Origin of the sequence: Actinoplanes auranticolor, assembly GCF_018332655.1 — a bacterium.
Classification (GTDB): Bacteria; Actinomycetota; Actinomycetes; order Mycobacteriales; family Micromonosporaceae; genus Actinoplanes; species Actinoplanes auranticolor.
On the sequence record NZ_BOQL01000052.1, the window covers coordinates 56,225 to 111,249 of the forward strand.

Below are 55,025 nucleotides of genomic sequence, written 5' to 3' on the forward strand. Positions count from 1 at the left end.
CGTACCAAAGAGTGGTCTCGCCATAGCGCCGGCTGCGCTCCGCGGTGATGCCGTCCACCCAGCTCAACGGCTCGCCCCGGACCGCCGTACGGCTCGATCGCTCGAAGGTCACGACGGCGTCGTCGGCGAGCCAGCCGTTCTCGACCAGCGCCTGCTGCACCTCGGCCACCTCGTCGTCGCTGACCGCGTACGGCGGATCGGCGAAGACGACGTCGAACGGACCGCCCTCGGGCGGGCCGGCCAGCACCTGGGCGACCTTGCCGGTGATCAACCGGGCGATGTCACCGGCGCGGAGCGTGACGATGTTGTCGCGGATGGCCCGGGACGCCTTGGCATCGGCCTCGACGAGCAGCGCGTAGGCGGCGCCGCGGGACAGAGCCTCCAGGCCGACCGCCCCGGAACCGGCGTAAAGGTCGGCGAACCGGGCGCCTTCCAGGTCCGTCATGGTGCCGAGGGCGCTGAAGTAGGCCTCCCGCACCCGATCGGCCGTGGGCCGGGTCTGCGCACCGGCCGGCGCGGCCAGCCGTCGGCCGCCGTGCGCACCGGCGATGATCCTGGTCATACGGCCTCGCGAGGGTCTGCGGATAACACGATGTGACGCTACGCCACCACCGGTGACCGGCCACTGCGGAGTGAACTTTTACCCTTCCGCCATCACCCAACGCATTGATGCGACAGCTCACGGCTGAACGAAGATCTCGAATGAGTATCAACCCGCTTAGGGTTGCATTCGGTGTTACTCAGATTCGCGGACTTGGCTATGGTCGGTCGGCCGCCGACGAAACGCTGTCGGCTCGACGATGCGGGGAGGCGTCGTCGCTGGCTCTCGCCGCACCCATTGCCTGGCGATTGCCGCCCTGCTTTCCCGCGCCGTACCCCTCGATCTCTGTACAGGAGTAGGCGTGAATCTGAAGTCCCCCCTGCGCCGCACCGCGGTTCTGGCCGCCGGCGCGCTCATCGGCCTGAGCGGCGCGTTCGCGCTCGCCGGCCCGGCCAGCGCCCACCACAACGTCGTCAAGGGCGAGTCCGATTGCGACCAGGTCACCGGCGAGTGGGTCGTGGACTGGAAGGTCCAGGCCATCGGCAACAAGCCGACCTACAAGTGGACCGAGGTCACGCTCACGCCCGCGGGCACCACGATCAACAACCCGGACCTCGCCGTGAACGGCAAGGAGCTGGAGAACGCCAAGGAGCTCACCGGCCAGCAGCGCGTGCCCGGCACGGAGTCCAGCTCCTCGCTGACCGTCAAGGCGGTGTGGGAGTCCGGCAAGGCGTCGGAGACCGGCACGGTCACCTTCGCGGGCAAGTGCGAGAAGACCCCGAGCGAGGAGCCGTCGACTCCCACCGAGGAGCCCTCGACCCCGACCGAGGAGCCGTCGACCCCCACTGAGGAGCCCTCGACTCCGCCGGTCATCCCGTCGGACCTGCCGGGCGAGCCCGAGCCGATCCTCGAGGCCGACTGCGACACGATCACGATCGGCCTGGACAACCCGGCCGACGGCGTCGAGTTCACGCTGAAGTTCGAGACCAGCAAGGGTGAGACCCGCACCCTGGTCATCAAGCCGGGCGAGAAGAAGACCGAGACCTTCAGCGCCACGCCGGGCTTCAAGATCGACCTGACCTTCTCGGCCACGGTCGACGGCGAGAAGTTCTCGGACACCATCCCGGTCGAGTACGAGCAGCCCGAGGACTGTGACAGCAGCGGCGCCGGTGGCGGCCTGCCGCTGACCGGTGCCGCCGCGGGCAGCATCGCGGGTGGCGCGGGCGCTCTCCTCGCCGTCGGTGCCGGCCTGTTCTTCATGGCCCGCCGTCGCAACGTGAAGTTCACCGCCTGATCCCCGGCTAGCGGCTCCACAGGAGGGGCGCGTCGACCGTCACGGTCGGCGCGCCCTTTCGCTGTCCACTTGCGACAGAAAGTCCCCATTGATCAACACTTACCGCATCGATGACGTGTCACTCAGTAGATCGATTGTCTCGGCTGGGCATCAACAGTCTTAAGCCGTCCTGAGCTGTTTCCCAGAAACCTTCCAGTGGCTATCGTCAGGCCGCATCACCGACGAAACGCTGTCGGTTCGACGGCGCGGGGAGGCGCTGTCGCTAGCCCCGCTGTCCCCTGGCGGTGGCGCACTGTCTCCCTGTGTCGTGCCCCCTCGTTCCGCCGTCACATGGAGTACGCGTGAAGTTGAACTCCCCGCTCCGGCGCGCCGCGACCGTCCTCGCAGGCGCGCTCCTCGGCCTGACCGGAATCACGGTCGCCACGTCCCCCGCCAGCGCCCACGACACCGGCATCAACGGCGTCGCGCGGTGCGACACCGCCACCGGCACCCGCATCGTCACCTGGACCCTCACCAACGACTGGCCCGCGAACGCCACTGTCGGCGAGCTCGCGACGACGCCCACCGCCGTCGAGGGACTGCAGAACGGCACGGTCATCCCGGCCAAGAGCGGCGGCAAGGACGGCGAGCTGGTCGTCACCCAGCAGGTGACCGGGGACGCGGCCAAGGAGGCCACCGTCTCGTTCAAGTCGCGCTGGTCCGACGACGGCTACGAGAACGAGGTCAAGAAGGGCTCGGTCAAGTTCACCGACCCGTGCGTGAAGGACGAGGCTCCCTGCGTCACCGCGGACAAGGCCTCGTTCCACCACACCTTCGGCGTCAAGGAGGACGGCTCCACCGCGACCGTCACCCTCGACGACGGCATCACCCTCTGCGAGGGCGAGCCGGTCACGCTGGTCTCCTACTTCGCGCCGAAGCCGCAGTTCTCGGTGCCGCAGTACAAGTTCGACTCCGACACGGGCACGATCACCAACGAGAAGCGCTCGGTGGACCTGTCCGTCGACGTGCCGAAGTGCAACACCCAGGTCGACCTGTTCTTCGGTGGCGAGGACGACATCATCGGCGAGATCACCGAGGGTGGTAAGCGCTACGGCGACACCAAGCTGGGCAGCGGCAACGGCTCCGGCAGCCGCTCGAAGGGCCCGCAGGGCTGGTTCAACGGCGGCTCCAAGGGCTGCCAGACCCCCGCGGTCGAGCCGCTGTCGCAGTGTGACGGCACCGTGGCCATCAACCTGAGCAACGACGGCCTGACCGACAAGTACCCGATCGAGTTCACCGTCAAGGCCGGCGAGTTCACCAAGATGGTCACCGTGACCAAGGGCAAGGGCGAGACCGTCGTGGTCCCGGCCGGCTCCGGCTCCATCACGGTCTCGGCGCCCGACATGAAGGACGTCTTCTACAACTGGACGCCGCCGGCCGACTGCGAGCTGCCCAGCGTCGTCGTCGAGAACGACTGCAAGACCGTCACGGTCACGGTGCAGAACCCCGAGGGCGTCCAGCCGGCGACCGCGCGGGTCACCTACGGGGACACCGTCAAGGACGTCACCGTGGCGGCCGGCAAGACCGAGAAGATCACCTTCAAGCGGGGCATGGAGACGTACGCCTCGATCGAGTTCCCCGACCTGGACGTGGAGCCGATCAAGGCCACGCTCGGCGAGGTGGACTGTGACAACGGCGGCGGTGCCGGCGGCGGCGGCGGTGGCGACAGCGACGAGCCCGACGAGCCCGGCCTGCCCGTCACCGGCCCGGTGGCCGGCAGCATCGCGGGTGTCGCGGCACTGCTGCTGATCGCGGGCGGCGTGTTCTTCTTCATCGCCCGGCGGCGCAAGGTGACCTTCACCGCCTGATCCACCAGTACTTGGTCCACCAGCGCTTGTTCCACCAGCGCTTGTTCCACCAGCGCTTGTTCCACCAGCAAGGAATCATCGGGGTGCGTCGGCCGGTAACGGCCGGCGCGCCCCGCTTCTCTTCCCAGAAGTGAGCGGACGTGCTGAAGAACCTGCTCCCCCGCGCCGCGGCGATCACCGCCGGCGCGCTCCTCGGCCTCACCACCCTGATGGCCGCCGCCCCCTCTCAGGCCGCCGTCCTCCCGGCCGCCGTCTCCCAGACCGCCGTCTCCCCGGGCGACGCCGCCCAGGCTGCCGTCCCGCCCCGGGTCGATGGGCCCTCGGCCCAGACCGGTATCACGGGCGCTGCCGCGTGCAACGCGGCCGCCGGCGAGTGGACCATCACCTGGACGATCACTAACAACTGGACAGAAATGGCCAAGGTGGACAAACTGTCCACCGTGCCGGCCCCGGTGCCCGGCCTGGCCGACGGTGGGTATCTCAACCGCCGCCAGGAAAGCGGCACCGTCGGGAAGACGATCTTCACCCAGGTGCTGCGGAACAGTCCCGCCGAAGCCTCGGTCTCGTTCGTGGCCGTCTGGGCGAAGACCAAGGACGCGGACAACAAGGCCACCGTCCAGCTCGGCGCGTGCGAGCAGCCCGAGCCGCCGTGCGTGCAGCAGGCCCAGGCGCGCTTCCACCACGAGTTCGCCGTCAAGGACGGACAGGCCACGGCGACCGTGACGCTGGACGACGACGTCAAGCTCTGCGCCGCCGAGCCGGTGACGCTGGTGACCTACTTCGCGCCGAAGCCGCAGTTCTCGGTCCCGCAGTACGTCTTCGCCCACCGGACCGCGACGATCAGCAACGAGCAGCGCGCGGTCACCCTGACCGCGCCGCTGCCGGCCTGCAACACCCAGGCCGACCTGTTCTTCGGCGGCGAGGGCGACATCATCGGTGAGATCACCGAGGATGGTGAGCGCTACGGCGACCTCAAGCTGGGCAGCGGCAACGGTCCCGGTAGCCGCTCGGAGGGCCCGCAGGGCTGGTACAACGGCGGCTCCAGGGGCTGCCATCAGCCGGCCGTGCAGCCGGTCTCCCAGTGCGACGGCGCGGTCGACGTGAACCTGAGCAACACGGGTGAGCAGACGAAGTACCCGGTCGACTTCACGGTCCGGGCCGGCGAATTCACGCAGACGGTGACCGTCGCGCCCGGCAAGGGCGAGACGGTGCGGGTGCCGGCCGGCCGCGGCCTGATCACGGTGACAGCGGACGGCATGAAGGACGTCACGTACGAGTGGCAGCGCCCGGAGAACTGCCCGCCCCCAGGTGACGGTGGCGGCCCGGGTGGCGGCGATCCCGGTGAAGGCGGCGGCCCGGGCAACGGGGACGGGGACGGCGGCGGCTCGAACGGCGGCGGCGAAACCGATGGCGGCGGATCCGGTGCTGGAGGCGGCGATGACGACGGTGGCCTCCCGGTGACCGGCGCGGCGGCCGGCACGATCGCGGCCGGCGCGGCGGTCCTGCTGATCGGCGGCGGGGTCCTCTTCGTGGTGGCCCGGCGCCGCCGCGTCACCTTCACCCCCTGAGCTGACCCGCGACGCGTATAGGGCGCGCCGACCACCCGGTCGGCGCGCCCTTCGCTTTCTTCGCCCGAACCGCGGCTGCAGACCGGCGCTCGGCCCGGCTACAGGCCGGTGGGCGGCCGAAAGGTCCCGTCCGGCTCGGGCAGGTACTCGTGCACCGCGACGACCGCCGCCACCGGGATCGCCTCGTACACGTGCGGGAACAGCATGCCGCCCGGATCCGGCGGATCCCCCTGCTCCCAGACCACCGGCCGGCTCAACCGGCTCTCGTCGATCTCCAGCAGCACGATGTCCTGCCGGCCGCGGGCCAGCGCCGTCGCCGGCACCGCCACCTGTTCCGGCGTCGAGCAGTGGATGAAGCCCTGGCTTTCCAGCGTGTCCGCCGCATACCAGCCGGCCGGAATCGCCGCTTCCCACTCCGCGCGGGGACAGAAGTGCAGGATCATCCCTTCTCCAGGTACTCGGCGCGTTCCTCGTCCACCAGGGCGGCGACCGAGGCCAGCAGGGCCGGATGTCTGGCCAGCGTCGGATCCTCGGCCACGAGTTCCTGAGCCTCCGCCCGGGCGTCGGTGATCAGCTTGCTGTCCCGCAACAGCGACAGCAGCCGCAGATGGCTGTGCCTGCCGGACTGCGACGCGCCCAGCACGTCGCCTTCGCGGCGTTGTTCGAGGTCCAGCTCCGCGAGCCGGAAGCCGTCCGTTGTGGACGCCACCGCGTCGAGCCGTTCGCGGGCCGGGGTGCCTTCCGCCGCTTCGGTGACCAGCAGGCAGATGCCCGGCGCCGAACCCCGGCCGACCCGGCCCCGCAGCTGGTGCAGCTGGGAGACGCCGAAGCGGTCCGCGTCCATGATGATCATGACGGTGGAGTTGGGCACGTCGACGCCCACCTCGATCACCGTCGTGGCGATCAGCACGTCCAGGTCACCGGCCGCGAACCGGCGCATGACCGCGTCCTTCTCGTCCGCCGGCAGCTTGCCGTGCAGGATGCCGAGCCGCAGCCCGTGCAGCGGGCCCTCCTCGAGGATCGGCGCGACCTCCATCACGGCCAGCGGTGGCCGGCGCGCGGGCTCATTGTCGCCCGGCGGCTCTTCGTCCTCCTCGGCTTCCGTGGAGCCGATCCGCGGGCACACCACGTACGCCTGGTGGCCGGCCTTGACCTCCTCGCGCACCCGCTGCCAGGCCCGCTCCAGGAAAGCCGGGCGCTCGGGCGGCACGACGTGCGACGCGATCGGTGAACGGCCGCGCGGCAACTGCGACAAAGTGGACGTTTCCAGGTCCCCGTACACGGTCATCGCGACCGTGCGCGGGATCGGCGTCGCCGTCATCACCAGCACGTGCGGTGGCTGCGCGGCCTTGGCCCGCAGCGCGTCGCGCTGTTCCACCCCGAAGCGGTGCTGCTCGTCGACCACCACCAGGCCGAGGTCGTGAAAGTCGACACCTTCGTACAGCAGGGCGTGGGTGCCCACCACGATGCCCGCGGTCCCGTCGGCGACCTTGGCCAGCGCGGCCCGCCGCGCCGCCGCGCCGAGCGAGCCGGTGACCAGCGTGAGCTGCGTGCCGTTCGGATCACCGTCGAGCTCCCCGGCCCGGCCCAGCGCGCCCAGCTGCGCGCTGATGCTGCGGTGATGCTGGGTGGCGAGCACCTCGGTCGGGGCGAGCAGCGCGGCCTGCCCGCCCGCGTCGACGACCTGCAGCATCGCCCGAACCGCCACCAGCGTCTTGCCGGAACCGACCTCACCCTGCAACAACCGGTGCATCGGATGGGCGCGGGCCAGATCCGCGGCGATCTCCTCACCGACCCGGGCCTGGCCCTCGGTCAGCTCGTAGGGCAGCGCCGCGTCGAACGCGGCCAGCAACCCGGCCTCGGTGCGCGGCCGGGACCTGCCGGGCGCGGCGGCCGCCCGGGCCTTGCGCTGCACAAGCGTCAGCTGTACGGCGAAAGCCTCATCCCACTTGAGCCGGTACCGGGCCAGTTGCAGGTCCTTGTCGGAGCTGGGCCGGTGGATCTCCCGCAGGGCCTTGCCGATGCCGATGAGGTTGCGGCTGGCGCGGACCGTACCCGGCAACGGATCATCCGGCGGCTGGAAGGTCTCCAGCACCTCGCGCACGTAGCGGGCGATGGTCCACGTCGGCACGGCGGCCGCGGCCGGATACACCGGGATCAGCGCACCGGCGAACTCCTCGATCTCCTCGGCCGCCTCGTCCTGCGTCGCGTCCGCCTTGAGCAGCTGGTACGCCGGCCCGTTGAGCTGGCGCTTGCCCCGGAAGTCGGTCACCTTGCCGGCGAACAGCCCCCATCGGCCGGTCCGCAACTCCCGCTCCCGCCACGCCTGGTTGAAGAACGTGCACGTCAGCGTGGCTCCGGAACCGTCGCCGACGGTGATCTCGAGCATGGTGCCGCGGCGCTGGCGCATCGGCCGTACCGTCGTGCTCTTGACCTGCGCCAGCAGGGTGACCTGCTCGCCCACCTCGAGCTTGCGCATGTCGGTGTGCTCGCCCCGCTCGTCGTAACGGCGCGGGAAGTGGTAGATCAGGTCACCGGCGGTGTGCAGGTCGAGATGGGTGGCGAGCGCCTTGGCCTTGGCCGCCCCCAGCACCTTCTCCAACGGGGTGTCGGTGGTGGTGACGGTCTTCGTGTCGGTCATTCCACTCCTACCAACAGGTGGTAGCGGGGCTGGCCGCCCGCATAGCTGTTCAGCTCGACGAAACGCCACTCGCTGGTGACGTGGGCACGCAACCGCTCCTCCAGCTCGGGCGGGGCGTCCGCGCCGAGCACGAGGGTGACGAGCTCGCCGCCACCGCCGAGCAGCCGGTCGAGCAGGCGCAGGCAGACCTGCTCCAGATCGCCACCGATGACGTGCACCTCCCCGTCGACCAACCCGAGCAGGTCGCCGGGAAGACAGCGGCCGGCGACGGTGAGCGCCTCCCGGCTGGCGGTGCAGACCTCGCCGTACCGGCAGGCACCGGCGGCCTCGGCCATCGCGATGACATCATCGTCGAACGGCCGCCCGGGATCCCGGACGGCGAGGGCGGCGAGGGCCTGCACCGGGGAGCGGGTGGGCACGACGCTCACCCGTACGCCGTGCGCGGCGGCCTCCTGCGCGGCGGACCGGGCGACGGCGTGGGTGTTGGCATCGTTGGGCAGCAGCACGATGTGACCGGCCCCGGTGGCGGTGATGGCGTCGAGAATCTCGGCAATGGAGGGATTGCGGCCGACCACGGTGGCACCCTCGGCAGCGAAGATGGCGGTGAGCCCGTCTCCGGCAGCGACGACGACGGTGGCCCGGGCATCGGGATCCGGCGCACTGACGCCTACCGATGGGACCGGCTCCGGGGCCCGAAGATCTTGATCCTGGCTGCCGTCGTGCTGGTTGTCCTCGTGCCGGTGGTTCGCATGCTGATCGTTTTGGTGCCAGTGGTCTTCCAGGCGGGTGACGGTGATCCGATGCGGACGGCCCGCGACGACGCCGGCCTCGATCGCGGCGCCGACCTCGTCGACCGGCACGTGGACGTGGACGTTCCAGGTGGGTGGCTCGCCGTCGCCGGTCCCGACGACCACCAGCGAGTCGCCGATGTCTCCGAGCACACCGCGCAGCGACTCGACATCCCCGGGCGTCGCATCCAGCAGGTACTGCACCTCGTATCCGAATCGGTCATCGGCGCCGTCGTCCGTGGCCGGGTCCGAATCGGAGGAAGCGGAAGCGTCGGAGCCGGCCACAGTGGCGTCGGCGCGCAACGGGTGGATAGGGACCACGGCAAAGACGGGTCCGGAGTGCCGTGACGCGGCAGAGCCGACCGGACTCACGTCCGGGCCCGGCGCAGAGTGGGATGCCGAGCCCCGGTCGGCGGCCGGGGGCAGATCGGTGGCCGGGATCGGATCGGTCGCCGGAGGCTGGGCGGTAGCTGGATCCCGGTCCGTGGTCGAGGCCCTGGCCGCAGCCGGATCCGCGGCCGAGGCGGCTCCGACCAGGCCGACCGTCGGCGGAGCCGCCGAGGCGAACGCGGTCGCGGGCGGAGCTGAAGCCTCCGAAATCGCGGGTACCGCGGACGGGGCGGCGGGGTCGTCGGTCTTGGCAGGAGATGTGCTGGTGTTGCTCAGCGCTTCCACCAGAGCCTCCAGGAGGAGGACCAGGCCGCGGCCGCCCGCGTCCACCACGCCGGCCCGGGCCAGGATCGGGAGTTGCTGGGGAGTGCGGGCCAGGGCTTCCGTCGCCGCGTGGGCTGCGGCCCGGGCCACCGTCAGCAGATCGTCGGACGCGATCTTGCGGGCTCCCTCGGCCGCCGCTGCCACCACCGACAGCACCGTGCCCTCGACCGGCTTGGCCACCGCCGCGTAGGCCGCCTCGCTCGCCGTGCGCAGCGCCCGGGTCAGCTCCCCGCCCCGCACTGCCACCCCCGTGGCGAAGGCGTCGGCCATGCCGCGCAGGATCTGCGACACGATCACGCCCGAGTTGCCCCGGGCGCCCAGCAGGGCTCCGCGGGCCATCAGGCGCATCGTGCCACCCAGCGTGCTCGAGCCGGTGGTGGGCTGCTCGGGGGCGTCGTCCAGGGCCTGCTGGGCCGAGGTCAGGGTGAGCACCAGGTTGGTGCCCGTGTCGCCGTCGGGCACCGGGTAGACGTTCAGCTCGTCGATCTCGTGCTGGTGCGCCCGGAGCGCGGCCAGCCCACGACCGCACCAGCGGCGGACCGCGGCGGCGTCCAGGGAGTCCAGCACGCGAAAAGCGTACTAACCAGCACCGACAATTGCCGGGTGCCGGGCTTCGCGGCGGGTACGGCCAGGGGCGATTGGCTGTCCCGGCCGACCATCGGGTAATCTGGCCAGGTTGCCCGGATGTCTGCTGTCCGGGGCACCCTCAATTGCTTTCAATCCCAGGAGTACCCCGTGGCTAGCGTGTGCGACGTCTGTGGCAAGGGACCGGGCTTCGGCCACAACGTGTCCCACTCGCACCGGCGGACCAACCGCCGCTGGAACCCGAACATCCAGTCGGTGCGCACCCCTGCCGGTGGTGGCAACACCAAGAAGCTCAAGGTCTGCACCTCGTGCATCAAGGCCGGCAAGGTCGTCCGCGCCTGACCTCAGCAATGCGGCAGCCCGCCGGGTCCCTGTGACCAGGCGGGCTTTTCGCGTGCCCGCGACAAGCGCAGGCCGACGGGAAGCCCCGGTTCAGAGGACCCGGGCGAAGGACCGCACGCCTTCCTCGCCCGCGTAGTAGCCGAAGTCCTCGATGCGCTCGTAGCCGCACTTGATGTACAACGCGATCGCCTCGGGCTGTTTGTCGCCGGTTTCCAGAATCACCCGCTTGCAGCCGCGTTCGCGGGCGGAATCCTCGATCGCCGTGAGGACCCGGCGGGCCACCCCACGGCCCCGGGCCGCCGGCGTCGTGAACATCCGCTTCAGCTCCGCGTCCTCGCCGTGCGCCCGCCAACCGGCACAGCCCAGCAGAACCTCACCGCCCCTCGAGCCGGCAGCCGAGCGGGAAGCGACGCCGGCAGCGGAATCGGCAGCCGAGCGGGAAGTGACGCCGGGAGCGGCCTCAGCCGCAAGGGGCGAGTCGGTGTAAGCGACGAAAAACGCCCCACCGGGCGGCGCGAAGTCCGTGGCCGCCACGGGAGTGTCGTCGCCCGTCCCGCCGTACCGCCGGCTCAGCTCGGCCATCGCCTCGGCTATCAGTCGCTGCACCGCGGGCTCGTCGAAGCGCGCCTCGCGGACCTTGATCTCCTCCACGCCGACCAACACTAACCACCTTCAGCGGAAGTGGTCCCAGCCCGTGCCGCCCTGCCACGGGCGGCGGTCGACCGTGACCCCGGTGCCCTCGTGCACGCTGCCGACCGCGCGCCAGCCCGGCGGCAGCTGCGTGCCCGGCGGGAAGGTGGCGGCCAGGGCGTGGTCGTCGCCGCCGGCCAGGAGCCAGACGTACGGGTCCACGCCGAGCGCCGACGCCGCGTCGCGCATCTGGTCGGGCACCTCGAAGGCGGCCCGGTCGATGTCGATGCCGACCACGCTGGCCGCCGCGACGTGGCCGAGGTCCTGCAGCAGCCCGTCGGAGATGTCGATCATCGAGGTGGCGCCCAGGCGCGCCGCGGTGGGGCCGGCGGCGTACTCGACCTCGGGTCGCCGGTACGCCTCGACCAGCAGTTTGGGGGTCCGGAAGCCTCGCGACAGCACGGTGTAGCCGGCGGCGGCGTGCCCGGTGCGCCCGGCCAGGGCGACCACGTCTCCCGGCTGGGCGCCACTGCGCAGGACCGGCTCGCGGCCCGCCAGGTCGCCGAGGGCGGTGACGGCGATGGTCAGCGTGGGGCTGGACGACATGTCGCCGCCGACGACGGCCGCGCCGACCCGGGCCGCTTCGGTGGAGAGTCCGCCGGACAGTTCCTCGGCCCACTCGACCGGCAGGTCCGTGGGCACGCAGAGAGCCACCAGCAGGGCGGTCGGGACCGCGCCCATGGCGGCGATGTCGGCCAGGTTCGCGGCCGCCGCACGGTGCCCGACGTCGGCCGCGCTGGACCAGTCCCGCCGGAAGTGGCGGCCCTCGACCAGGACGTCCGTGCTGGCGACGACCCGCCGGTCCGGTGCCGCCACGACCGCCGCGTCGTCGCCCGGACCGAGCAGACTGGCGGCGCCGGTCTCGAGCCGCGCGACGATCCGGGTGATGAGCCCGAACTCCCCGGTCTCCGCGATGCTCAACGTCCCACCGTTCCTCTCGAGTTCAGCCTGCCCCGCAAGTGCGCTGCCGACCGGTTTCGTACTGTAGTTTCACGTTCGGGGTCGCCGGCGGCGGCGGATAGGAGTCTGATCGTGGTCCAGGCGTACATCCTCATCCAGACGGAGGTCGGAAAGGCCCGTGACGTGGCCGCCGCGATCGACAAAATCAATGGAGTGGTACGTGTCGACGCGGTCACCGGGCCCTACGACGTCGTGGTACTGGGCGAGGCGCACAGCGTCGATGAGCTCGGCCGGATGATTGTGAGCAAAATCCAGTACGTGCCGGGCATCACCCGGACCGTCACGTGCTCCGTGGTAAATCTCTGAGCATGGTCGACGTGCGTACCCGCCCCGAATCCCAGCCTCCCGCACCGGACCGGACGATGCGCAGCGCCGCCCTGTGGGCGACCGTGATCGCCGTACCGGTGGCGGTGCTGGCCGGTCTGCTGATCTTCACGAAGATCGTGCCGGAGACCGGCAGCGCGGCACCCGGCCCGTCGGCCACCCAGCCCGCGGCCGTCCCGGCGGCGCCGGTGCAGATGGCCGCGCCGAAGCTGGCGCCCCGCCCGGCCGAGGTCTGCCTGGCGGTGACGTCGCAGCTGCCCGTCAAGGTGCGCGACCTGGTCGCCCGCAAGGTCAGCGCCGGCCCGGAGCAGAACGCCGCCTACGGCGAGCCGCCGCTGACGGTGGCCTGCGGGGTGGCCCAGCCGAAGATGTGCGCGTCGCTGGACGACACCGGCACGGGCTGCGTGCCGCTGGACACCGAGCTGCTGAACATGAACAAGGTCTGCTGGTACGCCGCCCGGCAGGGTGACGCGGCCGTCTTCACGACCATGGACCGCGAGGTCCCCGTCCAGGTCACCGTCCCGAAGCAGTACGCCCAGCCGGCCCAGTGGGCCAACGAGTTCTCGGACACCGTGGTGAAGACCGACAAGTCGATCACCGCCGGTGTCCCGAGCGGCTGCGTCTAGCACCCGGCCCGCGCCGGCCACGCCGGGCGACGGGCGGGCGCTCAGTGCAGGCCGGTGCCGCGGCGTAGCGCGGTGCGGATCAGCCGGTCGACGACCTTCGGGTATTCCAGGCCGGTGGCCGCCCACATCAGCGGGAACATCGACGTCGGGGTGAAGCCCGGCATCGTGTTGATCTCGTTGAGGTAGATCTCGTTGTCGGCGGTCACGAAGAAGTCGACGCGGCCCAGGCCGGCGCAGTCCAGCGCGGTGAAGGTCCGGCAGGCGTACTCCTGCACCCGGCGGGCCACGTCGGGCTCCAGGCCCGCGGGGATCTGGTACGGCGTGCCGTCACCGAGGTACTTGGCGTCGAAGTCGTAGAAGTCACCGCCCTCGGTGGAGACGAGGATCTCGGCCAGCAGCGACGCCTCGGGGGCCCCGCCGGCCTCGCCCTCGAGCACCCCGCACTCGATCTCGCGGCCCACGATGGCCGCCTCCACCAGCACCTTGGGGTCGATCCGGCGGGCCGTGGCGACGGCCGCGTCCAGCTGCGCCCAGTCGGTGACCTTGCTGATGCCGTGCGACGAGCCGGCCCGGGACGGCTTGACGAAGACCGGGAGGCCCAGACGCTGCTTGTCGGCCTCCGACAGGGAGCTGCCGGCGCGCAGGACCGCGTACGGCCCGACCGGGATGCCCTCGGCGGCGGCGAGCTTCTTGGTGAACTCCTTGTCCATGCCGGCCGCGGAGGCGAAGACGTTGGCCCCCACGTACGGGATGCCGGCCATCTCGAGCATGCCCTGGATGGTGCCGTCCTCGCCGTACGCGCCGTGCAGGGCCGGGAAGACGACGTCGACGTTCGCGAGCACGGCCACGCCGTCCGCCGGGTCGAGCACCATCAGGCCGGACGAGGTCGGGTCGGCCGGCAGCACCACGGCCCGGCCCGAGTCGGCGGTGATCTCCGGCAGGGTCTGGCCGCTGATGGCCAGCGCCGCGGGGTCGCCGCCGCTGAGCACCCAGGCGCCCGCGCGGGTGATGCCGACCGGCACGACCTCGTACTCGTCGGGGTCCAGGGCGCCGAGGATGCTGCCCGCGCTGACGCAGGAGATGGCGTGCTCGGTGCTGCGCCCGCCGAACACGATCGCCACGCGGGTTTTGCGAGGGGTCGTCATGGAAATGGCCTCTCGTTGCCGGACATAGCTAGGCTGCCTGCGCGCGGGAGGACGGCGGCGGGCACGCCGGGGGTGACCCTACTCTGCGTACACCACTTTCTGATGACGGCGGGCGCTGGCACGGCAGACGGGGACGGGGAGTCAATGAGACCAGCACTGCACGTGATCGCCTGGCACGGCCCGGGACGGTTGGCGACGATGGCCCATCCGCGCGGCGGCGACTGGCTGGCCGACGAGATGGCCGGCCTGGCCCGGGCCGGCGTCGATGTCTTCGTCTCCGCGCTGACCTGGGAGGAGGACCGGCGGCTGGGGCTCACCGAGGCAGCGGCGGCGGCCGCGGCGGCGGGCATCGACTTCCTCTCCTTCCCGATCGCGGACCGGGGCATCCCCCGGGCCCGGGACATGGCCGACAGCGACGTGGTCGCTCTCGGCGTACGGCTGGCCGCGCACGTCCGGGCCGGCCGGTTCGTGGTGACACAGTGTTTCGCCGGCATCGGCCGCTCGACGCTGCTGGCCTGCGCGACGCTGGTGATGCTGGGCGTCGGCCCGGAGCGGGCGCTGGAGATGGTGGCGCAGGCCCGCGGTCTGCCGGTCCCCGACACCGAGGCCCAGCGCGACTGGCTCTACGAGTTCGCGCTGAACCACGGCGGTTGAGCGGCGGCGGGTCAGGCCGCGGTGAAGGTCTGTGGCAACGCCCCGGCGTCCCACAGCTCGTCGAGGTGCGCGAGGAAGCCGGTCAGGCTGCGCTCCAGCTCACGCCGTTCGGCCGGCGACAACGTGGCCAGCGGATCGGAGAAGACCAGTCCCTCCGGATGCTTGGCCCGGGTGCCGACGAACTTGCGGCAGGCGGTGCACCAGACGTAGCTGACCAGGGTCGGGCGCCGGGCGTTCTCGGGCGCGTTCACGTACGCCCGCACGCTGCGCCGCCCGCAGGCGGGACAGTCCCGCTCACCCGGCTGGGCGAACAGGCTCTCGCCCTGCGCCAGCGCCGCCACCTGATCGCCGGTGAAGCTGCTCCATGACATGGGACTCATGTAACGAACCTGCATGGGTTTTCCGCCGCGGGTGGGCTCATGCGGCGTCGAGCGCGGCCGTCAGATCCCTGAGGAGATCCGGTGCGTCCTCGATGCCGCAGGAGAGCCGGACGAAGCCCGGCGCGGTGTCGTCGCCCCACTGCGCCCGCCGGTCGGCGGTGGTGTGCAGACCGCCGAAGGAGGTGGCCGCGAAGACCAGCTCGGAGGCGGTCAGGAACCGCGCGACCCGCTCGGCACTGCCGAGATCGAACGAGACGATGCCGGGGATGCGGCGCATCTGCGCCTTCGCGATCCCGTACGACGGGTCGCCGGCCAGCCCCGGGAAACGCACGCCCGTCACGTCGTCGCGGCCGGCCAGGAACTCGGCCAGCACCGTGGCGTTCTCGCTCTGCCGGGCCAGCCGCAGGTCCAGGGTGGCCAGCGACCGGTGGGCCAGCCAGGCGTCGAAAGCACCGGGAACCGCGCCGGTCTGGGCCCGCCACACGGTCACCTTGGCCAGCAGATCCTCGTCGTTGGTGGCCAGGTAGCCCAGGAGCACGTCGGAGTGCCCGGTCAGCGCCTTGGTGCCGGAGGCCACCACCAGGTCCGCGCCGAGCTCCAGCGGGCGCTGGCCGAGCGGCGTCGGGGTGGTGTTGTCCACCGCCACCAGCGCGCCGGCGGCATGCGCGGCGGCGGCGACCGTACGGATGTCGCAGACGTCGAGCCCCGGATTGGCCGGCGTCTCCAGCAGCACCAGCCGGACGCCCTCGAACGACGGGTACGGCCCGGCGGTCGGCACCTGCACCGTCCGCACGCCGAGGTCGCGCAGGGTGCCCTCGGCGAAGGCGCGCACGGTGAAGTAGCCGTCCGACGGCAGCGCCACCGTGTCGCCGCTGCGCAGGGTCGAGAGCAGCAGCGCGGTGATCGCCGCCTGGCCGCTCGCGAACGCCAGCACGGCCCCGCCCTCGAGCTCGCCGATCGCCCCCTCCAGGGCCCGGCGGGTCGGGTTGTCCGGGCGCCCGTAGCCGTTGGCACCCGGCCCCTCGACCGGGTCCAGGTGGTACGGCGCCGCGAACACCGGGCCCGGCAGGAACGGCTGTCCCGGTACCGGCTCGGGCAGCCCGGCGTGCACGACGCGGGTGCCGTCCCCCTCGAAACTCATTCCGGCTTCATCTCCCGTCCCATGAGCAGCTTGACCGCCACCCGCGGGTCGATACCCTCGTGGCACACCCGCTCGACCTGTTCGGTGATCGGCATCTCGACGTGCTGCGCGCGGGCCAGGTCGCGGATGGCCAGGCAGCTCTTGACCCCCTCGGCGGTCTGCCGGGTGGCGCGCTGCGCCTCCTCCAGCGACTCGCCGCGGCCCAGGTGCTCGCCGAAGGTCCGGTTGCGCGACAGCGGCGAGGAGCAGGTGGCGACCAGGTCACCGAGCCCGGCCAGCCCGGCGAAGGTCATCGGGTCGGCGCCCAGCGCCACCCCGAGCCGGGCCGTCTCGGCCAGCCCGCGGGTGATCAGCGAGGCCTTGGTGTTGTCCCCCATGCCCATCGACGAGGCCATCCCGTACGCGAGCGCGATGACGTTCTTCACCGCCCCACCCAGCTCACACCCGATGACGTCGTCACTGGTGTACGGCCGCAGGTACGGCAGCGCGATGGCCTGCTGCACGAGCTGCGCGCGACCCGGGTCCGTACCGGCCACCACGGTCGCGGCCGGCTGCTCGGCGGCGATCTCGGGCGCCAGGTTGGGCCCCGAGACCACCACCACCCGGTCCATCTCGACCCCGGCGGTCTCGACGATGACCTGGCTCATCCGCTTGGTCGTGCCGAGCTCGATGCCCTTCATCAGCGAGACCAGCGTGGAGTCGGCCGGCAGGTGACCGGCCCAGTCGGCGAGGTTGCCGCGCAGCGTCTGCGACGGCACCGCCAGGAAGACCAGTCCGGCACCCCGCAGGGCGGCGGCCAGGTCGCTGGTGGCGGTGACCCGCTCGGGCAGCTTGACGCCGGGCAGCGACGACTCGTTGACCCGCTCGTCCCGGATGGCCGCGGCCACCGACTCGCGGCGGGCCCACATGGTCACGTCCGACCCCGCCTCGGCGAGGATCTTCGCGAACGCCGTACCCCAGGCGCCCGCGCCCAGCACCGCCGCCCGCCTCATGCTCCACCGTCCCGCATGTCCTCGTGACCCTCGCTTCGCTTGCCGTGCTCGATCGCGTCGTCCGTGCCGGGCCGCCAGGCGCGGCGCGACACCTCGTACAGCGGGGGTGGTGGTTCTTCCCGCAGCTCGGCCAGCAGGTCCCGGGTGGCCAGCTGGATCGCCTCGGTCATCTGCTCCAGCACCGCGCGGGTGGGTGCCTCACCCAGCCAGCGGCTCAGATCCACCGGCTTGCCCACGCTCACCTGCACCGGCACCCGCCGGCCCAGCCTGACCCGGCCGGTCCGCACGTCGTGCACCGCCTGCGCGCCCCACGTCGCCATCGGCACCACCGGGGCGCCGGTGACCAGCGCCAGCCGGGCCGCGCCGGTCTTGCCCCGCATCGGCCACAGGTCGGGCTCGCGGGTGGTCGTGCCCTCGGGATAGATCACCACGACCCCGTCCTCGTGCAGGGCCTCGATGAGCGAGTCGAGCGACTTCACCGCCTCCACACTGCCGCGTTCGACCGGGATCTGCTGGGTCTTGCGCAGCATGAAGCCGACGAACGGCACCCGCCAGATGCTGGCCTTGGCCAGGAACCGCGGCCACCGGCCCGACTGGTAGATGAAGTGCGCGACCAGCAGCGGGTCGAACTGCGACATGTGGTTGGGCGTGACGATGAATCCGCCACCGGGCGGCAGGTTCTCCATGCCGGTCCAGGTGCGCTTCGTCCAGAGACTCATGGCGGGCAGCACGAGCAGGACCGCCAGCCGTCGCCACAATCCGAGCTTGCGCCCAGCCACGGTGCCTCCCTGCTCCCCGCGGCGGGCCCCCGCGCCGCCGTCGCCCACACCTGCGACGAAATCATGCCTGCTCCACCTCGCCGTAGCCAGGCCGGGGCCCGGCCGGTGGACGGTGGCAGGATTGGCGGCGTGTCAGGAGCGGACTGGACGGCGGTCATCCCCGTCAAGAGCCTCAGCGCGGCCAAGAGCCGGTTGCGCGGCGCTGTCCCCGACTTCCGGCACGAGGATCTGGCGCTCGCGATGGTCCGCGACACGGTCGCCGCGGTCCGGGGCTGCGCGGCGGTGGGTGATGTGCTGATCGTCACGGACGACCCGGCGGCGGTCGCCGCGGCGCTGGCCCTGGGCGCCCGCTCGGTGCCGGACCAGCCCGCCGCCGGCCTGAACGCGGCCATGCGGTTCGGTGCCGACGTGGTCGCGGGCCTCGGGCACCGCCGGGCCGTGCTGACCGGCGACCTGCCCGCCCTGCGCCCCGCCGAGCTGGCCGAGGCCCTCGCCGCCGCCGGACCCGGCCGCAGCTTCGTGGCCGACGCCGTCGGCACCGGCACGGTGCTGCTGACCGCGGCGGCCGGCACCGCGCTCGATCCCCGCTTCGGGGTGGGCTCGGCCGGGGCGCACGCCGCCTCGCACGCCCGGCCGCTGACCGGGGCGTGGCCGGGGCTCCGCCAGGACGTGGACACGGCCGACGATCTGCGCACGGTCGCGGCCCTCGGCGTCGGCGAGCACACCAGCGCGCTGCTGCGTGATCTCGGACTCATCGCCGAGTGCGGCTCCTCGGATGTGGCGGGCGGCCCGCACCGGTAGCGTGCGGGGCATGCAGGGGACCGTTGCGACGTTCGACGCTCAGAGCCGTACCGGCACGCTGTTGCTGGACGACGGCAGTGAGCTGTCCTTCCCGGCCGCGGCGTTCGAGGCCTCGGGGTTGCGGCTGCTGCGCCTCGGCCAGCGTGTGACGATCTCCGCCGGTCCGGACGGCGAGATCACCAGGGTCGAACTTCCGGGAATCAGGTGAGCTTCGTTCATTTCCCGTTCACGCTGGACGGGCAATGATGGACCGATGACCACCCCGCCCCGGACACCCGACACGACCGTGCCCCCCGCGGCTCGCCGCCGCGGCGCCGACGGGCGGTTCCTGCCCCGGGCCGGGCAGACCGATTTCGAGCCGACGGAGCACGCTGTGACCACCGCCGACACCGCACCGGAAATCACCGAGACCGAGCCGGGCCTGCCCGAGCTGCCCGAGGACCGCTTCCTCAACCGGGAGCTGTCCTGGCTCGACTTCAACGCCCGGGTGCTGGCACTGGCCGAGGACCCGGGCACTCCGCTGCTGGAACGCGCGAAGTTCCTGGCGATCTTCGCCGGCAATCTGGACGAGTTCTACATGGTCCGGGTGGCCGGGCTCAAGCGCCGGCTCAAGGCCGGGCTGCCGATGCGCGGCGGCGACCGGTCGTCGCTGCGCCACCAGCTCGAGATGATCACCGAGCGGGCCGCCGACCTGGTCACCCGGCACGCCGCCTGCTTCGGCGAGGAGGTCCGGCCCAAGCTGTCGGCCGAGGGCATCGAGCTGGTCAGCTGGAGCGAGCTGGACGCGCCGGAACGCGAGCGGCTGCGGACGTACTTCCGCGAGCAGGTCTTCCCCGTGCTGACCCCGCTCGCGGTCGACCCGGCGCACCCGTTCCCGTACATCTCGAGCCGTTCGCTGAATCTCGCCGTCGCCCTGCGGGACCCGGCCGGCAGCGGTAACGAGCTGTTCGCCCGGATCAAGGTGCCCAACAACGTGCCGCGCTTCGTCACGGTGCAGAACGACAGCCGCGGCGCGCGCTTCCTGCCCGTCGAGGAGCTCATCGCCGCGCACCTGGACCAGCTCTTCTCCGGCATGCGGATCCTGGAGTGGCACCTGTTCCGGGTCACCCGCAACGCCGAGCTCGAGGTCGACGAGGACCGCGACGAGGATCTGCTGCAGGCCCTCGAACGGGAGCTGGCCCAGCGCCGTTTCGGCCCGCCGGTGCGCCTGGAGGTGGCCGCCTCGATCAGCGACCACGTGCTCGATCTGCTCACCCGCGAGATGGAGATGGACAGCCAGGACGTGCTGCGGGTGCCCGGCCTGCTCGACCTGTCCGGGCTGTGGCAGGTCTTCGGCGAGTGCGACCGGGACGACCTCAAGGACCGGCCGTTCGTCCCGTCGACCCACCCGCAGCTGGCCGACGGCGAGGTGCCGCGCAGTGTCTTCAACCGGCTGCGCGAGTGCGACATCCTGGTGCACCACCCGTACCACTCGTTCTCCACCAGCGTGCAGCGCTTCATCGAGCAGGCCGCCGCGGATCCCAACGTGCTGGCCATCAAGCAGACCCTCTACCGCACCAGCGGTGACTCGCCGATAGTGGACGCCCTGGTCGACGCGGCGGCCGCCGGCAAGCAGGTGGTGGTGCTGGTCGAGGTGAAGGCCCGCTTCGACGAGGTGGCCAACATCGCCTGGGCCCGCACCCTGGAACGGGCCGGCTGCCACGTGGTCTACGGCCTGGTCGGTCTCAAGACGCACTGCAAGACCTCCCTGGTGGTACGCCAGGAGGGCAACCAGATCCGCCGCTACTGCCACATCGGCACCGGCAACTACCACCCCAAGACCGCCCGGCTCTACGAGGACTTCGGCATGCTCACCGCCGACCCGGAGATCGGCGCCGACGTCACGGACCTGTTCAACGTGCTCACCGGCTACAGCCGGCAGACCGCGTTCCGGCGGCTGCTGGTGGCGCCGCACGGGGTCCGGGCCGGCCTGATCGAGCGGATCGAGCAGCAGGCCGAGATCGCCCGTGCGGGCGGGGAGGCCCTGGTGCAGTTCAAGGTGAACTCGCTGGTCGACGAGGAGACCTGCGACGCGCTCTACCGGGCCTCGCAGGCCGGGGTCCGCATCGATCTGGTCATCCGCGGCATGTGCGCGCTGCGCCCGGGCGTACCGGGGCTGTCGGACAACATCCGGGTCCGCTCGGTCGTCGGCCGGTTCCTGGAGCACTCCCGGGTCTTCCGGTTCGGCACCGGCGACGACGCCGAGTACTGGATCGGCTCGGCCGACCTGATGCACCGCAATCTCGACCGCCGGGTCGAGGCGCTGGTCCGGGTGACCCTGCCCTCCGCGCAGGAGGATCTGCGCAATGTGCTGGAGTTGTCCATGAGCGACGAGAGCGAGGGCTGGGACCTGGCCGGCGACGGCACCTGGCACCGCCGCGCGTTCTCGCCCTCGGAGCACCACATCCACCTGCAGGAGGCGCTGTTGCGCCGGGTCATCGGCAAGGCGGGCTGAATTGACGACAGAAGCGGTCCGGGCCGCCGGTGGCGTCCTCTGGCGACCGGCCGGCGACGGCATCGAGATCTGTGTCGTGCACCGGCCGTACCGCACCGACTGGAGCCTGCCCAAGGGCAAGCTCGAAGGGGACGAGCATCCGCTGGCGGCCGCGGTGCGCGAGGTGCTGGAGGAGACCGGTGTGCACGGGGAACCGCAGCTGCGGCTGCCCGAGGTGCGGTACACGATGCCCGGCGGCACACCCAAGACGGTCGAGTTCTGGCTCATGCGGGCCGCGCCGGGCCCGGCGGACGAGCCGATGGACCCCACCGAGGTGGACACCGTGCTCTGGCTGTCGCCGGCCGACGCGCTGGCCAAGCTCACCTATCCGGACGACCGGCATCTGGTCGAGCACGTCACGGCCCTGCCGCCGGTCACCGCCGTGACGGCGCTGGTCCGGCACGCGCACGCCGGCAAGCGCAGCGAGTTCGAGGGCAACGACGCGCTGCGGCCGATCGACGAGCAGGGCCGGGGCGAGGCGCGCACGCTCGGACTGGTGGTGTCGCTCGTCGCCCCGCGCCGGCTCTTCGCGGCGACCCCGTTGCGCTGCAAGCAGACCCTCGAGCCGCTGGCCGAGCGGCTGGGCCTGCCGATCGTGGTGGACGCGGCGTTCGCGGAGCCGGCCGACCCGCACGACGTGCCGGCCCGGGCCAGGACGGCCGCGGCCCGGCTGACCGAGCTGCGCGACGGACCGCGGGTGGCGGTGTGCAGCCAGGGCAAGGTGATCCCGTCGATCCTGGCGTTGCTGGACGGCGCCGAGGACCGCGAGCCGTACAAGACGCCGAAGGGTACGGGCTGGATCCTCACCTGGTCCGGCGAACGGCTCCTGGCACTGAGCCGGATCTAGGGCCGGCTGCGGCGCGCGGGCGACGCACGGTGTCGTCCGGCAGCGGGTCCGTGCGCCAGTAGCCGATCTGGTCGCCGGTGAGCCAGCGGGCCCGCCACAGTTCGTCGCCGCGGGGCTCCCAGTCGCGCAACGGCAGCAACGCGACCCGCCAGGACAGCACGCTGGCGACGTACCAGCCGTAGAGCGGCAGCATCCCGAGCAGCACGTCGCGGCGGCGGTAGGAGCCGTACGGGGCGAGCACGAACACGGCCAGGCCGCACCAGCCACAGGTGATGAGCCAGTCCAGCAGCCCCCAGCCGGTCCAGTGCTCGGCCAGGTCGCCGAGGGTCCAGCCCGGGACCACCGCGCCGGCGAAGACGGCCGCGGCGATCAGCGACCTGCTCACGAGACCACGAGGGCGGACGAGTCTGCGCTCCATGGAGCGGACCGTAGGCCGCTGGACCACTGTGCCGCCGGAACACGCGAAGGGCGTCCACCGTATGGGTGGACGCCCTTCGTACCTCAGCGTGCCGCTGAGCGGGCCGGAGAGGCCCGTGGATCAACGGGTCTTGCGAGCCGTGCTGGTGCGTGCGGTCGTGGCCTTGCCGGCCGGGGTGGCCTGGACGGCTGCCGTCGTCTTCTTGGCGGCGGTCGTCTTCTTGGCCGCCGTCGACTTGGTGGCCGCGGCCTTGGTCGGCGCCGTCTTGGTCGCCGCCTTCTTGGCCGGTGCCGCCTTGGCGGTGGTGGCCGACTTCGTGGCCGTCGCCGCCTTGGTGGCGGTCGACTTGGTGGCCGACTTGGCCGGCGCCGACTTGGTGGCGGTCGCCGACTTGGTGGCGGCCGTCTTGCGGGCCGGCGTGGCCTTGGCGGTGGTGGCCGACTTGGTCGCCGCCGACTTGGCCGGGGTGCTCTTGGCGGCGGCCGACTTGGCCGCCGTTGCCTTGGTGGCCGTCGCCTTGCCGGCGGTCGACTTCGCAGCCGTCGCCTTGGAAGCGGTGGCCTTCGAGGCCGTGGCCGCCTTGGTGGCGGTCTTGGCCGGGGTGGCCTTGGAGGCGGTCGTCTTGGCGGCCGCCGTCTTGGTTGCCGCCGCCGTCTTGGTGGCGGCCGACTTGGCCGGAGCGGCCTTGGTGGCGGTGGACTTCACTGCCGCCGTGGTCTTCTTCGCGGTGGTCGCCTTGGCCACCTTGCCGCTCGCGACCATCTCCCGGAATCCGGTTCCGGGCTTGAAAGCGGGGACGGACGTCTTCTTCACCTTCACCGGTTCACCGGTGCGCGGATTGCGCGCGGTCCGCGCATTGCGCGCCCGCTTCTCGAAGACTCCGAAACCGGTAATGGCAACGCGATCGCCCTTGGTAACGGCGTTCTGCACCTCGCTGATGACCGCATCCAGCGCCGCTGTCGCCGTCTTCCGGTCCCCCAGTCGGGCGGCGAGCGCCTCGACGAGCTCTGCCTTGTTCACTGGTTTCCTCCCGAACGTGAGAACTGGCCCAATGCGAGCCATTCTGCGCGCACGGTATGCCCTCTGACCAGCAGACACAAACATCTGCCAGAAAAAAAACCGTTGTGTCGCAACGATTTCGCCCCCGCCGGGAACCCGGCGGGGGCGAAAAAGCCTGCAAGAGCAAGGAAATCGGCCTCAGACGACCACCGGCTTGAAGCCGGGCCGGTCCTTCTCGTACGAGGTAATCATCTGCTCGTGGCGCAGCGTCAGTCCGATGTCGTCGAGGCCCTCCATGAGCCGCCAGCGACTGAAATCGTCGATCGGGAAGGTCCAGACGGCGTCGTCCACGCGCACCTGGCGCTCGGCGAGGTCCACGGTGATCCGCTTGTCCGGTTCGCTGTCGGCCATGTCCCAGAGCGCCTCGACGGCTTTCTGGTCGAGTTGGACCGGCAGCAGACCCTCCTTGAGGGCGTTGCCGCGGAAGATGTCGCCGAAGCGGGCCGCGATGACGACCTTGAAACCGAAGTCGCGCAGCGCCCAGACGGCGTGCTGGCGGGAGGAGCCGGTGCCGAAGTTGGGGCCGGCCACCAGGATCGTCGCGCCCGCGTGCGCGGGGTTGTTGAGCACGAAGGCCGGGTCGTCGCGCCAGGCGCTGAACAGACCGTCCTCGAAGCCGGTCCGGGTGACCCGCTTGAGGTAGACGGCCGGGATGATCTGGTCGGTGTCCACATCGGAGCGCCGCAGCGGCATCACGGTGCCGGCGTGGGTGGTGAACTTGTCCATGGTTGCTGCTCCCCCTCAGAGGTCGGCCGGGGCGGCCAGCTTGCCGACCACGGCGGTGGCGGCGGCGACCTGCGGCGAGACCAGATGGGTACGCCCACCGCGGCCCTGCCGGCCCTCGAAGTTGCGGTTGGACGTGGAGGCGGCGCGCTGACCGGGGCTGAGCGTGTCCGGGTTCATGCCCAGGCACATCGAGCATCCGGCGAAGCGCCACTCGGCGCCCGCGTCGGTGAAGACCTTGTCCAGCCCCTCGGCCTCGGCGGCCGCGCGCACCTGGAACGACCCGGGCACGATCATCATCCGGACGCCCTCGGCCACCCGGTGCCCGCGCAGTACGTCGGCCGCGGCCCGCAGGTCCTCCAGGCGCCCGTTGGTACAGGAGCCCACGAACACCACGTCCACCGCGACGTCCTTGAGCGGAGTGCCGGCCGCGAGGTCCATGTACTCCAGGGCGCGGCGGGCGGCGTTGCGGTCCGATTCCTCGACGAACTCCTCCGGATCCGGCACGACACCGTCGAGCGCGGCGCCCTGGCCCGGGTTGGTGCCCCAGGTGACGAACGGGCTGATCGTGGAGGCGTCGATGTGGATCTCGGTGTCGTACTCGGCGCCCTCGTCGCTGGGCAGGGTCTTCCAGTACTCCACCGCGGCGTCCCAGTCGGCGCCCTGCGGCGCGTGCTCGCGGCCCTTCAGGTACGCGAACGTGGTCTCGTCCGGCGCGATCATGCCGGCCTTGGCGCCCCACTCGATACTCATGTTGCAGATGGTCATCCGGCCCTCCATGGAGAGCTTGCGGATGGCCTCGCCGCGGTACTCCACGATGTGGCCGTTGCCGCCGCCGGTGCCGGTCTGCGTGATCAGCGCCAGGATGAGGTCCTTGGCCGAGACGCCCGGGCGCAGCTCGCCACTGACCACGACCGCCATCGTCTTCGGCTTGGCCTGCGGCAGCGTCTGGGTGGCGAGCACGTGCTCGACCTCGCTGGTGCCGATACCGAAGGCCAGCGCGCCGAACGCGCCGTGGGTCGCGGTGTGCGAGTCGCCGCAGACGATCGTGGTGCCGGGCTGGGTGAGCCCCAGCTGCGGGCCGATCACGTGCACGATGCCCTGGTTCTCGTCGCCGAGCGAGCGGATCTGCACGCCGAACTCGGCGCAGTTCTTGCGCAGCGTCTCGATCTGGGTGCGCGAGACGGTGTCGAGGATGGTCATCAGGTCGCCGCGGCGGGTGTTGAAGGCCGGATCGGCATAGCCCGTCGGGGTGTTGTGGTCCTCGGTCGCCAGCGTGAGATCGGTGCGGCGGACCTTGCGCCCGGCCAGGCGCAGGCCGTCGAAGGCCTGCGGGCTGGTCACCTCGTGCAGCAGGTGCAGGTCGATGTAGAGCAGATCAGGCTCACCGTCGGCGGACCGCACCACATGGTCGTCCCAGACCTTTTCGGCCAGGGTCCTGGGTTTCCCCTGTTCGGGAGTGACTCCCACCATCTGGACATCCTAAATTCTGGGAGGTATGTTTCGGCTTGTGGGACACAGTATGAGCGGTGTCGGCGTTCTCGACAAGGCGGTGGTCATCCTCGCCGCCTGTGTCGACGGCGCCAGCCTTGCCGAATTAGTCGACCGGACCAAGCTGCCCCGGGCGACCGCGCACCGGCTGGCCCAGGCCCTGGAGATCCACCGGATGCTGGTGCGGGACACCCAGGGCCGGTGGCGGCCCGGGCCGCGGCTGGGCGAGCTGGCCAACGCGGCGCCGGACGTGTTGCTGACGGCGGCCGAGCCACTGCTGTCGGCGTTGCGCGACGCGACCGGGGAGAGTGCTCAACTCTACTTGCGCCGCGCGGACGAACGGATCTGCGTCGCCGCCGCCGAGCGCGCCAGCGGGTTGCGCGACACGGTGCCGGTGGGCTCGGTGCTGCCGATGGTGGCCGGCTCCGCGGCCCAGATCCTGCTCGCCTGGGAGCCGCCGGAGGCGGTCATGCCGCTGCTGCCGCGGTGCAAGTTCACCGGGCGCACGCTGGCCGAGGTGCGCCGGCGCGGCTGGGCGCAGAGTGTCGCGGAACGCGAGCCCGGTGTGGCCAGCGTCTCCGCGCCGATCCGGGACCGGACGGGCCGGGTCATCGCGTCCATCTCGATAAGCGGTCCGATCGAACGACTCGGCCGCCGACCCGGCGAACGCCACGCGATGGCGGTCGTCCGCGCCGGACAACGACTCAGCGGCCTCTGACCGCCCGGCCGGCACCATAGCGGCCGGGCGACTCACCGCGGGCAGTGCGCGCCTGGTCCCGCCGCTGCGCGGATCGCCGACGGCACGGCTTCGCTGATCCCGGCGGCGCAGCGACTCACCGGTCGCCGTCGGCTCAGCGACTCACCGGTCGCCGTCGGCTCAGCGACTCATCGATCGCCGGCGGCTCAGCGACTCACCGGTCGTCGGCGAGCCGGCGGCTCAGCGGTCTGCGAGCGGCCGGCGGAACAGCGGTCGCCCGCTCAGCCACGGCGCGATCCGGGGCGCGGCCAGGAGCAGGCCGACGGCGAGCGCCGTGATGACCGCCTGTCCCACCCGGCCCGGCGTGACGCCACCGGCCCGGTCCACCACGTAGTTGGCGTAGGCGTTCGCGAGTGCATCCGTCACCAGCACCACGACACCCAGCACCAGTCCGGCCCGGCGCCGCAACGCCAGCAGGACCGCCGCCGCCGGGTCCAGCAGCGTGAGAGACACGAAGTAGACGGCCAGCCACCCCGGCATCGACGGATACGGGTCGAGCCCGCCGAGATACAGCTGCGTCAGGTGCACAACCGTGCCGTAGGCGAACACTGCCACCGTCACCGCGACGACGGCCCGTACCCGCCGCGGCACATCCGCCCAACGACCACCCCGCACCGCTTCAGGGGGTCCAGACGGCGTTGTCGTGGGCGAAGACCACGCGGGCCGGGTCGAAGCTCAGCAGCCGTTCGATCCAGGCCGGCGGGAACGGCAGCGGCGCCTGCGCGCCGTCGTGGCCGGCCCGCCGGGCGAGCACGTCGGCCGTGAAGCCGACCGCGTGGTCGTGGCTCTGTCCCGCGACGATCACCGTGCCGTCGCCCCGGCGGACCACCAGGGACTGATGGCCGGCGGTGTGCCCGGGGGTCGGCACGATGACCACCCCCGGCAGGATCTCGGCCTCTCCGTCGAGCTCGACGTAGACCGCGCCCGGGTGGTCGATCAGCCACGGCAGCGTGTGGTCCTCGACGCTGCGGGCGATGTCCAGCTCGAGCCGCTGGGTGTAGACGGGCCGGCCGGGCAGCGCCGGGTTGCCACCGCTGTGGTCGAAGTGCAGGTGGCAGTTGACGATGTGCCGGATGTCCTCCGGCCGGGCGCCGACCGCGGCGAGCGCCTCGGGCAGAGGCACGCGGTGGGGGCGGTAGTGCGCGTCGACGTCCGGGTCCGTACCCATACCGGTGTCGACCAGCAGCAGGCCGTCGGGATGTTCGACGAGGTAACCGAGGCAGGGCTCGACCCTGGGTGACCCGGTGCCCGTCTCCTCGGCGGGCCGGATGAAGTAGCCGAAGTCGACGCGTCGCACGTTGATGTCCGTCACAGAAGCCAGTCTGCCGTCTTCACCAGCCTGAGAACGGCCCGGGAAATACGCCCAGAGCAGACAAAAGCGGCCCGTGTCTCTCGACACGAGCCGCTTGCTGCTTGTAGCCCCGAAGGGATTCGAACCCTCGCTACCGCCTTGAGAGGGCGGCGTCCTAGGCCGCTAGACGACGGGGCCAGAACACGCTGTACTGCAGAAACGCTGCACTTCTGTGGTGCCTTACCTGCTGCTTCCGGCTCTTTGGCGTGAGCAACGGTGCGGAACTCTATCAGAAGTCCAGCACCACCGCCCTTGCGGGAGTCGGTCGCGCTGGGGTACCAGGACTCGAACCTAGACTAACTGAACCAGAATCAGTCGGGCTGCCAATTACCCCATACCCCATTGGTACGGCTTGCCGTACCGAGTGGAAACTCTACCCGAGGCCATGGTGGCGAACAAATCGGGTTACCAACCGGCGTTTCCGTGACCGCCCGACTACCGGAACATGTCCGTATTGTCCCGCGCCCACGCGGCGAACGTGGTCCCCGGCCGGCCGGTCAGTTCGGCCACCGTCTGCACCGCGGCCTGCGGATGTCCGGCCATCTGGCGCAGACCGTCGGCGTACCAGGCGCCGTACTCGCCCATGGCCAGGTTCAGCTGCTCGACCAGCTCGTCGTGCGGGAGGTCGACGTAGGTGAGCTCGCGGCCCAGCGCCGCCCCGATGGTCAGCACCCGTTCGCGCCGGGTCAGCGACTCCGGACCGGTCAGCTCGTACGAGCGGCCCTCGTGGCCCTCCTCGAGCAGGCACCGGGCGGCGACGGCCGCGATGTCCTCCAACGCGATGGGTGCGTTGGCGACATCGCCGTAGCCGTCGCGGACCACGTCCCCCGCGGCGATCTGGGCCGACCAGATGCCCGAGTTGATCATGAACTCCCCCGGCTCCAGGTGCACGAACGGCACCCCGCACGCCTCGACGCCGTCCTCGATCACCTGCCAGTGGTCGCCCTTGGCGCCGGCCATGTCGACGATGCGGCGTACCCCCGCGTCCGCGGCCAGCCGGCACACCTGCTCGTTGGTCTCCACCAGCGGGGCCAGATACATCCGGTCCACGCCGGCCAGGGCGGCCGGCAGCGTCTCGGGCCGGCCGAGATAGCCCCGGACGGCCTCCACCTGGGCCGGCAGGCCGGCCCGGGCGGGGTTGACGGTCAGCGCCCGGACGTCGGTCGCGCCCAGCGCGAGCAACTCGTCCACCACCAGCCGGCCCACGCCGCCCGTCGCACCGGTAACGAGGATCTTCATCTGCTCTCCCCCTGTTCTCGTATGCCCTACGGAAACTGTTCTCGTAGGGTATACGAGATGAGCGAGTTCAGCGGGTCCACCGATCCCGACCGGATCCTGCCGCTGCTGTGGCGGCACAGGAACGCACGCCGGGCGACCACCGGGCGCCCGCCCCGGCTGACCGTGGACCGGGTGGTGGCGGCCGGCCTCGCCGTGGCCGACGAGGACGGTTTGACGGCGGCCTCGATGGCGCAGGTGGCGGCCCGGCTGGGCGTGGCGACGATGACCCTCTACACCTACGTGCCGTCGCGGGCGGAGCTCGTCGAGCTGATGGTCGACGAGGTGCTGGCCGGCCGCCGGCTGCCCGGGCCGGGCGAGGAGCGACCGGCGCACTGGCGTGACCAGATCCACCTGTACGCCGATCGCACGATCGCGATGTACCGGGATCATCCATGGCTCTGCCAGGTCTCCCGGGTCCGCCCGCCGCTCGGCCCCGGGATGCTGCGCGAGAGCGAGTACGTGCTGTCCACGCTGGGCGCCCTGCCGGTGCCGGAGCGCAACACGGCCGCCGTGACGATCATCATGTTCGTCACCGCCGCGGCCCGGCAGGAGGGCGAGAACGCCCAGCTGCGCCGGGCCAGCGGCGAGTCGAACGACAGCTGGTGGAGCCGGCGCGGCCGGCTGTGGGAGGACTGGTTCGACGTCGAGCAGCATCCCGCGATGACCGACCTGTGGAACGCCGGTGGCTTCGACAAGGGGCCCGACGAGCAGGCCGTGGACGCCTTCGCCTACGGCCTGCGGCTGCTGCTCGACGGGATCGGGCGCCGGTCGCCCGGCGCTCAGTCCAGCGAGACGACCGGGTTGCGCAGCTCGCCGATGCCCTGAACGCTGACCATCACGGTCTCACCGGAGACGATCTGGCTCACCCCGGCCGGGGTGCCGGTCAGGATGATGTCGCCGGGCAACAGGGTCATCACGTGCGAGACGTACGACACCAGGGTCGGCACGTCGAAGACCATGTCCTTGGTCCGGCCGAGCTGGCGCACCTCCATCTCGTCCGGGTTGCGCCCCACCTCGCAGCGCACCTCGAGGTCGCTGACGTCGAGGTCGGTCTCGATCCACGGGCCGATCGGGCAGAACGAGTCGAAGCCCTTGGCCCGGGTCCACTGCGGGTCGCTGCGCTGCAGGTCGCGGGCGGTCACGTCGTTGCCGACGGTGTAGCCGAAGATGGCCCGCTGCGCACCCGCCCGGTCCACCCGGCGGGCGCCGGTCGCGCCGATCACCACGGCCAGCTCGGCCTCGTGCTCGACCTGCTGCGACTGCGGCGGGATCCGGATCGCGTCGTTCGGGCCGATCACCGAGGTGGACGGCTTGATGAAGATCAGCGGCTCCTTGGGCACCTCGTTGCCGAGCTCGGCGGCGTGGTCGGCGTAGTTGCGGCCGACCCCGATCACCTTGCTGGAGAAGATCGGCGCGAGCAGCCGGACGTCGGCCAGGGCCCAGCGCTGCCCGGTGAAGCGCACCTGCTCGAACGGGAGGCTGCCGATCTCGGCGATGGTCAGGCCCTTGGCTCCGGCCCCGGACTCACCCTCGACGACACCGAACGACACGCCACCGGCATGAACAAAACGAGCGAAACGCACGGAGAACCCCATCCATTAGCTACGAAGACGCTGTGCCGCCTGACAGAAGAGCAACACCAAACCCGATTCGATCGAGGCTACGCGCCGCGCGGCACGGGCTCGGTGCCGAGCCTCGGGAACGGACTGAGCGAGAAGACCACCTCGACGGGCACCTCGAAGTAGTCGCAGATCCGCAGGGCCAGGTGCAGCGACGGACTGAACTCGCCGCGCTCCAGATAGCCCACGGTCTGATAGTGCACGCCCAGAGCGTCGGCGAGCTGACGCCGCGAGATGCCCCGCTCGGCGCGCAGCATCGCGATGCGGTTGTACGTGATCTCACTGCTCATGCCGACTATCACCAGCGCCGACGGCACCCGGCTCCACGTGACCAGCACCGGTGCCGGTCCCGGCCTGGTCGTGGTGCCCGGCGTGGTCCACGAGCCCGGCGCGGGCCTCGACGACCCGTCGCTCGCCGACATGCCGGGGCCCGGGGCGATGGCCACGTTCCTCACCGGGCTGGGATTCGCGCCCGTCGGCGTGGTCCCGCTGCCGGCGTACACCGCCTTCGCCTGGTTCCTGCTGCAGGCGCCGGAAGGCCGGGACCAGCGACTTCCGGCCGGTCGGCGCGTCGCCGCGCCGACGCTGGTCATCACCTCGGACCGGGGCCCGGAGTGGCTGCGCCCGCGCCTGGCGGAGCTCGTTCCGCACGCCCGCTACGTCCGAATGCCGCAAGTCGATCACCACACCGCCGGCCCCGGCGCACCCGCGGCGGTGGCGGACCTCGTTCGGGCGTTCCTCACCACAGACGACGCCGAGGCTCGATAGGAGTGGACTTGCTGGATACGCTGGTGCGATGCGGATCAGCGAAACCCACGCGCTGACCACTGTGCTGCCCTCGGTCAGCTGGATCCCGCTGGCCCGTGCCCACGCCGAGCGGGCGGACGAGATGACGGCCGGGCACCGCGCGCGCAAGGCGGCGGGTGAGAAGCATGCCATAGAGGATTTCCTGTACGACTACTACGGCACCCGCCCGGCCCAGCTCCGCCGCTGGCACCCCGGGGTGGGCACCGGGCTGGCCGCGGCCCCGACCGGGCTGGCCGAGCACGCCGCCTGGAAGTGGTACAAGTCGTATCCGGACGGCGTCGTGACCCTCGACACAGAGGCGTACATGCACGCCCGCGGCGAGAGCGTCCGCTACATCCACGGCCTGCTCGCGGCGACGGCATCGCGGCCGGCGTTCTCCGGCTGCTTCGGGCTGCACGAGTGGGCGATGGTCTACCGCCAGCCCGAGCACCGGCACTCCCTGCCGCTGCGCCTGGGCCAGGCCGAGACGGACAAGGTGGTCGAGGAGCACCCGATCCGCTGCACGCACTTCGACGCGTTCCGGTTCTTCACCCCCGAGGCGGTGGGCCTCAACCGGCTGCAGCCGACCCGCGCCACCCAGGTCGACCTGGACCAGCCGGGCTGCCTGCACGCGGCGATGGACTGCCACAAGTGGGCGACCAAGCTCGGGCCCGCGGTGCCGGGCGCCCTGGCGCTGGACTGCTTCGCGCTGGCCGGCGACATCCGCCTGCTGGACATGCAGGCCAGCCCGTACGACCTGACCTCGTACGGCCAGGAGCCGGTGAAGATCGAGACCGCCGAGGGCAAGGCCGAGTACGTCGCCCGCCAGCGCGAGTTCGCCCGCCGCGCGTCGGCGCTGCGGGCCCGGCTGATCCGGGTGTGCGAGGAGCTGCTGGGACCGGCGCTGGCGGCGGAGAACCGCGAAGCCGTGGCCCCGCACAACAGCTGAGCTCGTCAGTCGGTGTCGGCGCGCCGGTTGCGCTTGGTCTGACCGCGCCGCTTCTTCTCGGCGATCCGCCGCTCGACCGAGCCCCGGGACGGCCGGGTGGCCCGCCGGGCCCGCGGCGGCGGCGCGATGGCCCCGGCCACGAGGGCGGCCAGCCGGGCGGCGGCGGCCTCCCGATTGCGCAGCTGCGAGCGGTGCTCGGAGGCGGTGATCGTCAGCACGCCGTTGACCAGCCGGCCGCCGAGCTGCTCGAGGGCGCGCTCACGCAGAGCGGCCGGCAGCATCTCGGAGCCGGCCAGATCCCAGGACAGCTCGACCCGGGAATCGGTGGTGTTGACCCCCTGGCCGCCGGGGCCGCTGGAGCGGGAGAACCGCCAGGACAGCTCGGCGGCGGGGATCGTCAACCGGTCACTGACCCGTACGTCGTCCGCCACGGGCCCAGCATGGCAGGCGATCACGCCGGGCCGCCATCCGGTTGTCAGGGCCAGGGGCTGAAGGCGGGCGGCGGTTCGGTGTCCGTGCGGTCGGCGGCCGGCAGCCACAGCACGAAGGTGCTGCCCTTGCCCAGCTCGGAGAAGGCCGCCACCTGACCGCCGTGCGACTCCACGATCTGCCGGACGATCGCCAGCCCCAGCCCGGTGCGGCGTTGCCGGGAGCGTTCCGCGCCGGACAACGGCTTCCCGCGCCAGAAGCGGTCGAAGACCTTGGGCAGATCCTCGGCGGCGATCCCCGGACCCTCGTCGGCCACGGCCAGCCACAACCATGATCTGGTACGGCCGGTCGCGACGGTCACGGTGGAGGACCCCGGGGCCAGCCGTACGGCGTTGGACAGCAGGTTGCCGACCGCCCGGCGCAGCCCGTCGGCGTCGCCGATCAGGTGCAGCTCCGCGGGCAGGTGGTAGCGCAGCCGCAGGCCCCGGTCCGTGATGAAGGACTCCTCGCCGGCCTCCCGGGCGATCGTGGTGAGCTCCACGTCGGCGTCCGACAGGCCGTGCGCGTCCCGGCGGGCGGTGGCCAGCAGGTCCTCGACCAGCCGCGACATCCGTGTCGTGGCCCGGTCGACCACGGCGACCGCCCGCTCGCGTTCCTCCGGGCTCGCCTCCGCCGCGGTGAGCGAGGCGTCGAGGTTCGTCCGGATGATGGCGAGCGGGCTGCGCAGCTCGTGCGAGGCGTCGTCGATCAGCTGGCGCTGCGACTGGAAGGCCTCGTCCAGTCTGTCCAACATGGAGTCGATGGTGTCGGCGAGATCCCGGAGCTCGTCTCGGGGACCGCCGAGCTGGATGCGTCGGGACAGGTCGGTGGCCTGGATCTCCCGGGCCGTGCGGGCTATCGCGCCCACCGGGCGCAGCGCCCGGCCCGAGAGCACCCAGCCGATGCCGAGGCTGGCGACGAAGAGGCCGCCCAGCACGATCAGCGAGTAGGTGCGCAGGTTCTGCAGGGTGTTGTAGTTGACCGCGGCCTCGATATCCGCGATGTCCGCGTAGGGAACGCGCCCCTGATACACCGGACCCTCGAAAAGCTTGGCCTGGGAGGTGGTCAGCGGGGCCGCGTCCGTGGTCTGCGCCACCGCGAGGTAGATGACCGCCAGGGCCGCCGCGGCCAGCGCGAAGAGCAGCGTGGAGTAGATGACCGTGAGCCGGAACCGGATCGACCGGAACAGCTCCGGGCGCTTCACGCCGCCCCGTCCCGCAGCCGGTAGCCCCGCCCGACCACCGTCTCGATCGAGCCCTCGCCGAGCTTGCGCCGCAGGGTGCCGACCGTGACCCGGACGGTCTGGGTGAACGGGTCCGCGTTGGCGTCCCACACGTGCTCGAGCAGTTCCTCGCTCGAGACCACGTGCCCGGGCCGGGTCATCAGATACTCCAGGACGCCGAACTCCTTGGGCGTCAACGTCAGCCGCTCCCCGCGCAGGGTCGCGACGTGCCGGGCCACGTCCAGCACCACGTCGCCGACGGTCAGCACCGACGACGTGCCGGCCGTGTCCCGGCGCAGCAGGGCGCGGACCCGGGCCAGCAGCTCGGCCAGGGCGAACGGCTTCACCAGATAGTCGTCCGCGCCCTCGTCCAGCCCGCGGACCCGGTCGTCGAGCCCACCGCGGGCGGTGAGCATGAGCACCCGCAGGTCGGTTTCGCCCGGGGTGTCCACCTCGCCGTTGCGCAACGAGCGGCACAGCGTGAACCCGTCGCCGTCGGGCAGGTTCACGTCGAGCAGCATCAGGTCGTACTCGTTCACGGTCAGCCGGTCGTACGCCTCGGCGGCGTCGAGCGCCACGTCGACCGCGTACCCCGTCCGGGCGAGACCGACCCGCAGGCCCTCCGCCAGGTCTTCCTCGTCCTCCACCACCAGCAGCCGCATCTGTCGACTATCCACGGCCGATGAGGGTGGTGGCCACCTGAGCGGCCCGGTCGATCGGCACGGCGAAGCCGATCCCGATGGAACCGCCGCCCTCCAGGCTGGCGATCGCGGTGTTCACGCCGACCACTTCGCCGCGCGCGTTCACCAGCGGCCCGCCCGAATTGCCGGGGTTGATGGACGCGTCGGTCTGCACCGCGGTCTGCCGCACGGTCCCGCCCAGCCGCACCTGCCGGTCCAGCGCGCTGATGATGCCGGCGGTGACCGTGCCGGAGAGACCGAGCGGTGAGCCGACCGCCAGCACCGGCTCACCGACCCGGGTGGCGCTGAGGTCGGCCCGGTCCAGCCGGCGCAGGGCGGCCGACGGAGTGACCCGCAGCACCGCGATGTCGCTGTTCGGGTCGGTGCCGACGACCTCGGCGGTGAGCCGGCGCCCGTCCGAGCCGACCACGCTGACCGCTCCCCCGCCCCGGGCCGCGACCACGTGGTTGTTGGTGACGATGTGACCGCGGTCGTCGAAGACGAAGCCGGAGCCGGACGCGCCGCCCGAGCCGGTGCGCACCTGCACGGACACCACGCCGGGCAGGGCCCGGGCGGCGGCGCCGACGAGGTCGGACGGCACCCCGGGTGCGGCCGGCGGCGGCGCAGAGGCCGGGTCGGTAGGAGTGGCTTCCGGCGAACCGGCCAGGTAACCGGCTGCTCCGCCGGTGCCGGCGGAGATCGCCACCACGGTCAGCCCGGCCGCGGCGAGCAGCGGCCAGCGCCGGGCGGCGCGCGCGCCTGCTCCGCCGGCGGTGACCGGGGGTACGCCCGGAGCCCGCTCGTCGATGCCGGGTGACAGGAACTCGGGTCCCCGGGGCGACCCGCCCAGCCCAGTGGTCATTGTCATCAGAGAACTCCTCTACGGCAGGCGGGCGAACCAGAACATGGAGGCCAGTGCGGCCAGCGCCGCGAACAGCAGGCCGATACCGATGAAGCGCGCCGACACGTCCTGCGTCTCGGTCTCGTAACCGACCGAGCTGCCGATGTCGGCGTACGCGGACCGCAGCTCCTCGGCGCTGCCGGCCTCGAAGTAGTTGCCGCCGGTGGCGTCCGCGACCGCCTGCAGCGTCTGCCCGTCGACGGGCACGGGCTGGTTGCCGCCACCGCCGCCACCGCCGAGGGCGCTGCCGCCGATGCTCCCGTTCTCGGTGCCGAAGGAGATCGCGTCGACCGGCACGCCGAGCTCGGTGGCCTGGGCCGCCGCCTCGGCCGGGTCCTGCCCGGCGGTGTTGGCGCCGTCGGAGAGCACGACGACCCGGGCCGGTGGCACGTCCTCGCCGGCCGTGGCGTCCAGCGTGCGGATCGCCTCCAGCGAAGTGGCGATGGCGTCACCGATGGCGGTACCGGCGCGGCCGGCGGTGCCCTCGGCGAGCCGGTCGATGCCGGCCTCGACGGCGGCCCGGTCGGTCACCGGCGGCACGAACACCGAGGCGGTGCCGGCGAAGCCCACCAGGCCGACGTTGAACTCCTCAGGCAGGTCGGCCACGAACTCGCGCGCCGCGGCCTTGGCCGCGGTGAGCCGGTCCGGGTCCACGTCGGTGGCCAGCATCGACCGGGACACGTCCACCGCGACCAGCACGGTGGCCCGTTCCCGGGGCACCTGCACCTCGGACTGCGGCCGGGCGAAGCCGACCACGAGCAGGGCCAGCATGGCCAGGAACAGCCCGGCGGGGACGTGCCGGCGCCACTGCGGCCGGGCCGGTGCGACCCGGTCGAGCAACTTGAGATTGGTGAAACGGACGGCGTACCGGCTGCGGCGGCGCTGCAGCACCAGGTACGCGACGGCGAGCGCCGCGACGGCCACCAGCAGCCACAGCCGTTCCGGGGAAAGCCATGTCATGGTCGTGCTCCTGTTCGGGATGCTCGGCCCAGGCGGCGCTGGGCGTACACGTGCCGGACGATGTCCGCGACCCAGTCGCGGTCCGTCCGCAGGCCGAGGTGGGCGGCACCGGCACGCTTCAGGCCGTTCTCGATGGACGCCTGCTGCCGGCGCGCCGCCTCGGCGTACCGCTCGCGCAGCTTGCGGCTGGCGGTCGGCACCTCCCGCCGGCGCCCGGTCTCCGGGTCCACCAGGGTCAGCAGCCCCACGTCCGGCAGTTCCTGCTCGCGCGGATCACGGATCTGCACGGCGAGCACCTGGTGCCGGGCGGCGAGCCGGCGCAGCGGCTGTTCCCAGGCGGGGGCGCCGGGCCCGAGCCCGTCCTCGTCGAGACCGTCGAGGAAGTCCGAGACCACCACCGCGAGACCGCGGCGGTTGACCGCGCGGTGCAGGCCGTCGACGGCCTCGGCCAGGGGTACGTGCTCGGTCGTCGGTGCGGAGCGGGGTACGGCGAGCAGCGTGCGCAACATCCCGAGCAGATGGTTGCGGCCGCCGCGGGCCGGGAACCGCCGTACCCCGCCGGGGCCGAGCAGGTGCGCGCCCAGCCGGTTGCCGGCTCCGGTGGTGAGGAAGCCGACCGCGGCGACCGACGCGACGGCCAGTTCCCGCTTCTCGAACTCGGCGGTGCCGAAGTCCATGCTCGCGGTGGCGTCGACCAGCACCCAGGTGGCCAGTTCCCGGTCCGCGTCGAGTGAGCGGACGTGGGCCACCGCGGTGCGCGCGGTCACCGCCCAGTCCATCCGGCGGACCTCGTCCTCGCCGGGCCGGTACTCCCGGCTGCCGGCCGGCTCACTGCCGATCCCCGGCAGCAGGCCGAGGTACGACCCGTGCAGCATCCCGTCGAGCCGGCGCGTGACCATGAGCTCGAGCCGCCGCAGCCGCTGTTCCGGGGCGAGTTCGTTGATCGAGGCGCCCTCGTTCATGCGGCGACACCCAGCCCCGGGCCGCTCTGCTCCTGGGCGGGGGCGATCACCGGCAGCGGTACGGAGCCCACGATGCGCTGGATGATCGACTCGGGGGCGACACCGTCGGCGACCGCGTCGAAGGAGAGCACCAGCCGGTGGGCCAGGACGTCGGGTGCGATGTCGAGCAGGTCGCCCGGCAGCACGTAGTCCCGTCCGCGCAACAGCGCCAGCGCCCGTCCGGCCGCGACCAGGCCCAGGGTCGCGCGCGGGCTGGCCCCGTACGCCAGCTGCCCGGCCAGCTCCGGCAGGCCGAAGCGGGCCGGGTCGCGGGTGGCCAGCACCAGCCGGACCACGTACTCGGCCAGGGCGTGGTGCACGAACACCTCGCGGGCCCGGGCCTGAAGGCGCAGCAGCATGCCGGTGTCCAGCACCGGCCGGGCGACCGGTCGCACGCCGCCCATCCGGTAGAGGATGCCGAGCTCGTCCTGGTCGCTGGGGTAGCCGACGACCACCCGCATCAGGAACCGGTCGCGCTGCGCCTCGGGCAGCTGGTAGACGCCCTCGCTCTCGATCGGGTTCTGGGTGGCCAGCACCAGGAACGGCCGCGGCACCTGATGGGTCCGGCCGCCGATCGACACGTGCCCCTCGGCCATCACCTCCAGCAGCGCCGACTGCACCTTGGCGGGGGCCCGGTTGATCTCATCGGCCAGCACCAGGTTCGCCATCACCGGGCCCAGCTCGACGTCGAAGTCCTCCCGCGACGCCCGGTAGATGCGGGTGCCGATGATGTCGGAGGGCACCAGGTCCGGCGTGAACTGGATGCGGTGGAAGCTGCCACCGACCGCCACGGCGAGCGTCTCGGCGGCCAGCGTCTTGGCCACCCCCGGCACGCCTTCGAGCAGGCAGTGCCCACCGGCGAGCAGCGCGGTCAGCAGCCGCTCGATGAGCCGGTCCTGCCCCACGATCACCTTCTTGACCTCGAACAGCGTCTGCTCCAGCAGCCGCGCGTCGGTGTCGGATGCGATGTCTGTCATGGGTCCCCTTCTCGGCAACGGTGCGGGGGGCGGGCGCCGCGGCCCTGGGGGTTACGCCGGACGCCCGCCCTTGGTATCGATGACACCAAGCGGGGCCGAAAGCGAAGCGAAGGAGCGCGCCGGCCTGCTCAGCCGGGATACTGGTGACGGCGCCGGCCGAAGCCGGCCGCCGCTACAGGGAGGTTGCGTGTCTGCTCAGCCCGCGCCGGTCGCCGAGACCGGCTATCCGTGGCCCATCGAAACCGCGCGCCTGGACAACGGGTTGCGCGTGGTGGTTAGCGAGGATCACACCGCTCCGGTGGTGTGCGTGAACCTCTGGTACGACGTCGGCTCGAGGCATGAGCCGGCCGGCCAGACCGGCTTCGCGCATCTCTTCGAGCATCTGATGTTCGAGGGGTCGGTGCACGTCGCCAAGACCGAGCACATGCGCCTGATCCAGGGCTCCGGTGGCTCGCTCAACGCGACCACCAACCCGGACCGGACCAACTACTTCGAGACGCTGCCGGTCGAGCACCTGGAGCTGGGGCTCTGGCTGGAGGCGGACCGGATGGGCGGTCTGGTCCCGGCGCTGACCCAGGAGACGCTGGACAACCAGCGCGAGGTGGTCAAGAACGAACGGCGGCAGCGCTACGACAACGTCCCGTACGGCGACGCGTGGCTGCGCCTGCTGCCGCTGCTGTACCCGCCGGGGCATCCGTACCACCACGCGACGATCGGGTCGATGGAGGACCTGAACGCCGCCAGTCTCGACACGTTCAAGGCGTTCCACCAGCAGTACTACGCGCCCAACAACGCGGTGCTGACCGTGGCCGGCGACGTCACCCCGGCCGAGGTCTTCGCCCTGGCCGAGAAGTACTTCGGCGCGCTGGAGTCGGTCTCCGACATCCCGCCGGCGCCGCGCGGGCACATCACCGGCGCGGCCACCGAGCCGGTCCACGAGACGGTGACCGGCAAGGTCCCGGCTCCGCGGGTCTACCTGTCGCACCGCACCCACCCGTTCGGCACGGCCGGCTACGACGCGATCACCGTCCTGGCGACGGTGCTGGGCAGCGGCCGGGGCAGCCGGCTCTACCAGCGGCTCGCCGACGGCGCCCGGATCGCCCAGCCGGACTACATCGGCGCGTACGGCGTCGACCTGGCCCACGCCCCGGCCCCGCTGATCGTCACGGCCACGGCCAAGGACGGCGTGGACGCGGAGCAGCTGGCGGCCGGGGTCGCGGAGGTGCTGGACAGCATGGCCACCGAGCCGGTGACCGAGGCCGAGCTGGAACGGGCCAAGGCCCTGCTGACCACCTCGTGGTGGCGGCAGATGTCCACAGTCGGCGGTCGCGCCGACACCCTGAGCCGGTACGCGACCCAGTTCGGCGACGCCACCAGCGCGGCCTACCGGTTGCCGCAGTGGCAGTCGGTCACGGCCGGCGACATCCTCGACGCCGCCCGCACGCTGAACCCGGAGTCCCGCGTCACCCTCACCTACCTGCCCGACGAAGGGACCGACCAGTGAGTCTCGTTGCCACCCGGCCCGGCCCCGGCGACTCCCGGCCGTACGCGTTCCCGGACATCCAGCGCGTCTCGGTGGCCGGTGGCGAGGTCGTCGCCGCGCACATGCCGGGTCAGTATCTGGCCACCGCCGCGCTGCTGCTGGACGCGGGCGGCGCGCGCGAGTCCGCGGGCCGCGAGGGCACGGCCACCGTGCTCGCCAAGTGCCTGGAGGAGGGCACCACGACCCGGGACTCCGCGGCGTTCGCGCTGGCGCTGGAGGGCCTGGGTGCGGAGCTCTCGACCTCGGTCGACTGGGACGCGTTCCGGGTCGGTGTGTCCGTACCGGTGGGGCTGCTGCCGCGGGCCGTGGCTCTGCTGGCCGAGGCCACCCGTACCCCGCGGCTGGATCCGGCCGATGTCGCGCGGGTGCGCGACGACGAGGTGACCGCGCTGCGGATGGACTGGGCACAGCCCGGTCCGCGGGCGGACGCCGCGCTGCGGATGGATCTCTTCGGGGCGGCCGAACGGTACGGCCGGCCGCTGCACGGCGATCCGACCTCGGTCGCGGCCGTCACCGTGGAGGACGTGACCGCGTTCCACGAGTCCTGGCTGAAGCGGCCGGGCGTGCTGCTGGTCGCGGGTGACCTGAGCCGGCTGGATCTCGCCGAGCTGGGGGCGGCCGCGTTCGCCGGCACGGCCGGGGAGCCGTCCGCACCCGCCGGGCCGCTGGGCGTGCCGATCGCCGCCGGCCGCCGGGTGCTGCTGGTGGACCGGCCCGGCTCGGTGCAGTCGGCGCTGCGGCTCGGGCACCGGGCACCGGAGCGCTCGAACCCCGACTACGTGGCCATGACGCTGGTCGCGACGGTGCTGGGCGGAGCGTTCACCTCCCGGCTCAACCACCTGATCCGCGAGGTGAAGGGCTACACGTACGGCATCCGCGCCGACTTCGCGATGACCCGCCGGTTCGGCCGCTTCGGCATCAGCACCTCGGTGCAGACCGCGGTGACTGCGCCGGCGCTGACCGACACCGTGGGTGAGGTGACCCGCACCCGGCTGGACGGCGTCACCGAGGAGGAGCTGGAGGTGGCCCGCACGTGGCGGGCCGGGCAGCTCACGGTCGACATGCAGACGCCGGGCTCGATCGCCGGTGCGCTCGCCACGCTGGTGGTGCACGGGCTGCCCGACGACTACTACGCGACCCTGCGGCGCAGCCTGCTCGACGCGACGGTGGCCGAGGTGTCCGCCGCCGCGGCGAAGCATCTGCACCCCGAGGGTCTGACGGTCGTCGTCGAGGGCGACGCCGCGGTGATCCGCGAGGAGCTGGTGGCCGGCGGCCTCGGTGAGGTCGTCGACGCCGAGGTCTGAGGCGTTCCGCGGGCCGCCGTCGGCATCGACGGCGGCCCGCGGCTTGCCAGGTGGGGCGCGGCGGGGTTTCAATGGCGCCCAGTGCTCGTCGTGAGAGCGCTCTCAGACCCCGTTGGAGTTCCGCGCCATGCCCACCAACCTCAGCTCCGCCTCCGGAGCGTTCTCCCGCCGGCGCCTGCTCACGCTGCCCGCCGCGGCCGCCGCTGCCACCGTGGCGGCCCCGCTGCTCGCCCCCGACGCGGCCGTCGCCGGCACCTGCGCGCCGCGGCACCTGGTGGACCGGTCGCTGGCCGAGCCGGTGAGCCGCGCCTACCACTACCTCGACGTGGTGCAGGACGCCTACGTCAAGGGTGGCGAGCCGCGGCTGCTGCAGAGCTACAACAACGAGAGCGAGCTGATGACGACCGCGTTCGTCTACGACAACGCGCTCGCGGCGCTGGCCTACCTGGCCAACCCGACGGTGGCCAACGTGCGCCGGGCCCGGCTCATCGGCGACGCCCTGCTGTGGATCCAGGCCAACGACGAGAAGTACACCGACGGGCGGGTCCGCCAGGCGTACGCGGCCGGGCCGATGCTCTTCTACGGTGGCGGCCCGTACTTCCCCGGCCTCAAGCGCGAGGACGGCAAGGCGGCGTTCCTGTGGCCGTACGGCTTCGGCGGCTCCTCGACCGGCGACATGGCCTGGGTGGCGCTGGCCCTGGCGCAGCTCTACGTCGACACCCGGATCACCAAGTACCTCGACGGTGCCGTCGCGCTGGGGACGTGGATCGCGGACAAGGAGTCGCCGTACCGCTTCGGCGGCTACCACGGCGGCCTGCAGGGCGACGGCGAGACGCCGCAGCCGTGGGCCTCGACCGAGCACAACATCGACGCGTACGGGCTCTTCACGCTGCTGGCCAAGCTGACCCGGGACCGGCGCTGGACCGCCCGCGCCGACGTGGCCGAGGACTTCGTGCGGGCCATGTGGAACCGCTCGGAGCGCTTGCTGTGGACCGGCACGCTCGGCGGCGTACCGGGCGAGGACCCGAACCAGATCAACATCGGCAACATCCCCGAGGACGTGCAGACCTGGGCGCTGCTGAGCCTCGACGACCGGCGGTACGACGACGCCGTCGACTGGGTCACCGAGAACCTCGCGAACACCGACGGTGCCGTCTCCGGCGTCACGTACAGCAGCCAGGCCAAGATCCGTACCGGGCCGGTCTCCGGCAGCACCGTGGAGAACAACCGCGACGCGGTCTGGCTGGAGGGCAACGGCCACACCGCGCTGGCTCTGCTCAAGCGCGACGACCGGGGCGACACGGCGCTGGCCAAGCGGCTGCTGTGGCAGACCGCGATCGCCCAGCGGACCCTCGGCGCCGGGCAGACCGTGGGCCTGACCGCCGACGCCGACCACGGCAAGCTGTCCAACCCGGGCGAGGGCGGCACCTGGACCGGCACCCCGCTGCCCGCCGGGGCCGGCATCGTGGCCGCCACCAGCGCGTTCGACACCGGCTTCGCGTTCGGCTACTTCCCGCGCCAGCACGTCGGCGCGACGGCCTGGTTCCTGATGGCGGGGCAGAACTTCAACCCCTACCGATGATGTGATCTGCCCCGGCATCGTTCGGTGCTGGTGGCCGCGGCCGGATACCGTCGCCGCCATGACGATCACCAGCTCAGCACCCGTGACGAGACCGGTCCGGGTCCGGCGGGCCGTCTGGCACGTGCTGCTGTGGCTGCTGGTGCTGCCGGGCGCGGCCTGGGCGCTGCTCCGGCTCGGCGGCTGGGAGCGGGGCGCGCTGGTGCAGCTCTTCGCGTTCACGCCGTACGTCGCGGCGTGGTCGGTGGTGCCGGTGATCGCCGCGCTGGCCACCCGGCGCTGGCTGGCGGCGGCGGTCGCGACGGTCACCTTCGCGCTGTTCGCCGTGGCGGTGCTGCCCCGTGCCCTCGCTGACGGCGACCGCGGCCCGCAGGGTGGCGTGGCGCTGCACGTGATGACGTCGAACCTGCTCTTCGGCAACGCCGACGCGGCCACGATCGTCAAGCTGGTCCGGGACAACGACGTGGCGGTGCTGGCGGTGCAGGAGTTCAGCCCGACCGGTCAGCGCAGTCTGGCGGCGGCCGGGCTCAGTGAGCTGCTGCCGTATTCGTCGCTGGGCGGCGAGTACGGGGCGAGCGGCTCGGGGCTCTACTCCCGCTTCCCGATCACCGACCCCGGGGTACGGCGCAACGGCGGCGGCTTCAACCAGGCGTACGGGACGGTCCAGCCGCCGGGCGCGGTTGCCGTCACGGTCGAGTCGGCGCATCCGCTGGCGCCGTACTCGCTCGACGTGCTCGACGGCTGGCGCGACGACCTGGACGCCGAGCCGCGCCCGGACCCCGACGGCGCGCCCCGGATCCTGCTCGGCGACTTCAACGCGACGCTGGACCACAAGGCGCTGCGGGACCTGATCGGCGACGGCTACCGCGACGCCGCCGACGCCGCGGGCCAGGGCCTGATCGGCACGTGGGGCCCGTACGACGGCGACCCGCTGCCGCCGGTGACGATCGACCACGTGCTGGCCGACCGCCGGCTGGGCGTGGGCGCGGTCAGCGTGCACGACATCCCGGCCAGCGACCACCGCGCGATCATCGCCACGCTCCGGATCCCGGCCGCCTGAGCTGCCGGCCCGGCCGTCACGCTGCGGGTGACGACCGGGGCGCGGCTGAGCACGAATCAGGCCGCGGTGCTCGTGCTCTCCGCGGCGGCGCGGGCCAGGCCGAAGGTGAGCGCGTCGGTGAGGGCCTTCCAGCTCGCCTCGACCACGTTCTCGTGCACGCCCACCGTGGTCCAGTCGCGGGCGCCGTCGCTGGTCTCCACCAGGACGCGGGTGATCGCGTTGGAGCCGTGCGAGCCCTCCAGGATGCGGACCTTGAAGTCGGCCAGCTCGAAGGACTTCAGCTCCGGGTAGTGCTTGGACAGCGCCACGCGCAGCGCCTCGTCGAGGGCGTTGACCGGGCCGTTGCCCTCGGCCGTGGCGATGACGCGCTCGCCGCGTACCCGGACCTTGACGGTGGCCTCGGAGACCACCGAGCCGTCCTCGCGGTGCTCGACCTGCACCCGGTACGACTCCAGCGCGAACGGGCGCACGAAGTCGGCACCGGGCAGTTCACCGCGTACCAGAAGCTCGAAGGACGCGTCCGCGGCCTCGAAGGACCAGCCACCCGCCTCCAGGTCCTTGACCTTGCGGGTCACCGCCGTGAGGGTCTCGGGGTGGCCGGCCAGGTCCAGCCCGAGCTCGCGACTCTTGAGCTCGATGCTGGCCCGGCCGGCCATCTCGGTCACCAGGATCCGCATGTCGTTGCCCACCACCGACGGGTCGACGTGGTTGTAGAGCAGCGGATCCACCTTGATCGCGCTCGCGTGCAGCCCCGCCTTGTGAGCGAATGCCGCGGCCCCGACGTAGGCCTGGTGGGTGTCGGGGGCGATGTTGGCGATCTCGGCGAGCGCGGTGGACACCCGCGTCGCCTTCTCGAGGCATCCGTCCGGTAGGACTTTCAGCCCGAGCTTGAGTTGCAGGTTGCTGACGACGGCGAACAGGTCGGCGTTGCCGGGCCGTTCGCCGTAGCCGTTGGCCGTGCACTGGAAGTGTTCGACGCCCGCCTCGACGGCGGCGATGGTGTTGGCGACCGCGCAGGACGTGTCGTTCTGGCAGTGGATGCCGAGCTGGTCCGGGGCGACCCCGGTGCGGGCCACCACGTCGTTGATCGCGGCGGTGATCATCGACGGGAGCATGCCGCCGTTCGTGTCACACATGACGACGCGCTCGGCGCCGGCCTCGAACGCGGCCTTGACCACGGAGGCGGTGTAGTCGGGGTCGTAGCGGAAGCCGTCGAAGAAGTGCTCGCAGTCGACGAACGCGCGGCGACCGTTGGCGACCAGGTGCGCGACGGTGTCGCGGACCATCGCCAGGTTCTCCTCGCCGGTGGTGCGCAGCGCCCGCTCGACGTGCCGGATGTCGGACTTGGCGACCACGCAGACGACCGGCGTCTCGGCGTCGAGCAGCGCCCGCACCTGCGGGTCCTGCGCCACGTCGACGTGCGCCTTGCGGGTCGCCCCGAACGCGACCAGCACCGCGTTCTTCAGCTGCAGCTCGGTGCGCGCCCGGGCGAAGAACTCGGTGTCCTTGGGCATGGCACCGGGCCAGCCGCCCTCGATGAAGCCGACGCCGAACTCGTCCAGCAACCGCGCGACTGCGAGTTTGTCGACGACCGAGTAGCTGATGCCCTCGCGCTGCCCGCCGTCGCGCAGCGTCGTGTCGAACACCTGGTAGTTCATGGGGGTTCCTTTCCGAGACTGACGACCCAACAAAAAGACCCCCCGCGGATGCGGGAGGTCTGCACGTCGGCGGAGATTCAGCCGGCGCGCTAGGTGCGAATAATCAGCACGGAGTGGGTCACGCCCCGAAGCATGCCACGCGGCGTCGCGGCGGGAGCCCATAATCCACAAGCTGAGACAGCCGATCCCGTACGGGTGAGTAATTCGACACGGCTGCGGAGAGCCGTCGGCGGTTAGGTTGGACGGGTGGCCGTCGACAATCACCCCCGCAGCCTGACCTTCTCCACCAGCTACAACTTCCGCGACGTCGGCGGGTACGCCGGCCTCGGCGGACGCACGGTGAGCTGGCGCCGGTTGTTCCGCGCCGACTCGCTGCACCGCCTCAAGGGCGCCGACCTGACGGCCTTCCAGGAGCTGGGCGTGCGTACGGTCATCGATCTGCGCCGGCCTTTCGAGGTCGAGCAGCACGGACGGGTGCCGCACTCCGACGGGCTGGACTACCGCAACCTGGTGCTGGAGCACGTCGACTGGGATTCGGTCGAGCTCTCCCCGGATCTCCCGCACGAGCGCTGGCTCGCCGACCGCTATCTGAACTTCGCCGAGGACGGGCGGGCCGGGCTGGCCGCGGCGCTGGGTGTGATCGCGGATCCGGCGACGAGCCCGGTCGTCGTGCACTGCATGGCCGGCAAGGACCGCACCGGCGTGGTGTGCGCGCTGACGCTGTCGCTGCTCGGGGTGTCCGATGCGGACATCGCCCGGGACTACGCGCTGACCGAGGTGGCGATGGCGTCGCTGACGGCGTACCTGTTGCAGACCAAACCGGAGCTGGTGCACGACAAGTACCACATGTTCGACTGCCCGCAGGACGCGATGCTGCTGTTCCTGCAGGACCTGCGCGAGCGGCACGGCTCGGTGGAGAAGTACGTCCGCGAGATCGGCCTCAACGACGAGCAGCTGGGGAGCATGCGCCGGCACCTGCTGACGCCCGCCTGACAGACAAGGCGGCCCGCCGGGTGTCTACTTGCCGTCCATGCGAGTCCTCGTCAGCACCTGGCCGGCCCATGGGCATCTGCTCCCCCTGCTCCCGCTGATCCGGGCGGCCCAGCAGGCGGGCCACGACGTCGTCGTCGCCTCGGGCGCCGAGGGTGTCGCCGAGGCGCGCCGGCGCGGCCTGGAGACCTGGGACGTCGGCCCGAGCCGGGCGGAATCCGACGCGGCCTTCCGCTCCCGGATGCCGGACCTGGGCTCGGTCCCGCCGGACCGCCGGATGGCCACGGTGATCGCGGGCATGTTCGGCGCGGCGGCGTTCGAGCGGGCCGCCGGCCTCGTGCCCCGCGCCGAGCAGTGGAAGCCCGACCTGGTGGTGCATCCGGTCACCGACCTGGCCGGCGCGGTGGTCGCGGCCCGCACCGGCGCCCGGCACGCGGTGCACGGCCTGGGCCCGCTCCCGGCCGAGGCGTGGGACTGGTTCGGCGCCCGGCTCGGCGACCTGGCCGGCCGGTGGGAGGTGCCGGACCTCCCGGCCACCATCCTGGACGTTCCGTACCTGGACAACTGCCCACCGGCGCTACAGGCGGACGCGGTCCGCGCCTTCCGCGACCGCCGCCCGCTGCGCCCGTCGTCGGGCGAGGTCCTGCCCGGCGAGCATCTGCCCTGGGACGTGGACAAGCTGCCCTACGAACGCAGCCTGCACCTGACCCTGGGCACGTTGTTCTTCGGCGCGACCGACGTCTTCCGGACCGCCCTGGCGGGCCTGCGCGACCTGCCGCTCAACGTGCTCGTGACGGCGGGCCCGGGCAGCGACCCGGACCGCTTCGGCCCGCAACCGCAGAACGTCCGCATCGCCGACTTCGCACCGCACGCCCTGTTGCTGCCGCACTGCGCGGGCCTGGTGACTCAGGGCGGCGCCGGCACGATCGTCGCCGCCCTCTGCCACGGCCTGCCCCACCTGATCCTGCCGCAGGGCGCGGACCAGTTCGCCAACAGCGCGGCAGCCGCCGAGGCCGGGGTGGCTCTGGTCGTGCCGCCGGCGGACCTCAACCCGGAGACGATTGCGCACACCGCCACCAAGCTGCTGGAAGACACGGCCCTCACCCGCCGGGCCCGCACCGTCCAGGCCGAGATCAACACCATGCCGGCCGCCGAAGAAGTTCTGCACACGCTCCTGGACACCCCGCGCTGAGCAAGGGGATCACGCCGCGATGTGCGCCGCCACCGCCTGCAGGACGGGGGCGAGGTCGGCCGCGTCGATCACGGCGTCGGGCCGGAACGGAAGCCGCGCCAGCCGTTCGACGCCGTCGGCCCAGATGGTGCGCTCGTCGGGTGCCGGCGCGTGCAGCTCGGTCTCCTCGCCGCAGCAGGGGCACCGGAAGTACGCCATGTTCTCCACTCCACCCAGCACCGGCGTCCGTACCTCGCGCAGCGTGCTGAGGGCCCGGCCCGTGTCCAGATGCGAGACCTCGGCCGGCGTGACGACCAGGATCGTGGCCACCCGGCCGGCCCCGGAGAGCACGCCCTGCTGGGTGAAGCTGATGCCCGGCGGCAGATCCACGACGAGGACCTCGATGTCACCCCAGTCGGTTTCCCTGAGGAGCCGGCCGAGCATGAGGTCGCTCAGGTCCGATCCGAGCGCGAGCCCCTGGCCGCCGGCCATGAGGAACCCCGCGGACGCGACCTTGAGGCCGTCCACCTCCATGGCCTCCAGCCCGGAGCCGCCCCGGTCACCGCGGGCCCACCGCGCGAGGGTGACCGATCGGGCCGGCACGTCACGGCGCAGACCGAGCATCCGCGGCACATCGGGACCGGCGATGTCGGCATCGACCAGCCCGGCCCGGTAGCCGGACCGGGCCAGCTCACGTCCGATCGCGACGGCGATGCTCGACTTGCCCACGCCGCCTTTGCCACTGGCGACGGCGATGATCGGCAGTTGCTCCTGACCCGGTACGCCCATGCCGCAACGTTACTGGCGCCGGCCGACATGAGCCGCCCGGCGCCGGCCCGGGTCAGAGAACGCGGTGCACCCAGCCGAAGGGGTCCTCGGCCCGGCCCCGCTGGATGTCCACGAGCTGCTGACGGAGCCCCATGGTCACCTCACCGGACCCGCCGTCGGCCACGGTGAACTCGCCCTCCGGCGACCGCACCGTGCCGATCGGGGTGATCACCGCGGCGGTGCCACAGGCGAATGCCTCGCGGATCCGGCCCGAGGCCGCCCCGGAGCGCCATTCCTCGAAGCTGACCGGCCGCTCGTCGACCCGGCGGCCGGCGCGCTCGGCGAGCTTGATGACCGAGTCGCGGGTGATGCCGGGCAGGATCGTGCCGGTCAGCGGCGGCGTCGCCAGCGAGCCGTCGTCCAGCACGAAGAAGACGTTCATCCCGCCGAGCTCGTCGACGTACTTGCGCTCGACGGCGTCCAGGTAGACCACCTGGTCACAGCCGTGCTCGATGGCCTCGGCCTGGGCGGAGAGACCGGCCGCGTAGTTGCCGCCGCACTTCGCCGCGCCCGTGCCGCCCGGCGCCGCCCGGGTGTAGTCCGGGGTGACCCAGACGGTCACCGGCTTGACCCCGCCGCTGAAGTACGGGCCGACCGGCGAGGCGATCACCAGGTAGAGGTATTCCATCGCCGGGCGCACACCGAGGAAGACCTCGCTGGCATAGGCGAACGGCCGCAGGTAGAGGCTGCCCTCGTCGTTCTCCGGGATCCAGCCGCGGTCGATCTTGATGAGCTGGCGGAGGGACTCGAGGAACGTCGCCTGCGGCAGCACCGGCATGGCCATCCGCTGGGCCGACTGCCCGAAGCGGGCGGCGTTGGCGTCCGGGCGGAACATCGCGACACCGCCCTCCGGCGTCGTGTAGGCCTTCAGTCCCTCGAAGATTTCCTGCGCGTAGTGCAGCACGGCCGAGGCGGGGTCCATCGGGATGGGAGCGCGGGCTTCCACCCGGGGCTCGTACCAGCCTTTGCCCTCCGCATAACGGACGGTGACCATGTGGTCGGTGAAGATCCGGCCGAAGCCCGGGTTGGCCAGCAGCGTGGTCCTGTCCGCGTCGCTTACGGGCGCCGGGTTCGGACGGATCTCGAAGTCGAGGTTGTCACCACCACTCATGGCAGTTGACCTGCTTTCTGTCACGAAGAATGAAGAGGTAGCACCCGTAGTGCTCCATGAACTTACCCCGAACGGTCGTTCAAAGCCGACAGCCGGGCAAGCCCTTCCGACCACCCCGCCTCCGCCCTTTGGCCGGACTGAAGGCAGCCTTCATCGACCGCCGGCGGACCGGCGGGATGACGCGGGTGTGCAGGTGAGTCAGGCGGCCGCGGTGGCGGCGACCCGGTCTCCGACCTCGGCGGTACGCAGCGGCGCGCCCGGCGTGCGGGACGCGACCTCGGCCGCGACCGCCTCGGATACTCGGCGGGCCTCGTCCGGGTGCCCGAGATGCTCGAGCAGCAGCGACGCGGAGAGGATGGCGGCCGCCGGGTCGGCGATACCCTGGCCGGCGATGTCCGGCGCGGAGCCGTGCACCGGCTCGAAGGTCGAGGGGTACTTGCGCTCCGGGTTGACGGAGCCGCTGGCGGCCATGCCGATGCCGCCGGTCACGGCAGCGGCGATGTCGGTGAGGATGTCACCGAAGAGGTTGTCGGTCACCACCACGTCGTAGCGCTGCGGGTTGCTCACCATGAACATGCTCGCGGCATCGATGTGCTGGTATTCCGTGGTGACGTCGGGGAACTCGGCGGCCACCGCGGCGAAGGTGCGCGCCCAGAGCCCGCCCGCGTGGGTGAGCACGTTCGTCTTGTGCACGAGGGTCAGGTGGCGCCGCTCGCGGCGCTGCGCCCGGGCGAACGCGTCCCGCACGACCCGCTCGACGCCGTGCCGGGTGTTCAGGCTCTCCTCGGTGGCGATCTCGGCGGGGGTGTCCTTGTGCAGGACGCCGCCGGCGCCGACATAGAGGCCCTCGGTGCCCTCGCGGACCACGACCATGTCGATCTCGCCGGGCTTGAGGCCGGCGAGCGGGCTGACCGTGCCGGGCCAGAGCCGGGACGGGCGCAGGTTGACGTACTGGTCGAAGTCGAAGCGGAGCTTGAGCAGCAGTCCACGCTCGAGGACGCCGGGCGGGACGCTGGGGTCACCGATGGCGCCGAGCAGGATGGCGTCGTGCGCGGCCAGCTCGTCCTGAATGGCCTGCGGCAGGACCTCTTTGGTGCGGTTGTAGAAGCGCGCGCCCAGGTCGTAGTCGTCGAACTCGGCGTCGGGGAGAACGGCCTCGATCACCTTGCGCGCCTGCGCGGTCACCTCGGTCCCGATGCCGTCGCCGGCCACCACCGCGATCCGCGCCACCGTCACGTCCACTCCCTCAGTCGGTCCGACCGCTCGACCTTAGTCCGCTGTCCCGATGTCTGACACGGCGGTCCCAGAGTATGGGTGAAGATTCGTTCAGGACCCCGGACGCGAACAACCCCCGTCGATCGCGGCAACGATCGCGGGGGCTGTCACGACAGGTACGCGTGGCTCGCGCCCGCCGGGGGTGCATCCTCCACGCGGAGCGACCACAGAAGCATCACCCGAAGACACGGCCATGGAGCCCGCGCGGCAGGACCAACGCTAGCGATGCGGACTAATGTCGCGCAAGACGCATCCCCCGCGTGTCGGGGCGACAACCGACTTCCCCGCCCGGCGGTATGGCACCATGCGCCGGTGAGTTTCGACCTCGTGGTGTGGGCCATGGACAACACGGCCATGCCGGATGACGTGCGTGCCGCGAACGCCCGGTGTGCCCGCGGCGAGCACCCACAGCGCCCCGCCGATCCGCGCGTCGTCGCCTTCTACGACGCCCTGACCAGCAACTACCCCGACCGCGGGCCGCGCGCCACGCTGCCCGGCACGCCCTGGGCCAGCGCCCCGCTGCACGCCGCGGCGGACCACATCCAGATGCGGCTGGACGAGCAGTGCCCCGACGCGGTCCTCGAGACGATCGAGAAACTCGCCGGTGAGCTCAACCTGGACCTGCTCGACCTGCAGGACGGCACGGTGTATCCACCACCGGTCAAGAGTCGTTAGTCCTCGTCGGCCGGTTCAGTCCTCGTCGCGCAGGTCGACGATGCTGCCCTTGGCCGAGCCGATCGATGCGGCCACCGCGGAGAGCAGCTCCGCGTCCACCGAGGAGTCGACGGTCAGCGCCATCAGCGCCTCGCCACCCAGCTGACGCCGGGCCACCTGCATCGCTGCGATGTTGACGCCCGCCTCACCGAGGATGGAGCCGATCGCGCCGACCACGCCCGGCCGGTCGGAGTAGCGGAAGAACAGCAGCACGCCACCCGCGCCGAGCTCCAGATCGAACTCGTCGACCTGGGTGAGCTTGCGGGCCTCGCGGGTGCCCGTACCGGTGACTGTGCCGGCCACGCTGACCGTGCGCCCGTCCGGCAGCGCGCCGCGTACCGTCACGAGATTCTGGTGGTCGGAGACCTCGCGGTCGACGACCAGCTCGACCTCGACGCCGCGGTCGGCCGCGAGCTGCGGGGCGTTGACGTAGGTGACCTGCTCCTCCACCACCGAGGCGAAGAGGCCCTTGGTGGCGGCCAGCTTGAGCACCGCGACGTCGTGCGACACGATCTCGCCGCGGACCTCCACGGTCACGCTGGCCGCGATGCCGCCGGCGACCGCGGTGAAGACCTTGCCGAGCCGCTCGGCCAGCCCGAGCAGCGGGCGCACGTCCTCGTCGACCACGCCACCGGCCTGCACGTTCACCGCGTCCGGCACGAACTCGCCCTGCAGGGCCAGCTTGACGCTGCGGGCCACCGACAGCCCGGCCTTGTCCTGCGCCTCGGCGGTGGACGCGCCCAGGTGCGGGGTGACCACCACGTTGTCGAAGGCGAACAGCGGTGACTCGGTGGTCGGCTCGGTGACGAAGACGTCGAGGCCGGCGCCGCCGACGCGGCCCTCGGCGAGCGCGTCGGCCAGCGCCCGCTCGTCGACCAGGCCACCGCGGGCGGCATTGATGATGCGCACCCCCGGCTTGACCGTGGCCAGCTCCTTCTCCCCGATCAGCCCCAGCGTCTCGGGGGTACGCGGCAGGTGGATCGAGATGAAGTCGCTCTCGCGCAGCAACTCGTCCAGCCCGACCAGGCGCACACCCAGCTGCGCGGCCCGGGCCGGCTGGATGTACGGGTCGTACGCGATCAGCCGGGTCCCGAACGCGGCCATCCGCTGGGCGAACAGCACCCCGATGCGCCCCAGCCCGACCACCCCGACGGTCTTGCCCTGCACCTCGACCCCGGTGTACTTCGCCCGCTTCCACTCGCCCCGCTTGAGCGCGGCGCTGGCGGCGGAGGTGTGCCGGGCCACGGACAGCAACAGGGCGATCGCCTGCTCGGCGGCCGAAACGATGTTGGAGGTCGGCGCGTTGACCACCATGACACCCCGCGCGGTGGCGGCGGGCACGTCCACGTTGTCGAGGCCCACGCCGGCCCGGGCGACGACCTTGAGCCGCGGCGCGGCGGCGACCGCCTCCGCGTCGATCCTGGTGGCGCTGCGCACGATGACCGCGTCGGCCTCGGCCAGCGCGGCGAGCAGCGCCGGGCGATCGGTGCCGTCCACGTGGCGGACGTCGAAGTCGTAGGCCAGCACGTCGATGGCGGCGGGGGCCAGTTCCTCGGCGATCAGTACCACGGGAGTCATACGTCTCCACCTGTTTGTCTAGCAGGCGGCCGGCCGCCGACCTTTCCGCGATCGTAGGGTGTGCCAGGTCCATTACGGCATGTCATCTCAGGGTGACCGGCCTCACATGTACGAAATACCCGGGACCACTTCCTGTCGCACGGTCCCGCTAGCCTCCTCGGCATGTCTCAAGCACCGGCCGACACCGCGGAAATCGACGAGGATCACGGCTCCGCGATCCCCGAGCCGCCCCGGCGGATCCCCTTCGGCGTGGCCGTCACCGCCACCCTGCTCGGCCTGCAGTCGGTGCTGCTGCTGGTCACGGGCGTGGTGGCGGTGACCGCCGGCTCCTACCGGGCGAGTGTCGGCGAGGCCACGGCGCAGGGACTGGCGGCCGCGCTCGTCGCCGTCTGCGCCGCCCTGGTGGCCGCGGTCGCATGGTCCTTCGTCCGCGACGGCGTCACCGTGGGCTCGATGATCGTCGGCGGTCTGACCCTGGTGACCGGGCTGATCCTGCTGGTCGGCGGCGTGTCCGGGAGCGACCCCGAAACGGAGCTGCTGCGCCTGGGCGTGCTGGCGCTGGTGATCGGCCTCGGGGTGCTGCTGGTGCCGCTGCTCGGCCACGCCCCGGCCTACCTGGCCGCCCGCCGGGTATGGTCGCGCGCCGAGCGGGACTGGTTGCACGAGCTGACCACTCCGGAGGTCGCGCCGCAGCAGTGGCCGGGACACTACCCGCCGCCTCAGCAGCAGTGGGGCGGTCCGCCGCAGCCGCAGTACGTTCCGCCGCCCGGCCATCCGGGGCAGGCCGGCTTCACCGCCCAGCCGGGTTACCCGGCGCAGTACCAGTATCCGCCGCAGCAGGCGCAGGGCTGGGCCCCGCAGCAACCGCAGCAACCGCAGCAACCGCAGCAACCGCAGCAACCGCAGCAACCGCAGCAGTATCAGGCCTGGCCGGAGGCGGCCGTGCCGCCGTGGTCGGGACAGCAGCCGCCGTCCGAGCCCTTCTCGGCCCCGCCCGCCGCGGTCACCGCGCCGCCGGTTCCCGAAAGCGTGCCCGTGCAGGAGGAAAGCGGTCCCGGGCAAGCCGGGCAGACAGCCTCAACGGTCGGCAGCGGGCCTCAGTCCATGCCGCTGGCGGCAGCTCAGCAGGCACCGACCGAACAGATCAAGCCGGTCGACCCGCCGCCACAGCAGCAGTAGCGGTCCGGCCGGCGGGCTCGCCGCGCGGGCCGGCGACCGACCCCGGCGGGTGAGCGGTCCCGGCAGGCGAACTCAGCGGGATCGCCGCCGGCATCCACCTGATCCGCCGGCCGGGCCGCGGCTCAGACCCGGGGCCGCGGAATGGAGTGCCGCTCGATCGGCGGCGCCGCCGTGTAACCCGCCGACGCCCGCCCGTCGAACTG

At 72.0% G+C, this 55,025-nt stretch carries 55 protein-coding genes, 2 tRNA genes and 1 pseudogene (2 of these 58 running past the window's edge); 23 read left to right on the forward strand and 35 right to left on the reverse strand.

The window, feature by feature from the left end:
• Positions 1-562, reverse strand: the 5' portion of a protein-coding gene (rsmD, locus tag Aau02nite_RS30860) for a 16S rRNA (guanine(966)-N(2))-methyltransferase RsmD (RefSeq protein ID WP_212992113.1). 14 nt of this gene lie to the left of the window's left edge; only the first 562 of its 576 coding nucleotides appear in the window; the start codon lies at positions 560-562; its stop codon lies off the left edge, out of view.
• Between the two features lie 340 nt (positions 563-902).
• On the opposite strand from rsmD, the gene Aau02nite_RS30865 reads away from it, so the two are divergent.
• From Aau02nite_RS30865 to Aau02nite_RS30875, 3 genes are all read left to right on the forward strand, one after another.
• Positions 903-1,835 (forward strand): LPXTG cell wall anchor domain-containing protein, encoded by a 933-nt coding sequence (locus Aau02nite_RS30865; protein ID WP_212992114.1) that lies wholly within the window; start codon positions 903-905, stop codon positions 1,833-1,835.
• Positions 1,836-2,176: 341 nt separating this feature from the next.
• On the forward strand, positions 2,177-3,682 hold the full coding sequence (locus tag Aau02nite_RS30870; protein ID WP_212992115.1) for an LPXTG cell wall anchor domain-containing protein: 1,506 nt from the start codon (positions 2,177-2,179) through the stop codon (positions 3,680-3,682).
• A 140-nt stretch (positions 3,683-3,822) separates the two neighbouring features.
• Entirely contained in the window at positions 3,823-5,250 is a 1,428-nt protein-coding gene (locus tag Aau02nite_RS30875) for a hypothetical protein (protein ID WP_212992116.1), read from the forward strand.
• A 98-nt stretch (positions 5,251-5,348) separates the two neighbouring features.
• Here Aau02nite_RS30875 and Aau02nite_RS30880 read toward each other — a convergent pair whose 3' ends face one another.
• From Aau02nite_RS30880 to Aau02nite_RS30890, 3 genes are read right to left on the reverse strand one after another with little or no spacing between them, the layout of a single operon-like run.
• Positions 5,349-5,693: a DUF952 domain-containing protein gene (locus Aau02nite_RS30880; RefSeq protein ID WP_212992117.1), complete on the reverse strand. Its 345-nt coding sequence runs from the start codon at positions 5,691-5,693 to the stop codon at positions 5,349-5,351.
• Positions 5,690-7,891, reverse strand: coding sequence for an ATP-dependent DNA helicase RecG (recG, locus tag Aau02nite_RS30885; protein WP_212992118.1), 2,202 nt, complete (start codon positions 7,889-7,891; stop codon positions 5,690-5,692). Before recG ends, Aau02nite_RS30880 begins: the two co-directional genes overlap by 4 nt.
• Positions 7,888-9,960 (reverse strand): DAK2 domain-containing protein, encoded by a 2,073-nt coding sequence (locus tag Aau02nite_RS30890; RefSeq protein WP_212992119.1) that lies wholly within the window; start codon positions 9,958-9,960, stop codon positions 7,888-7,890. Before Aau02nite_RS30890 ends, recG begins: the two co-directional genes overlap by 4 nt.
• 168 nt (positions 9,961-10,128) lie before the next feature.
• Between Aau02nite_RS30890 and rpmB the strand changes: the two genes are divergently transcribed.
• Entirely contained in the window at positions 10,129-10,320 is a 192-nt protein-coding gene (gene rpmB, locus Aau02nite_RS30895) for a 50S ribosomal protein L28 (protein ID WP_023561910.1), read from the forward strand.
• Between the two features lie 90 nt (positions 10,321-10,410).
• Here the strand turns inward: rpmB and Aau02nite_RS30900 are convergent, their stop codons facing one another.
• Complete coding sequence (locus Aau02nite_RS30900) at positions 10,411-10,983, reverse strand: GNAT family N-acetyltransferase (RefSeq protein ID WP_246595571.1); 573 nt, start codon at positions 10,981-10,983, stop codon at positions 10,411-10,413.
• A gap of 9 nt (positions 10,984-10,992) precedes the next feature.
• A complete protein-coding gene (locus Aau02nite_RS30905; protein ID WP_212992120.1) occupies positions 10,993-11,931 on the reverse strand; it encodes a thiamine-phosphate kinase in 939 nt (312 codons plus the stop codon).
• A 111-nt stretch (positions 11,932-12,042) separates the two neighbouring features.
• On the opposite strand from Aau02nite_RS30905, the gene Aau02nite_RS30910 reads away from it, so the two are divergent.
• On the forward strand, positions 12,043-12,276 hold the full coding sequence (locus Aau02nite_RS30910) for an Lrp/AsnC ligand binding domain-containing protein (protein WP_125810437.1): 234 nt from the start codon (positions 12,043-12,045) through the stop codon (positions 12,274-12,276).
• A 2-nt stretch (positions 12,277-12,278) separates the two neighbouring features.
• Positions 12,279-12,920 (forward strand): DUF3515 family protein, encoded by a 642-nt coding sequence (locus Aau02nite_RS30915; RefSeq protein ID WP_212992121.1) that lies wholly within the window; start codon positions 12,279-12,281, stop codon positions 12,918-12,920.
• A gap of 41 nt (positions 12,921-12,961) precedes the next feature.
• On the opposite strand, the gene Aau02nite_RS30920 is transcribed toward Aau02nite_RS30915, so the two are convergent.
• The gene (locus tag Aau02nite_RS30920; protein WP_212992122.1) at positions 12,962-14,065 is read right to left on the reverse strand and encodes a D-alanine--D-alanine ligase family protein; all 1,104 of its coding nucleotides are present in this window, start codon (positions 14,063-14,065) and stop codon (positions 12,962-12,964) included.
• A 144-nt stretch (positions 14,066-14,209) separates the two neighbouring features.
• Here Aau02nite_RS30920 and Aau02nite_RS30925 point away from each other — a divergent pair, with 144 nt between their 5' ends.
• Positions 14,210-14,719, forward strand: a complete 510-nt coding sequence (locus Aau02nite_RS30925) for a protein-tyrosine phosphatase family protein (RefSeq protein ID WP_212992123.1) — start codon at positions 14,210-14,212, stop codon at positions 14,717-14,719.
• Between the two features lie 11 nt (positions 14,720-14,730).
• Here Aau02nite_RS30925 and Aau02nite_RS30930 read toward each other — a convergent pair whose 3' ends face one another.
• From Aau02nite_RS30930 to Aau02nite_RS30945, 4 genes are read right to left on the reverse strand one after another with little or no spacing between them, the layout of a single operon-like run.
• Positions 14,731-15,099, reverse strand: coding sequence for a hypothetical protein (locus Aau02nite_RS30930; protein ID WP_246595572.1), 369 nt, complete (start codon positions 15,097-15,099; stop codon positions 14,731-14,733).
• A gap of 37 nt (positions 15,100-15,136) precedes the next feature.
• A complete protein-coding gene (locus tag Aau02nite_RS30935; protein ID WP_212992124.1) occupies positions 15,137-16,240 on the reverse strand; it encodes a cystathionine gamma-lyase in 1,104 nt (367 codons plus the stop codon).
• Positions 16,237-17,232 carry an NAD(P)H-dependent glycerol-3-phosphate dehydrogenase gene (locus Aau02nite_RS30940; protein ID WP_212992125.1) on the reverse strand — a complete coding sequence of 332 codons (996 nt, stop codon included), beginning with the start codon at positions 17,230-17,232 and terminating at the stop codon, positions 16,237-16,239. Before Aau02nite_RS30940 ends, Aau02nite_RS30935 begins: the two co-directional genes overlap by 4 nt.
• A complete protein-coding gene (locus Aau02nite_RS30945; RefSeq protein WP_212992126.1) occupies positions 17,229-18,011 on the reverse strand; it encodes a lysophospholipid acyltransferase family protein in 783 nt (260 codons plus the stop codon). Before Aau02nite_RS30945 ends, Aau02nite_RS30940 begins: the two co-directional genes overlap by 4 nt.
• Before the next feature lie 129 nt (positions 18,012-18,140).
• Here Aau02nite_RS30945 and cofC point away from each other — a divergent pair, with 129 nt between their 5' ends.
• From cofC to Aau02nite_RS30965, 4 genes are read left to right on the forward strand one after another with little or no spacing between them, the layout of a single operon-like run.
• The gene (gene cofC, locus Aau02nite_RS30950) at positions 18,141-18,812 is read left to right on the forward strand and encodes a 2-phospho-L-lactate guanylyltransferase (RefSeq protein WP_246595573.1); all 672 of its coding nucleotides are present in this window, start codon (positions 18,141-18,143) and stop codon (positions 18,810-18,812) included.
• A gap of 10 nt (positions 18,813-18,822) precedes the next feature.
• Entirely contained in the window at positions 18,823-19,020 is a 198-nt protein-coding gene (locus Aau02nite_RS30955; protein ID WP_212992128.1) for a cold-shock protein, read from the forward strand.
• A 45-nt stretch (positions 19,021-19,065) separates the two neighbouring features.
• On the forward strand, positions 19,066-21,306 hold the full coding sequence (locus tag Aau02nite_RS30960) for an RNA degradosome polyphosphate kinase (protein ID WP_212992129.1): 2,241 nt from the start codon (positions 19,066-19,068) through the stop codon (positions 21,304-21,306).
• 1 nt (position 21,307) lies between these two features.
• On the forward strand, positions 21,308-22,192 hold the full coding sequence (locus Aau02nite_RS30965) for an NUDIX hydrolase (protein WP_212992130.1): 885 nt from the start codon (positions 21,308-21,310) through the stop codon (positions 22,190-22,192).
• On the opposite strand, the gene Aau02nite_RS30970 is transcribed toward Aau02nite_RS30965, so the two are convergent.
• From Aau02nite_RS30970 to leuC, 4 genes and pseudogenes are all read right to left on the reverse strand, one after another.
• A complete protein-coding gene (locus Aau02nite_RS30970) occupies positions 22,149-22,610 on the reverse strand; it encodes a hypothetical protein (protein ID WP_246595574.1) in 462 nt (153 codons plus the stop codon). The genes Aau02nite_RS30965 and Aau02nite_RS30970 overlap by 44 nt on opposite strands.
• A 273-nt stretch (positions 22,611-22,883) precedes the next feature.
• Positions 22,884-23,630, reverse strand: a pseudogene (locus Aau02nite_RS30975) (HU family DNA-binding protein); the annotation flags it as partial.
• Between the two features lie 177 nt (positions 23,631-23,807).
• Positions 23,808-24,395, reverse strand: coding sequence for a 3-isopropylmalate dehydratase small subunit (gene leuD, locus Aau02nite_RS30980; protein ID WP_212992132.1), 588 nt, complete (start codon positions 24,393-24,395; stop codon positions 23,808-23,810).
• 15 nt (positions 24,396-24,410) lie between these two features.
• A complete protein-coding gene (gene leuC / locus Aau02nite_RS30985) occupies positions 24,411-25,865 on the reverse strand; it encodes a 3-isopropylmalate dehydratase large subunit (protein ID WP_212992133.1) in 1,455 nt (484 codons plus the stop codon).
• Between the two features lie 49 nt (positions 25,866-25,914).
• On the opposite strand from leuC, the gene Aau02nite_RS30990 reads away from it, so the two are divergent.
• Positions 25,915-26,601 carry an IclR family transcriptional regulator gene (locus Aau02nite_RS30990; protein ID WP_023561932.1) on the forward strand — a complete coding sequence of 229 codons (687 nt, stop codon included), beginning with the start codon at positions 25,915-25,917 and terminating at the stop codon, positions 26,599-26,601.
• Positions 26,602-26,820: 219 nt separating this feature from the next.
• Here Aau02nite_RS30990 and Aau02nite_RS30995 read toward each other — a convergent pair whose 3' ends face one another.
• The 5 genes from Aau02nite_RS30995 to Aau02nite_RS31015 all read right to left on the reverse strand — a co-directional run bounded on the left by Aau02nite_RS30995 (position 26,821) and on the right by Aau02nite_RS31015 (position 29,230).
• Positions 26,821-27,255, reverse strand: a complete 435-nt coding sequence (locus Aau02nite_RS30995; protein ID WP_212992134.1) for a hypothetical protein — start codon at positions 27,253-27,255, stop codon at positions 26,821-26,823.
• 4 nt (positions 27,256-27,259) lie between these two features.
• On the reverse strand, positions 27,260-27,952 hold the full coding sequence (locus tag Aau02nite_RS31000; RefSeq protein WP_212992135.1) for an N-acyl homoserine lactonase family protein: 693 nt from the start codon (positions 27,950-27,952) through the stop codon (positions 27,260-27,262).
• Between the two features lie 104 nt (positions 27,953-28,056).
• A tRNA-Glu gene (locus Aau02nite_RS31005) sits at positions 28,057-28,129 on the reverse strand.
• Between the two features lie 132 nt (positions 28,130-28,261).
• A tRNA-Gln gene (locus tag Aau02nite_RS31010) sits at positions 28,262-28,333 on the reverse strand.
• Between the two features lie 93 nt (positions 28,334-28,426).
• Complete coding sequence (locus tag Aau02nite_RS31015; RefSeq protein ID WP_212992136.1) at positions 28,427-29,230, reverse strand: SDR family oxidoreductase; 804 nt, start codon at positions 29,228-29,230, stop codon at positions 28,427-28,429.
• A 57-nt stretch (positions 29,231-29,287) separates the two neighbouring features.
• Between Aau02nite_RS31015 and Aau02nite_RS31020 the strand changes: the two genes are divergently transcribed.
• Entirely contained in the window at positions 29,288-30,094 is an 807-nt protein-coding gene (locus Aau02nite_RS31020) for a TetR/AcrR family transcriptional regulator (RefSeq protein ID WP_212992137.1), read from the forward strand.
• Here Aau02nite_RS31020 and Aau02nite_RS31025 read toward each other — a convergent pair.
• Both Aau02nite_RS31025 and Aau02nite_RS31030 read right to left on the reverse strand, forming a co-directional pair.
• Positions 30,049-30,852, reverse strand: coding sequence for a fumarylacetoacetate hydrolase family protein (locus tag Aau02nite_RS31025; RefSeq protein WP_212992138.1), 804 nt, complete (start codon positions 30,850-30,852; stop codon positions 30,049-30,051). The genes Aau02nite_RS31020 and Aau02nite_RS31025 overlap by 46 nt on opposite strands.
• Positions 30,853-30,929: 77 nt before the next feature.
• Complete coding sequence (locus Aau02nite_RS31030; protein ID WP_212992139.1) at positions 30,930-31,178, reverse strand: helix-turn-helix transcriptional regulator; 249 nt, start codon at positions 31,176-31,178, stop codon at positions 30,930-30,932.
• Between Aau02nite_RS31030 and Aau02nite_RS31035 the strand changes: the two genes are divergently transcribed.
• Positions 31,177-31,656: a hypothetical protein gene (locus Aau02nite_RS31035; protein WP_212992140.1), complete on the forward strand. Its 480-nt coding sequence runs from the start codon at positions 31,177-31,179 to the stop codon at positions 31,654-31,656. The two genes, Aau02nite_RS31030 and Aau02nite_RS31035, sit on opposite strands and share 2 nt — an antisense overlap.
• 28 nt (positions 31,657-31,684) lie before the next feature.
• Positions 31,685-32,623: a 3-methyladenine DNA glycosylase gene (locus Aau02nite_RS31040; RefSeq protein ID WP_212992141.1), complete on the forward strand. Its 939-nt coding sequence runs from the start codon at positions 31,685-31,687 to the stop codon at positions 32,621-32,623.
• 5 nt (positions 32,624-32,628) lie between these two features.
• Here the strand turns inward: Aau02nite_RS31040 and arfB are convergent, their stop codons facing one another.
• The 7 genes from arfB to Aau02nite_RS31075 are packed head-to-tail and all read right to left on the reverse strand — an operon-like array spanning position 32,629 to position 38,832.
• Entirely contained in the window at positions 32,629-33,054 is a 426-nt protein-coding gene (gene arfB / locus Aau02nite_RS31045; protein WP_212992142.1) for an alternative ribosome rescue aminoacyl-tRNA hydrolase ArfB, read from the reverse strand.
• A gap of 44 nt (positions 33,055-33,098) precedes the next feature.
• Entirely contained in the window at positions 33,099-34,295 is a 1,197-nt protein-coding gene (locus Aau02nite_RS31050) for a sensor histidine kinase (RefSeq protein WP_212992143.1), read from the reverse strand.
• Positions 34,292-34,975, reverse strand: a complete 684-nt coding sequence (locus Aau02nite_RS31055; protein WP_212992192.1) for a response regulator transcription factor — start codon at positions 34,973-34,975, stop codon at positions 34,292-34,294. Before Aau02nite_RS31055 ends, Aau02nite_RS31050 begins: the two co-directional genes overlap by 4 nt.
• Before the next feature lie 7 nt (positions 34,976-34,982).
• On the reverse strand, positions 34,983-35,861 hold the full coding sequence (locus tag Aau02nite_RS31060; protein ID WP_212992144.1) for a S1C family serine protease: 879 nt from the start codon (positions 35,859-35,861) through the stop codon (positions 34,983-34,985).
• A gap of 12 nt (positions 35,862-35,873) precedes the next feature.
• The gene (locus tag Aau02nite_RS31065; protein ID WP_212992145.1) at positions 35,874-36,854 is read right to left on the reverse strand and encodes a VWA domain-containing protein; all 981 of its coding nucleotides are present in this window, start codon (positions 36,852-36,854) and stop codon (positions 35,874-35,876) included.
• Entirely contained in the window at positions 36,851-37,816 is a 966-nt protein-coding gene (locus Aau02nite_RS31070) for a DUF58 domain-containing protein (RefSeq protein ID WP_212992146.1), read from the reverse strand. Before Aau02nite_RS31070 ends, Aau02nite_RS31065 begins: the two co-directional genes overlap by 4 nt.
• Positions 37,813-38,832: an AAA family ATPase gene (locus Aau02nite_RS31075; protein WP_212992147.1), complete on the reverse strand. Its 1,020-nt coding sequence runs from the start codon at positions 38,830-38,832 to the stop codon at positions 37,813-37,815. Before Aau02nite_RS31075 ends, Aau02nite_RS31070 begins: the two co-directional genes overlap by 4 nt.
• 187 nt (positions 38,833-39,019) lie before the next feature.
• Here Aau02nite_RS31075 and Aau02nite_RS31080 point away from each other — a divergent pair, with 187 nt between their 5' ends.
• The 4 genes from Aau02nite_RS31080 (at position 39,020) to Aau02nite_RS31095 (ending at position 44,318) form a co-directional block, all read left to right on the forward strand.
• Positions 39,020-40,336 (forward strand): M16 family metallopeptidase, encoded by a 1,317-nt coding sequence (locus Aau02nite_RS31080; RefSeq protein WP_246595575.1) that lies wholly within the window; start codon positions 39,020-39,022, stop codon positions 40,334-40,336.
• Positions 40,333-41,679, forward strand: a complete 1,347-nt coding sequence (locus Aau02nite_RS31085; protein ID WP_212992149.1) for a M16 family metallopeptidase — start codon at positions 40,333-40,335, stop codon at positions 41,677-41,679. Before Aau02nite_RS31080 ends, Aau02nite_RS31085 begins: the two co-directional genes overlap by 4 nt.
• Positions 41,680-41,806: 127 nt before the next feature.
• Positions 41,807-43,261: a hypothetical protein gene (locus Aau02nite_RS31090; RefSeq protein WP_212992150.1), complete on the forward strand. Its 1,455-nt coding sequence runs from the start codon at positions 41,807-41,809 to the stop codon at positions 43,259-43,261.
• Positions 43,262-43,319: 58 nt separating this feature from the next.
• Positions 43,320-44,318: an endonuclease/exonuclease/phosphatase family protein gene (locus Aau02nite_RS31095; protein WP_212992151.1), complete on the forward strand. Its 999-nt coding sequence runs from the start codon at positions 43,320-43,322 to the stop codon at positions 44,316-44,318.
• 56 nt (positions 44,319-44,374) lie between these two features.
• Here the strand turns inward: Aau02nite_RS31095 and cimA are convergent, their stop codons facing one another.
• Positions 44,375-45,976, reverse strand: a complete 1,602-nt coding sequence (gene cimA / locus Aau02nite_RS31100; protein WP_212992152.1) for a citramalate synthase — start codon at positions 45,974-45,976, stop codon at positions 44,375-44,377.
• Between the two features lie 246 nt (positions 45,977-46,222).
• On the opposite strand from cimA, the gene Aau02nite_RS31105 reads away from it, so the two are divergent.
• Positions 46,223-46,969 (forward strand): tyrosine-protein phosphatase, encoded by a 747-nt coding sequence (locus Aau02nite_RS31105; protein WP_212992153.1) that lies wholly within the window; start codon positions 46,223-46,225, stop codon positions 46,967-46,969.
• Between the two features lie 37 nt (positions 46,970-47,006).
• Positions 47,007-48,158, forward strand: coding sequence for a glycosyltransferase (locus tag Aau02nite_RS31110; RefSeq protein WP_212992154.1), 1,152 nt, complete (start codon positions 47,007-47,009; stop codon positions 48,156-48,158).
• A 9-nt stretch (positions 48,159-48,167) separates the two neighbouring features.
• Here the strand turns inward: Aau02nite_RS31110 and Aau02nite_RS31115 are convergent, their stop codons facing one another.
• The 3 genes from Aau02nite_RS31115 to Aau02nite_RS31125 all read right to left on the reverse strand — a co-directional run bounded on the left by Aau02nite_RS31115 (position 48,168) and on the right by Aau02nite_RS31125 (position 51,306).
• Positions 48,168-48,926 (reverse strand): Mrp/NBP35 family ATP-binding protein, encoded by a 759-nt coding sequence (locus tag Aau02nite_RS31115; RefSeq protein WP_212992155.1) that lies wholly within the window; start codon positions 48,924-48,926, stop codon positions 48,168-48,170.
• A 52-nt stretch (positions 48,927-48,978) separates the two neighbouring features.
• Complete coding sequence (locus Aau02nite_RS31120; protein ID WP_212992156.1) at positions 48,979-50,076, reverse strand: branched-chain amino acid aminotransferase; 1,098 nt, start codon at positions 50,074-50,076, stop codon at positions 48,979-48,981.
• A 198-nt stretch (positions 50,077-50,274) separates the two neighbouring features.
• The gene (locus Aau02nite_RS31125) at positions 50,275-51,306 is read right to left on the reverse strand and encodes a 3-isopropylmalate dehydrogenase (RefSeq protein WP_212992193.1); all 1,032 of its coding nucleotides are present in this window, start codon (positions 51,304-51,306) and stop codon (positions 50,275-50,277) included.
• Positions 51,307-51,690: 384 nt separating this feature from the next.
• Here Aau02nite_RS31125 and Aau02nite_RS31130 point away from each other — a divergent pair, with 384 nt between their 5' ends.
• Positions 51,691-52,026, forward strand: a complete 336-nt coding sequence (locus Aau02nite_RS31130) for a hypothetical protein (RefSeq protein ID WP_438841188.1) — start codon at positions 51,691-51,693, stop codon at positions 52,024-52,026.
• Positions 52,027-52,041: 15 nt separating this feature from the next.
• On the opposite strand, the gene serA is transcribed toward Aau02nite_RS31130, so the two are convergent.
• The gene (serA, locus tag Aau02nite_RS31135) at positions 52,042-53,643 is read right to left on the reverse strand and encodes a phosphoglycerate dehydrogenase (RefSeq protein WP_212992158.1); all 1,602 of its coding nucleotides are present in this window, start codon (positions 53,641-53,643) and stop codon (positions 52,042-52,044) included.
• A 162-nt stretch (positions 53,644-53,805) separates the two neighbouring features.
• On the opposite strand from serA, the gene Aau02nite_RS31140 reads away from it, so the two are divergent.
• Positions 53,806-54,822, forward strand: coding sequence for a hypothetical protein (locus Aau02nite_RS31140; RefSeq protein WP_212992159.1), 1,017 nt, complete (start codon positions 53,806-53,808; stop codon positions 54,820-54,822).
• Positions 54,823-54,944: 122 nt separating this feature from the next.
• Here Aau02nite_RS31140 and mpgS read toward each other — a convergent pair whose 3' ends face one another.
• A protein-coding gene (mpgS, locus tag Aau02nite_RS31145; protein ID WP_212992160.1) for a mannosyl-3-phosphoglycerate synthase crosses the window boundary here: on the reverse strand, positions 54,945-55,025 show its 3' portion. Its footprint extends 1,170 nt past the window's final position; 81 of the gene's 1,251 nt are visible here — the last part of the coding sequence; its start codon lies off the right edge, out of view; it ends in the stop codon at positions 54,945-54,947.

What these genes read in the sequence shown, in the direction of transcription:
- Aau02nite_RS30880 (WP_212992117.1), bottom strand. Translation starts at nt 5,693, where the DNA reads ATGATCCTGCACTTCTGTCCCCGCGCGGAGTGGGAAGCGGCGATTCCG.
- recG (WP_212992118.1), bottom strand. Translation starts at nt 7,891, where the DNA reads ATGACCGACACGAAGACCGTCACCACCACCGACACCCCGTTGGAGAAG.
- Aau02nite_RS30915 (WP_212992121.1), top strand. Translation starts at nt 12,279, where the DNA reads ATGGTCGACGTGCGTACCCGCCCCGAATCCCAGCCTCCCGCACCGGAC.
- Aau02nite_RS30920 (WP_212992122.1), bottom strand. Translation starts at nt 14,065, where the DNA reads ATGACGACCCCTCGCAAAACCCGCGTGGCGATCGTGTTCGGCGGGCGC.
- Aau02nite_RS30925 (WP_212992123.1), top strand. Translation starts at nt 14,210, where the DNA reads ATGAGACCAGCACTGCACGTGATCGCCTGGCACGGCCCGGGACGGTTG.
- Aau02nite_RS30930 (WP_246595572.1), bottom strand. Translation starts at nt 15,099, where the DNA reads ATGAGTCCCATGTCATGGAGCAGCTTCACCGGCGATCAGGTGGCGGCG.
- Aau02nite_RS30935 (WP_212992124.1), bottom strand. Translation starts at nt 16,240, where the DNA reads ATGAGTTTCGAGGGGGACGGCACCCGCGTCGTGCACGCCGGGCTGCCC.
- Aau02nite_RS30940 (WP_212992125.1), bottom strand. Translation starts at nt 17,232, where the DNA reads ATGAGGCGGGCGGCGGTGCTGGGCGCGGGCGCCTGGGGTACGGCGTTC.
- Aau02nite_RS30955 (WP_212992128.1), top strand. Translation starts at nt 18,823, where the DNA reads ATGCAGGGGACCGTTGCGACGTTCGACGCTCAGAGCCGTACCGGCACG.
- Aau02nite_RS30960 (WP_212992129.1), top strand. Translation starts at nt 19,066, where the DNA reads ATGACCACCCCGCCCCGGACACCCGACACGACCGTGCCCCCCGCGGCT.
- Aau02nite_RS30970 (WP_246595574.1), bottom strand. Translation starts at nt 22,610, where the DNA reads ATGGAGCGCAGACTCGTCCGCCCTCGTGGTCTCGTGAGCAGGTCGCTG.
- leuD (WP_212992132.1), bottom strand. Translation starts at nt 24,395, where the DNA reads ATGGACAAGTTCACCACCCACGCCGGCACCGTGATGCCGCTGCGGCGC.
- leuC (WP_212992133.1), bottom strand. Translation starts at nt 25,865, where the DNA reads ATGGTGGGAGTCACTCCCGAACAGGGGAAACCCAGGACCCTGGCCGAA.
- Aau02nite_RS30990 (WP_023561932.1), top strand. Translation starts at nt 25,915, where the DNA reads ATGAGCGGTGTCGGCGTTCTCGACAAGGCGGTGGTCATCCTCGCCGCC.
- Aau02nite_RS31015 (WP_212992136.1), bottom strand. Translation starts at nt 29,230, where the DNA reads ATGAAGATCCTCGTTACCGGTGCGACGGGCGGCGTGGGCCGGCTGGTG.
- Aau02nite_RS31020 (WP_212992137.1), top strand. Translation starts at nt 29,288, where the DNA reads ATGAGCGAGTTCAGCGGGTCCACCGATCCCGACCGGATCCTGCCGCTG.
- Aau02nite_RS31035 (WP_212992140.1), top strand. Translation starts at nt 31,177, where the DNA reads ATGCCGACTATCACCAGCGCCGACGGCACCCGGCTCCACGTGACCAGC.
- Aau02nite_RS31030 (WP_212992139.1), bottom strand. Translation starts at nt 31,178, where the DNA reads ATGAGCAGTGAGATCACGTACAACCGCATCGCGATGCTGCGCGCCGAG.
- Aau02nite_RS31040 (WP_212992141.1), top strand. Translation starts at nt 31,685, where the DNA reads ATGCGGATCAGCGAAACCCACGCGCTGACCACTGTGCTGCCCTCGGTC.
- Aau02nite_RS31055 (WP_212992192.1), bottom strand. Translation starts at nt 34,975, where the DNA reads ATGCGGCTGCTGGTGGTGGAGGACGAGGAAGACCTGGCGGAGGGCCTG.
- Aau02nite_RS31060 (WP_212992144.1), bottom strand. Translation starts at nt 35,861, where the DNA reads ATGACAATGACCACTGGGCTGGGCGGGTCGCCCCGGGGACCCGAGTTC.
- Aau02nite_RS31065 (WP_212992145.1), bottom strand. Translation starts at nt 36,854, where the DNA reads ATGACATGGCTTTCCCCGGAACGGCTGTGGCTGCTGGTGGCCGTCGCG.
- Aau02nite_RS31070 (WP_212992146.1), bottom strand. Translation starts at nt 37,816, where the DNA reads ATGAACGAGGGCGCCTCGATCAACGAACTCGCCCCGGAACAGCGGCTG.
- Aau02nite_RS31075 (WP_212992147.1), bottom strand. Translation starts at nt 38,832, where the DNA reads ATGACAGACATCGCATCCGACACCGACGCGCGGCTGCTGGAGCAGACG.
- Aau02nite_RS31090 (WP_212992150.1), top strand. Translation starts at nt 41,807, where the DNA reads ATGCCCACCAACCTCAGCTCCGCCTCCGGAGCGTTCTCCCGCCGGCGC.
- Aau02nite_RS31095 (WP_212992151.1), top strand. Translation starts at nt 43,320, where the DNA reads ATGACGATCACCAGCTCAGCACCCGTGACGAGACCGGTCCGGGTCCGG.
- cimA (WP_212992152.1), bottom strand. Translation starts at nt 45,976, where the DNA reads ATGAACTACCAGGTGTTCGACACGACGCTGCGCGACGGCGGGCAGCGC.
- Aau02nite_RS31110 (WP_212992154.1), top strand. Translation starts at nt 47,007, where the DNA reads ATGCGAGTCCTCGTCAGCACCTGGCCGGCCCATGGGCATCTGCTCCCC.
- Aau02nite_RS31115 (WP_212992155.1), bottom strand. Translation starts at nt 48,926, where the DNA reads ATGGGCGTACCGGGTCAGGAGCAACTGCCGATCATCGCCGTCGCCAGT.
- Aau02nite_RS31120 (WP_212992156.1), bottom strand. Translation starts at nt 50,076, where the DNA reads ATGAGTGGTGGTGACAACCTCGACTTCGAGATCCGTCCGAACCCGGCG.
- Aau02nite_RS31130 (WP_438841188.1), top strand. Translation starts at nt 51,691, where the DNA reads ATGGACAACACGGCCATGCCGGATGACGTGCGTGCCGCGAACGCCCGG.
- serA (WP_212992158.1), bottom strand. Translation starts at nt 53,643, where the DNA reads ATGACTCCCGTGGTACTGATCGCCGAGGAACTGGCCCCCGCCGCCATC.
- Aau02nite_RS31140 (WP_212992159.1), top strand. Translation starts at nt 53,806, where the DNA reads ATGTCTCAAGCACCGGCCGACACCGCGGAAATCGACGAGGATCACGGC.